Annotated in this window: 49 protein-coding genes, 2 tRNA genes, 2 pseudogenes and 1 other annotated feature (2 of these 54 cut by a window edge); of the genes and pseudogenes, 35 read left to right on the top strand and 18 right to left on the bottom strand. The window is 52.0% G+C overall.

The features are described from left to right. Positions 1–437 carry the 5' portion of a phosphatidylglycerophosphatase A family protein gene (locus MKZ07_RS16740; protein WP_036694809.1) on the bottom strand. 163 nt of this gene lie to the left of the window's left edge, so only the first 437 of its 600 coding nucleotides appear in the window; the start codon lies at positions 435–437; the stop codon falls past the left edge of the window. A 263-nt stretch (positions 438–700) separates the two neighbouring features. Here MKZ07_RS16740 and MKZ07_RS16735 point away from each other — a divergent pair, with 263 nt between their 5' ends. The 9 genes and pseudogenes from MKZ07_RS16735 (at position 701) to ltrA (MKZ07_RS16695) (ending at position 11522) form a co-directional block, all read left to right on the top strand. After that, positions 701–1822 carry a GerMN domain-containing protein gene (locus MKZ07_RS16735; RefSeq protein ID WP_036694811.1) on the top strand — a complete coding sequence of 374 codons (1122 nt, stop codon included), beginning with the start codon at positions 701–703 and terminating at the stop codon, positions 1820–1822. 192 nt (positions 1823–2014) lie between these two features. Then, on the top strand, positions 2015–2773 hold the full coding sequence (gene rph / locus MKZ07_RS16730; protein ID WP_076159935.1) for a ribonuclease PH: 759 nt from the start codon (positions 2015–2017) through the stop codon (positions 2771–2773). A gap of 1 nt (position 2774) precedes the next feature. Further along, on the top strand, positions 2775–3416 hold the full coding sequence (locus tag MKZ07_RS16725; protein WP_341026634.1) for an XTP/dITP diphosphatase: 642 nt from the start codon (positions 2775–2777) through the stop codon (positions 3414–3416). Positions 3417–3898: 482 nt separating this feature from the next. Continuing rightward, a pseudogene (locus MKZ07_RS16720) lies at positions 3899–5773 on the top strand (glycosyl hydrolase family 18 protein). Positions 5774–6599: 826 nt separating this feature from the next. Then, the gene (locus tag MKZ07_RS16715; protein WP_036694816.1) at positions 6600–7034 is read left to right on the top strand and encodes an NfeD family protein; all 435 of its coding nucleotides are present in this window, start codon (positions 6600–6602) and stop codon (positions 7032–7034) included. Next, positions 7034–7969: an SPFH domain-containing protein gene (locus tag MKZ07_RS16710; RefSeq protein ID WP_083685599.1), complete on the top strand. Its 936-nt coding sequence runs from the start codon at positions 7034–7036 to the stop codon at positions 7967–7969. Before MKZ07_RS16715 ends, MKZ07_RS16710 begins: the two co-directional genes overlap by 1 nt. Positions 7970–8114: 145 nt before the next feature. Continuing rightward, the gene (locus MKZ07_RS16705) at positions 8115–8573 is read left to right on the top strand and encodes a cupin domain-containing protein (RefSeq protein ID WP_036694819.1); all 459 of its coding nucleotides are present in this window, start codon (positions 8115–8117) and stop codon (positions 8571–8573) included. A 191-nt stretch (positions 8574–8764) separates the two neighbouring features. Further along, positions 8765–9601, top strand: a complete 837-nt coding sequence (locus MKZ07_RS16700; RefSeq protein WP_036694820.1) for an aldo/keto reductase — start codon at positions 8765–8767, stop codon at positions 9599–9601. 628 nt (positions 9602–10229) lie between these two features. Beyond that, positions 10230–11522 (top strand): group II intron reverse transcriptase/maturase, encoded by a 1293-nt coding sequence (gene ltrA, locus MKZ07_RS16695; protein WP_036694821.1) that lies wholly within the window; start codon positions 10230–10232, stop codon positions 11520–11522. A gap of 200 nt (positions 11523–11722) precedes the next feature. Here the strand turns inward: ltrA (MKZ07_RS16695) and asnB are convergent, their stop codons facing one another. Then, entirely contained in the window at positions 11723–13567 is a 1845-nt protein-coding gene (gene asnB, locus MKZ07_RS16690) for an asparagine synthase (glutamine-hydrolyzing) (RefSeq protein ID WP_036694822.1), read from the bottom strand. Between the two features lie 148 nt (positions 13568–13715). Between asnB and MKZ07_RS16685 the strand changes: the two genes are divergently transcribed. The 3 genes and pseudogenes from MKZ07_RS16685 (at position 13716) to MKZ07_RS16675 (ending at position 16212) form a co-directional block, all read left to right on the top strand. Continuing rightward, positions 13716–14072, top strand: coding sequence for a hypothetical protein (locus tag MKZ07_RS16685; protein WP_036694823.1), 357 nt, complete (start codon positions 13716–13718; stop codon positions 14070–14072). A 187-nt stretch (positions 14073–14259) separates the two neighbouring features. Continuing rightward, positions 14260–14333 (top strand) — tRNA-Arg (locus tag MKZ07_RS16680). A 431-nt stretch (positions 14334–14764) separates the two neighbouring features. After that, positions 14765–16212, top strand: a pseudogene (locus MKZ07_RS16675) (IS1182 family transposase). A 271-nt stretch (positions 16213–16483) separates the two neighbouring features. On the opposite strand, the gene MKZ07_RS16670 reads toward MKZ07_RS16675, so the two are convergent. The 3 genes from MKZ07_RS16670 to MKZ07_RS16660 all read right to left on the bottom strand — a co-directional run bounded on the left by MKZ07_RS16670 (position 16484) and on the right by MKZ07_RS16660 (position 18306). Beyond that, positions 16484–17086, bottom strand: a complete 603-nt coding sequence (locus MKZ07_RS16670) for a DUF1906 domain-containing protein (protein WP_051493435.1) — start codon at positions 17084–17086, stop codon at positions 16484–16486. A 188-nt stretch (positions 17087–17274) separates the two neighbouring features. Then, positions 17275–17832 (bottom strand): hypothetical protein, encoded by a 558-nt coding sequence (locus MKZ07_RS16665; RefSeq protein ID WP_036694824.1) that lies wholly within the window; start codon positions 17830–17832, stop codon positions 17275–17277. Positions 17833–18084: 252 nt separating this feature from the next. Beyond that, on the bottom strand, positions 18085–18306 hold the full coding sequence (locus MKZ07_RS16660; RefSeq protein ID WP_341026631.1) for a hypothetical protein: 222 nt from the start codon (positions 18304–18306) through the stop codon (positions 18085–18087). 141 nt (positions 18307–18447) lie between these two features. Here MKZ07_RS16660 and MKZ07_RS16655 point away from each other — a divergent pair, with 141 nt between their 5' ends. The 3 genes from MKZ07_RS16655 to MKZ07_RS16645 all read left to right on the top strand — a co-directional run bounded on the left by MKZ07_RS16655 (position 18448) and on the right by MKZ07_RS16645 (position 19278). Then, positions 18448–18657, top strand: coding sequence for a hypothetical protein (locus MKZ07_RS16655; protein ID WP_156949736.1), 210 nt, complete (start codon positions 18448–18450; stop codon positions 18655–18657). Between the two features lie 78 nt (positions 18658–18735). Beyond that, the gene (locus MKZ07_RS16650) at positions 18736–19101 is read left to right on the top strand and encodes a hypothetical protein (protein ID WP_341026629.1); all 366 of its coding nucleotides are present in this window, start codon (positions 18736–18738) and stop codon (positions 19099–19101) included. 12 nt (positions 19102–19113) lie between these two features. Then, complete coding sequence (locus MKZ07_RS16645) at positions 19114–19278, top strand: hypothetical protein (protein WP_200869261.1); 165 nt, start codon at positions 19114–19116, stop codon at positions 19276–19278. Here the strand turns inward: MKZ07_RS16645 and MKZ07_RS16640 are convergent. Then, positions 19271–19552, bottom strand: coding sequence for a hypothetical protein (locus MKZ07_RS16640; protein ID WP_036701909.1), 282 nt, complete (start codon positions 19550–19552; stop codon positions 19271–19273). The genes MKZ07_RS16645 and MKZ07_RS16640 overlap by 8 nt on opposite strands. A gap of 1222 nt (positions 19553–20774) precedes the next feature. Here MKZ07_RS16640 and MKZ07_RS16635 point away from each other — a divergent pair. After that, complete coding sequence (locus MKZ07_RS16635) at positions 20775–21509, top strand: hypothetical protein (protein WP_036697693.1); 735 nt, start codon at positions 20775–20777, stop codon at positions 21507–21509. A 428-nt stretch (positions 21510–21937) separates the two neighbouring features. Next, positions 21938–23329 (top strand): group II intron reverse transcriptase/maturase, encoded by a 1392-nt coding sequence (gene ltrA, locus MKZ07_RS16630; RefSeq protein ID WP_084649015.1) that lies wholly within the window; start codon positions 21938–21940, stop codon positions 23327–23329. Between the two features lie 86 nt (positions 23330–23415). Here the strand turns inward: ltrA (MKZ07_RS16630) and MKZ07_RS16625 are convergent, their stop codons facing one another. From MKZ07_RS16625 to MKZ07_RS16615, 3 genes are all read right to left on the bottom strand, one after another. Beyond that, a complete protein-coding gene (locus MKZ07_RS16625) occupies positions 23416–23898 on the bottom strand; it encodes a cell wall hydrolase (protein ID WP_036697692.1) in 483 nt (160 codons plus the stop codon). A 1150-nt stretch (positions 23899–25048) separates the two neighbouring features. Next, positions 25049–27109 carry an arginine--tRNA ligase gene (locus tag MKZ07_RS16620; protein ID WP_341028028.1) on the bottom strand — a complete coding sequence of 687 codons (2061 nt, stop codon included), beginning with the start codon at positions 27107–27109 and terminating at the stop codon, positions 25049–25051. Positions 27110–27163: 54 nt separating this feature from the next. Then, positions 27164–27386, bottom strand: a binding site (T-box leader). Positions 27387–27619: 233 nt separating this feature from the next. After that, a complete protein-coding gene (locus MKZ07_RS16615) occupies positions 27620–27925 on the bottom strand; it encodes a hypothetical protein (protein ID WP_036697600.1) in 306 nt (101 codons plus the stop codon). Between the two features lie 193 nt (positions 27926–28118). Here MKZ07_RS16615 and MKZ07_RS16610 point away from each other — a divergent pair, with 193 nt between their 5' ends. Next, a complete protein-coding gene (locus MKZ07_RS16610) occupies positions 28119–28478 on the top strand; it encodes a hypothetical protein (RefSeq protein WP_036697597.1) in 360 nt (119 codons plus the stop codon). Between the two features lie 95 nt (positions 28479–28573). Here the strand turns inward: MKZ07_RS16610 and MKZ07_RS16605 are convergent, their stop codons facing one another. From MKZ07_RS16605 to MKZ07_RS16590, 4 genes are read right to left on the bottom strand one after another with little or no spacing between them, the layout of a single operon-like run. After that, positions 28574–31918: a DEAD/DEAH box helicase gene (locus MKZ07_RS16605; RefSeq protein WP_341026622.1), complete on the bottom strand. Its 3345-nt coding sequence runs from the start codon at positions 31916–31918 to the stop codon at positions 28574–28576. Positions 31919–31948: 30 nt separating this feature from the next. Then, entirely contained in the window at positions 31949–32635 is a 687-nt protein-coding gene (locus MKZ07_RS16600; RefSeq protein ID WP_051493831.1) for a TetR/AcrR family transcriptional regulator, read from the bottom strand. A gap of 57 nt (positions 32636–32692) precedes the next feature. Beyond that, on the bottom strand, positions 32693–33730 hold the full coding sequence (locus MKZ07_RS16595) for an ABC transporter permease (RefSeq protein WP_036697593.1): 1038 nt from the start codon (positions 33728–33730) through the stop codon (positions 32693–32695). Next, positions 33727–34473: an ABC transporter ATP-binding protein gene (locus MKZ07_RS16590; RefSeq protein ID WP_036697591.1), complete on the bottom strand. Its 747-nt coding sequence runs from the start codon at positions 34471–34473 to the stop codon at positions 33727–33729. The genes MKZ07_RS16595 and MKZ07_RS16590 overlap by 4 nt, the downstream gene beginning before the upstream one ends. A 208-nt stretch (positions 34474–34681) precedes the next feature. On the opposite strand from MKZ07_RS16590, the gene MKZ07_RS16585 reads away from it, so the two are divergent. From MKZ07_RS16585 to MKZ07_RS16555, 7 genes are all read left to right on the top strand, one after another. Further along, positions 34682–35125: a hypothetical protein gene (locus MKZ07_RS16585; protein ID WP_036697587.1), complete on the top strand. Its 444-nt coding sequence runs from the start codon at positions 34682–34684 to the stop codon at positions 35123–35125. A 170-nt stretch (positions 35126–35295) separates the two neighbouring features. After that, positions 35296–36732, top strand: coding sequence for a stalk domain-containing protein (locus MKZ07_RS16580; RefSeq protein WP_036697586.1), 1437 nt, complete (start codon positions 35296–35298; stop codon positions 36730–36732). Between the two features lie 44 nt (positions 36733–36776). Further along, on the top strand, positions 36777–37640 hold the full coding sequence (locus MKZ07_RS16575; protein ID WP_036697584.1) for a phosphate ABC transporter substrate-binding protein: 864 nt from the start codon (positions 36777–36779) through the stop codon (positions 37638–37640). A 90-nt stretch (positions 37641–37730) separates the two neighbouring features. Continuing rightward, positions 37731–38675 (top strand): phosphate ABC transporter permease subunit PstC, encoded by a 945-nt coding sequence (pstC, locus tag MKZ07_RS16570; RefSeq protein WP_036697583.1) that lies wholly within the window; start codon positions 37731–37733, stop codon positions 38673–38675. After that, complete coding sequence (gene pstA, locus MKZ07_RS16565; protein ID WP_036697581.1) at positions 38675–39556, top strand: phosphate ABC transporter permease PstA; 882 nt, start codon at positions 38675–38677, stop codon at positions 39554–39556. The genes pstC and pstA overlap by 1 nt, the downstream gene beginning before the upstream one ends. A gap of 320 nt (positions 39557–39876) precedes the next feature. Continuing rightward, positions 39877–40269 carry a hypothetical protein gene (locus MKZ07_RS16560; RefSeq protein ID WP_341026614.1) on the top strand — a complete coding sequence of 131 codons (393 nt, stop codon included), beginning with the start codon at positions 39877–39879 and terminating at the stop codon, positions 40267–40269. Beyond that, the gene (locus MKZ07_RS16555) at positions 40262–40711 is read left to right on the top strand and encodes a hypothetical protein (protein WP_341026611.1); all 450 of its coding nucleotides are present in this window, start codon (positions 40262–40264) and stop codon (positions 40709–40711) included. The genes MKZ07_RS16560 and MKZ07_RS16555 overlap by 8 nt, the downstream gene beginning before the upstream one ends. 808 nt (positions 40712–41519) lie before the next feature. On the opposite strand, the gene MKZ07_RS16550 is transcribed toward MKZ07_RS16555, so the two are convergent. Then, positions 41520–41593: transfer RNA gene (locus MKZ07_RS16550), tRNA-Arg, on the bottom strand. Between the two features lie 153 nt (positions 41594–41746). Here MKZ07_RS16550 and MKZ07_RS16545 point away from each other — a divergent pair. The 5 genes from MKZ07_RS16545 to ispG all read left to right on the top strand — a co-directional run bounded on the left by MKZ07_RS16545 (position 41747) and on the right by ispG (position 47525). Further along, complete coding sequence (locus MKZ07_RS16545; protein ID WP_076159908.1) at positions 41747–42676, top strand: hypothetical protein; 930 nt, start codon at positions 41747–41749, stop codon at positions 42674–42676. Between the two features lie 95 nt (positions 42677–42771). Next, a complete protein-coding gene (gene tig / locus MKZ07_RS16540) occupies positions 42772–44115 on the top strand; it encodes a trigger factor (protein ID WP_036697577.1) in 1344 nt (447 codons plus the stop codon). Positions 44116–44397: 282 nt separating this feature from the next. Next, positions 44398–44988, top strand: coding sequence for an ATP-dependent Clp endopeptidase proteolytic subunit ClpP (gene clpP / locus MKZ07_RS16535; protein WP_036697575.1), 591 nt, complete (start codon positions 44398–44400; stop codon positions 44986–44988). Positions 44989–45000: 12 nt separating this feature from the next. Beyond that, positions 45001–46257, top strand: a complete 1257-nt coding sequence (gene clpX / locus MKZ07_RS16530; RefSeq protein WP_036697574.1) for an ATP-dependent Clp protease ATP-binding subunit ClpX — start codon at positions 45001–45003, stop codon at positions 46255–46257. Between the two features lie 128 nt (positions 46258–46385). After that, positions 46386–47525, top strand: a complete 1140-nt coding sequence (ispG, locus tag MKZ07_RS16525; RefSeq protein WP_036697705.1) for a flavodoxin-dependent (E)-4-hydroxy-3-methylbut-2-enyl-diphosphate synthase — start codon at positions 46386–46388, stop codon at positions 47523–47525. A gap of 95 nt (positions 47526–47620) precedes the next feature. Here ispG and MKZ07_RS16520 read toward each other — a convergent pair whose 3' ends face one another. Genes MKZ07_RS16520 through MKZ07_RS16505 form a run of 4 tightly spaced genes read right to left on the bottom strand, consistent with a single transcriptional unit; the run spans position 47621 to position 51656 of the window. Further along, positions 47621–48724, bottom strand: coding sequence for a GerAB/ArcD/ProY family transporter (locus MKZ07_RS16520; RefSeq protein ID WP_341026609.1), 1104 nt, complete (start codon positions 48722–48724; stop codon positions 47621–47623). A gap of 31 nt (positions 48725–48755) precedes the next feature. Further along, entirely contained in the window at positions 48756–48968 is a 213-nt protein-coding gene (locus MKZ07_RS16515; protein ID WP_036697571.1) for a hypothetical protein, read from the bottom strand. Beyond that, positions 48965–50173, bottom strand: coding sequence for a Ger(x)C family spore germination protein (locus tag MKZ07_RS16510; RefSeq protein WP_036697569.1), 1209 nt, complete (start codon positions 50171–50173; stop codon positions 48965–48967). Before MKZ07_RS16510 ends, MKZ07_RS16515 begins: the two co-directional genes overlap by 4 nt. Positions 50174–50192: 19 nt before the next feature. Further along, positions 50193–51656, bottom strand: a complete 1464-nt coding sequence (locus tag MKZ07_RS16505) for a spore germination protein (RefSeq protein ID WP_076159897.1) — start codon at positions 51654–51656, stop codon at positions 50193–50195. A gap of 188 nt (positions 51657–51844) precedes the next feature. Here MKZ07_RS16505 and lonB point away from each other — a divergent pair, with 188 nt between their 5' ends. The 5 genes from lonB to MKZ07_RS16480 all read left to right on the top strand — a co-directional run. Further along, a complete protein-coding gene (gene lonB, locus MKZ07_RS16500; protein WP_036697567.1) occupies positions 51845–53554 on the top strand; it encodes an ATP-dependent protease LonB in 1710 nt (569 codons plus the stop codon). A 234-nt stretch (positions 53555–53788) separates the two neighbouring features. After that, positions 53789–56182: an endopeptidase La gene (lon, locus tag MKZ07_RS16495; protein ID WP_051493829.1), complete on the top strand. Its 2394-nt coding sequence runs from the start codon at positions 53789–53791 to the stop codon at positions 56180–56182. Between the two features lie 12 nt (positions 56183–56194). Beyond that, a complete protein-coding gene (yihA, locus tag MKZ07_RS16490) occupies positions 56195–56860 on the top strand; it encodes a ribosome biogenesis GTP-binding protein YihA/YsxC (RefSeq protein WP_036697566.1) in 666 nt (221 codons plus the stop codon). A gap of 30 nt (positions 56861–56890) precedes the next feature. Then, positions 56891–57478, top strand: coding sequence for a non-ribosomal peptide synthetase module (locus tag MKZ07_RS16485; protein WP_341026607.1), 588 nt, complete (start codon positions 56891–56893; stop codon positions 57476–57478). Positions 57479–57579: 101 nt separating this feature from the next. After that, positions 57580–57671, top strand: partial view of a tyrosine-protein phosphatase gene (locus MKZ07_RS16480; protein WP_341026603.1) — the beginning only. The gene runs 691 nt beyond the window's last position; 92 of the gene's 783 nt are visible here — the first part of the coding sequence; its start codon is at positions 57580–57582; its stop codon lies off the right edge, out of view.

Raw genomic sequence — 57671 nt, 5'->3', positions numbered from 1 at the left:
GTATGGATCTGGCCGGTGGTTTTGTCATTCAGCCTCTCCAGTACACCCGGCTTGAGCTTGTCCACGTAACCATAGTTGGTGAAGCCGATACTGCCATATACATTAACGATCGAGAAGGCGAGAATCTCGTCTACCCCGTACAATCCTTCATCGTTCTCAATCATATCCTGCAGCGGCGAGAACAGTTTGCCCTCCTCCGCCAGTACATCGAGCTGGATGCCGGTCAGCACCGCATTTTGCACCTCACGCTTGCTGAGTACCATCTCAACGTTATGAATACATTCCTCCATGGTCAGGCCCGGATAGTATTTCTTTTGCAGCATCATGACAAGCTCGGCAATCTCCTCCAGGGTGACCCCGCGCTTGTGCAGCCAGTACCGGGTCGCTTCGGCAACGGCTTTGCTGTTGAGGCTGTAAGGAATTTTGGCATCAGTCATAGGAAGTCCTCCATTCGTGAGTCGGATGTGATTTGGGTATGTACTAAATTGTACGCAAGCGGCAGACCGATGTCCAGAAACGTCCGGATTTGTATCCCGCAGGCAGGCTGAGCTTGGATGAACACAGCAGTGTCCGCCCCCAAGCAAGGGGTCCGGCAGAACTTCTGTAATTTAGGATAAGCTGTTGTTATTTTTTGGAGACAGGGCTCGTATACATAGCAGTACAAACTGATCTTAACGCTTGAAAGGGGTAATGAAGATTGATGAAACCAGTGAAACACCTCCGCGGGGCATCTGCGGCTTGCCTGCTGGCCGTTCCGCTTGTGCTCTCCGGCTGCAGTCTGTTCGGTTCAGAATCCGCTGCTGTGGACCCGCCTCCCGCCGCCGTAGAAGCGCAAATGCTGCAAGTGAGCGGGGAAGATACGCTGGATACCGGGGTATTCGGACCGGCCTCCATGGATGAGACGGATCTGTCTGCCGGGGTGAAAGATACCGGTGCGCCTGCTGTAGCCGGTGAGCGGACCACTGTGTATCTGGAGGATCAGAACGGTCTGCTGGCTCCGGTGGCTCTGTCTTTTCCGAAAAGCGAGGACACAGTCATGCTGAAGAATTCCCTCACGGCACTGGTCAGCAAGGGGGATTACGCATCTGCACTGCCTAAGGGCTTCCAAGGCGTACTGCCCGCAGGGACGGAAGTGAAACAGGTGTCGGTCGGCCAGGACCATGTCGCCATTGTTGAATTCAACTCGGCTTTTAACGACTACGATCCTGCAGATGAACGCAAAATTCTCGAAGCACTGACCTGGACACTGACCGGGCAGGATGACATCAAGGGAGTACAGCTCTGGGTCGATGGCAAAAAACTGACTGAAATGCCGCTGCAAGGCACACCGCTGGACCGCCCGCTGGCCCGTACGATGGGCATTAACCTGCCGAAGCATAACGCACTGATGATGAATTCCAGCGCAGTTACAGTCTATTTCGCAGCAGCCTCACTGGATGGTGGCCATCAGTATTATGTTCCGGTTACCCGGTTTGTACCCGCTGGCGGGGATACGGTGAAGGCGGCGCTGAGCGAGCTGATTGCCGGACCGCAGTCCGAGAACGGTCTGGAGATGGTCATGACGCAGGGAACGGTGGTCGATTCCGTAAAAGCAGGGCAGAACGGAGTGGTTACCGTATCGCTGACCGATGATATGTTCGATGGCAGCACAAGCATTCCTGAGGAGATGCTGGAGTCGGTTGTGCTGACGGTGGCCCAGAATACAGATGATTCGCTGGTACAGATCCGCCTGAATGGCAAGGATACCGTTACGGGCACCAATAACGTCGATTACGGCCAGCCTGTCTCCGCGCCGGAATATGTCAACGAGCTGCCGCTTTAGAGCGAATCCCCCCGGCTTAAAAAGATGCTTTTGTGCCTACTCTTTGATAGAATAAAGTATTGTTCATCCGAATAACGGGTCAGGAGCAGCGGTGCCGTTCTCTTCCATAGGGGGCGGCACCCGTTTCTGCGTATAAGATACGGATGAATGTATACACAAACTTCGCGCTATACGATGTAGGAGGCAGAAAAGATGAGATCAAACGGACGCAACGAAGATCAGCTCCGGCCAATAACGATAACGACCCAGACCAACAAATATGCAGAAGGCTCCGTCATCATTGAGATGGGAGATACTAAGGTCATCTGTACGGCAACCGTGGAGGAGAAGGTCCCGCCGTTTCTGAAAGGACAAGGTAAGGGCTGGGTAACCGCCGAATATTCGATGCTTCCCCGTGCGACCCAGACCCGTAACCAGCGTGAAGCCGCACGCGGCAAGCTGACCGGGCGGACCATGGAAATCCAGCGTTTGATCGGACGGGCTTTACGTTCGGTGGTGAACTTGCAGGCGCTCGGCGAACGCAGTATTACGCTGGACTGTGATGTAATTCAGGCAGACGGGGGAACGCGGACGGCTTCGATCACGGGTGCTTTTGTAGCGATGGCCTTCGCTATGAACAAGCTTGCCCTCCAGAATAAGCTGACGGTCTTCCCGATTACGGACTACCTGGCGGCTATCAGTGTGGGTGTCGTCGGCGACAAGACGCTGCTCGACCTGAATTATGAAGAGGATTCTAAGGCGAAGGTGGATATGAACGTGGTCATGACGGGCAGCGGTGCTTTCGTTGAGGTTCAGGGCACGGGCGAAGAGCGGCCGTTCACCCGCCAGGAGCTGGACCAGCTGCTCGGTCTCGGAGAGAAGGGGATCTACGAGCTGATCGCTGTGCAAAAAGAAGTGCTTGGCGCCATCGCGCTCAAAATCCCTGCCGGCCAGACCGGCCAAGAGGTGTAGGATGAAGTCCGGCAGCGGAGTTCTGATTGTCGCGACGAAGAACAAAGGCAAGGTGCGGGAGTTCCAGCATGCCTTTGCTCCCCTGGGACTTACAGTCAAAAGCATGTACGACTACCCGGATCTGCCGGATGTGGTTGAGGACGGGGCCACTTTTGCCGAGAATGCCTTCAAGAAATCCCGTGCTGTAGGGGACGCTCTTGGACTGCCGGTGCTGGCAGACGATTCCGGTCTCTGTGTAGAGGCGCTGGACGGAAATCCCGGCGTGTACTCGGCCCGCTATGCCGGTGAGGCGGCGGATGATGAAGCGAATAATCTGAAGCTGATGAGCGAGCTGGAACGGTTGAAGCAGGGTGAGGATACCGGACAACCGCTGCTGAGTCCCGCCCGGTTCGTCTGTGCCCTGTCGCTCTACGATCCGGCGGACGGCCGGGAATGGACGGCTGAGGGTACGGTTGAAGGCTGGATTACCTCGGAGCCTGCGGGTGGCGGCGGTTTCGGCTATGACCCGCTGTTCTATCTCCCCGAATACGAGAAGACGATGGCTGAGCTGACGCTTGAGGAAAAGCAGGCGATCAGCCACCGCGGAACGGCGCTGCGGCGTCTGACCGAGAAGCTTGCTGCCGCGCAGAGCAGCGGTCAATAGAAGATTTGGAGCCCTGGAAGCAGCCCTTAAGCAGACTATGCTTGGGGCTGCTTCCTGTTTTTTTAGATAATAATCCCCCCTGATTATGGAAATTTATCCCTAGCATATCCTCCGGCTTTGTATGAGAATAAGAGTTGACTTCACCCCTTCGCAGATCCTGCATCCTCCCGCAAATCGCCGCATTCTACCCACCCTGACCTGTACCAGACAACAACGTAGGCCGCAGCGGAGCGAGTAATCAATATGCTGCTGAGCTGCGCTTTTTTGAGCTGTCTATTGCTAGTCTACCAGTCAGACTGCCAGGAATTTAATAGTTTCACAGGGTGAAGGTCAAGGCCAATCGGGTCCGGGAGGTGAACGCTGAGCTTTCTCATTCGCAGCAAGGGAAGAACGGTCACTTAATATCCTTGATGGCAGAGACGACTGGATGTCCATGAAGCAGGCTTACAGGTTACGCATTGAACCGGGGAGGTAATCACGAAATGGCCTTTATCAAAAGCAAATGCTTTGTGCTTGGTTTGACGGCAGTCCTTTTCCTTACTCTTTTTTCGGCTTTTGGTGCAAATAACAGAACTGTTCAGGCAGCCGGTGACTACAAGATTGTCGGTTATTATGCTTCATGGGCCGCCTACGGCCGGGCTTATAATGTAACGGATATCGATCCTGGCAAAATGAATGTCATCAACTATGCCTTTGCCGACATCTGCTGGAACGGAATACACGGCAATCCCGACCCCACCGGGCCGAATCCGGTCACCTGGTCCTGCCAGAACGAGCAGGGGCAGGCGATCAGCGTCCCCAATGGCACCGTTGTGCTGGGCGATCCCTGGATCGATGCCCAGAAAAGCTTCGGCGATGACAAATGGGATGACCCGATCAAAGGGAATCTGAAGCAGCTCTGGAAGCTGAAGGAGAAGAATCCGAATCTGAAGACCATGATCTCTGTCGGGGGCTGGACCTGGTCCAACCGCTTCTCGGATGTGGCTGCCACGGCGGCAACCCGTGAAGTCTTCGCCAACTCCTCCGTGGATTTCATCCGCAAATACAAGATGGATGGCGTCGATCTGGACTGGGAATACCCGGTCAGCGGCGGGCTTGCGGGCAACAGCTACCGCCCTGAGGATAAGCAGAACTATATCCTGCTGCTCCAAAAGATCCGGGAAAAGCTGAATGCCGCCGGAGCCGCCGACGGCAAAACGTATCTCCTGACCATTGCATCGGGTGCAGGTCCGACTTACATCCAGAATAATAATCTCAGCGGAATCGCCTCTGTGGTGGACTAGATCAATATTATGACCTACGACTTCAACGGCAGCTGGAACCCTACTACCGGCCACAATGCCCCGCTGTATTATGACCCGGCAGCGGCTTCGTCAGGGTTGACCGAGCCGGCGAACTATAACATCGACAAGGCGGTGACCAGCTATCTGAGTGCAGGCGTACCGGCTAATAAGCTGGTGCTCGGTATGCCGTTCTACGGCCGGGGCTGGGGAGGGGCTCCTGCTACGGGGAACGGGCAATATCAGGTGTCCGCCGGGATCTCCCAGACCGGAACCTGGGAGAAGGGCAACTACGATTTCAGTGATCTGGAAGCCAATTATATCAATAAGAACGGTTATACCCGTTACTGGAACAACACCTCCAAGGTTCCTTATCTCTATAACCCGTCCAACCAGACCTTCATCAGCTATGATGATGCCGAATCCATCGGGTACAAAGCCAGCTATCTCAAGAGCAAAGGATTGGCCGGGGCGATGTTCTGGGAGACCAGCGGAGACCGCAACAAGACGCTGCAGACCAAGCTCAATGCAGAGCTGAGTGGCGGGGTGGTGACCCCAACGGCTACGCCGGTCCCGACCGCTACAGTCGCACCGACCGCGACGGTGAAGCCATCAGCTACGCCGACTGCGACAGTGGCACCGACGGCCACGCCGGGGCAATGCTCTACGGCAGCCTGGAGTTCCACTGCTGTGTATACACAGGGCCAGCAAGTTTCCTATGGCGGGCTGATCTATCAGGCCCAGTGGTGGACGCAGGGAGACCGGCCGGATCTCAGCGGTGCTTTCGGGGTGTGGCGGGTGACCGGTACCTGCGGTAACGCTACTCCGCAGCCAACAGTTACGCCACTCCCGACAGGAAGCCCTTCGGCTACGCCGACAATAGCGCCAACGTCTACTCCTGTAGTTACGCCAGTCCCTTCGGCTACACCAGGCGCTGCTGCCTGGAAAGCGGGTACCGCTTATAGTGTTGGCAGTATCGTAACTTACAACGGGCAATCCTACACCTGCCTGCAGGCGCATACCGCCCTTGCCGGCTGGGAGCCGAATGTCACTCCTGCGCTCTGGAAGCTGAACTAAGGCGAGCGGACAGCAGCCCGGCAGGAGGAATACAGGAAGAGGCTGACAATAGCGCATGATTATGCCTAAGCATAGAAGAAGGAACGGTGCCGGCTTTAAGCTGGCGCCGTTTTTTAGAATGATACGTTGCTACAAGCGGTCCTGTGTGTTTAGTCTGCTTGTTATTATGAATAGTGAGCGGACACAGTTGGAAAAAAGGCATTTAATTTCGCTGAAACGTAGTCCTTGAAGGAAGCAGTTGGAAAAAGTACAGTTAAGCCGCCGAAATCTCTCGATTCACGAGAAAACGGACCGATTTAGTGTTGTTTTTCCAATTATCTTCTATATGTTTCATAATGAACCTTAATTAGGTGTACAATATCCACCTGCTTCATCCGCCGCGCTCGAAACCGAACAGATAAGTAACTTCAAGTTGTCGCAACAATCCGGTATTATTGTCCAGTGTAATTGTTCAATGTAATCATTCCGCCGAAACTATTCACCCACCCGTCAAGCCCCTCACCGCTTCACTCCCCGCAGAATCTCAGATTCCCGTCCCAGCATGGTGGTTTGCACCATATTTATAGCTGATTCCGTGCCTTGGAGGTTTTGGAAGCAGGATTTCCGGGTACGGAATTATGTTTAGTGAGTTTTTTAAGCTTCGATTGGATATATTTATGTTTAAATACAATTTAGCCGTCCTGTATCCTGCTTAAGGTTCATAAGCTTCCACAGGCTGAAATATAATGAACAGACAGGCGGCTGTCCCGGCCTCCAAAAATTTTGTGAAACGTGATGCCGATTATTTCGTTATAGTAGTATATAGCGGAAGGTGGTGGGTTCACCAATGAGTATGTGGGTATTATGGTTGATTGCCGCTGGCGTCTTGTTTGTTGTAGAGATGTTTACGTTTACATTCTATTTGTTATGGCTTAGCCTGGGAGCCTTGGCTGCCGGACTGGTTGCGCTTGTGCTGCCGGATGCATGGCTGCTGCAGGTCGTAGCGGGTTCACTGTTAGCCCTGGCCCTGACGTTCTTCACCAAACCATTGTCTGAGCGGCTGCGCAATGCGCGGGGCTTCAAGGATACGGGTACCGAGATTATCGGCAGGCAAGGTCTGGTCGTTGAACCGATTGAGCCTGGCCGTTATGGGCAGGTCAAGATTGGCGGCGATACATGGAGTGCAACCTCTACAGTGGCATTGGGCAAAGGCCAGCAGGTAATTGTAGTAAGAAGAAGCACGACCATTATTGAAGTAGAACGATGGGGGGATATGTACTAATGGAATTGATAATTATCGGAATTATTATTGTTGTTGTCGTAGTATTTATCGCAATGACGATCAAGATTGTCCCGCAGCAAAGAGTTGGAGTGGTAGAGCGTCTGGGTAAATTCCACCGCCTGCTCACACCAGGTCTGAATATTCTGATTCCGGTCATTGATCAAGTGCGGGTCTATCATGATCTGCGGATTCAACAGGCGAATGTACCGCCGCAGACGGTAATCACGAAGGATAACGTACAGGTGCAGATCGATACGATTATCTTCTATCAGGTAGTGGGTCCGGAAGAAGCAACGTACGGTATCTCCGATTATGTGTATGGGGTACGGAATATCTCCACAGCCACCATGCGTCAGATTATCGGTAAGCTGGAGCTGGATGAAACCTTGTCCGGCCGTGAAAAAATCTCCTCCGACATCCGTCTCGCGCTGGATGAAGCGACAGAGAAGTGGGGCGTGCGCATTGAGCGTGTCGAAGTTATTGACATCAAGCCGCCGCTTGATATCCAGGAAGCCATGGACAAACAGATGAAGGCCGAACGTAGCAAGCGTGCGATTGTCCTGGAGGCGGAAGCCGCCAAGCAGGATATGATCCTTCGTGCCGAAGGGGATAAGCAGAGTAAGATCCTGAAGGCGGAAGGGGATAAGGAAGCCCGCATCCGTCAGGCGGAAGGTCTCGGTCAGGCACAGGAGCTGGAAGCCCTCGGCCAGGCCAAGGCGATCGAAGCTGTGGCGATGGCCGAGAAGGCCCGGATTGCCATGATTGCCAGCGCTGGACTGGATGAAAGAGTGCTGGCTTATCAGTCTTTTGAAGCTTTGACTGACATCTCCAAGGGACCTGCGAACAAAATATTCCTGCCGACTAGTGCGGTGGAGACGCTGGGCAGCCTGGGAGCGATTGCAGAAGTATTCAAGGCTAGCAAAGAAGGCAAATAAGCGTAAGACAATTTACAATTGCTGCCGTATCCGTTACAGTTAATAACACAATCAGGCCGAGGCTTAGCAGGTACTCTTGTACCTCTTAAGCCTTTGCTTATGAAGACTGTTTTGCCGCTGTGCAAGACTTGAAGGAGAAGAACCCATGACGCAAAAAGAAATTTCCCCGCTCGTAGAAACCTTGGGGCTACAGCCCCACGTGGAAGGCGGATGGTACAAGAGACTGTGGAATTCTCCCTTTGAGATTCCTCAGGACACGCTGGGCGAGGCTTATTCGGGCCCGCGCGCGTCAGCTTCATCGATTTATTTCCTGCTTCATGCTGACGAGACTTCGGACTTTCATACTGTGCTGTCCTCCGAAATCTGGCTGTATCATTCCGGCAGCCCGATCGTGCTTAGTCTGGGAGGCAACGGCGCAGAGCCGGAGAACGTAACGGAGGTTATTCTGGGTCTGGATATCGCTGCGGGCCAGCAGCCGCAGGTAGTGATTCCTCCCGGTGTATGGCAGGCCGCACGTCCGCTAGGCGAAGAACCGTCACTCGTCTCCTGCATCGTGTCTCCAGAGTTCCATTTTGACGATTTCAAGCTGATTGACAAGAAATAAGTGGGTTATGTAATGGAGTGCGGCCGGGAAGGGGCTGTACTCCATTTTCGTACATAAGAGGCATACAATCTTCACGATTTGGCAACCTATTCGCTGTAACGGTGAACGGATTTCACAATCGGATGATTATGAGAGCGGTAATACGGTTAAGGAAGCTTGTTGAATTCAAATTAGGCTTGGAGGGTATCGATATGAGTGAAAAGAACGCACCATTTACAGGCGGGCCTACCCTGAACGATGGAGTGACCATGCCGTGGCTGGGTCTTGGCGTATGGCAGACCAAGGATGGCGAAGAGGTTATCCGCGCGGTGAAGTCTGCGGTGGAGACGGGGTATCGCAGTATTGATACGGCTGCCGGCTATAACAATGAAGAGGGTGTGGGGCAGGCGATCCGTGAATGCGGAGTCCCCCGGGAAGAGCTGTTTATTACCACCAAGGTCCACAACCCGGATCAGGGGTATGAATCGACACTGAAGGCTTTTGAAGTCAGCCGCAAGAAGCTGGGCCTGGAGCAGGTAGATTTGTATTTGATCCACTGGCCGGTAGCCGGCAAATATAAAGAAACCTGGAAAGCGCTGATTCATCTGCAAAAGGAAGGGCTGGTTAAGTCCATCGGGGTGAGCAACTTCCAGACGCATCATCTGGAGGACATCATCGAGGACAGCGGAGTGGTCCCGGTGGTGGACCAGGTGGAATTCCATCCGCTACTGACCCAGCGTGAATTGCTGAAGTATGCACGGAAGCATGATATCCAGCTGGAAGCCTGGAGTCCGCTCATGCAGGGGAATCTGGACCTGCCGCTGCTGAAGGAACTGGCAGAGCGTTACGGCAAGACGGCAGCACAGATTGTTCTGCGCTGGGATCTGCAGCAGGGTGTCATCACCATTCCGAAGTCGGTCCATCAGGAGCGGATTATCGAGAACGCCGGATTCTTCGACTTCACACTCAGCGATGAGGATGTTAAGGCCATAGAGGAGCTGAATCAGAACCACCGCTTCGGCCCGGACCCGGATAATTTTAATTTCTAGGGTTCAGATAGATTGATGAAGATATTGCTATACAAGAGGTGCCCTCCAGAATGTGTGCTGTACATTCTGGGCGGGCACCTTTTTCAAAATATAAGGCGTGCCCAGAAAGCGCGTATCTTCTAACCGGTGAAAGTCCGGTCACGGGAGGGGCCAAGCCCCCGTGTAGCTAGGATGCCTGCGTACGGCGAAATCCGTGCGTAGAAGCGCATCGACAAAAGTCCGGTCAGAGACAGGGCGAGCAACCCGCCAGGCCGTAACATGAAGTGAATCCTGCCGCGTCGTCATAAAGGCCCCGCAAGGGGGAAGAGAGGAAGTCGAACCTCGCTTATATGGGTGAAGACCATGGAAGCTGCAGAGAACTTGGAACGGCAGTGAAGAATCCTCCGGCGTATGGGGATCGGCATGGAAGGAAAGAAGACATAGTGAACTGGGGAGACCCTCCCCCACACGGGAGGATTTTTTTTTTAGAAACCCGTAAAAAGACGCTCTATAAGTCCAAAAGATGAAATGAACCGTCTGTGGGAAGGGAGTCCGAGGGGCTCATAGTACCGAGGAACCTAAGGACAACATAACCTTAGGGAGAGAAGGAGCCCTGCTTTGTTTATGCTTTTGGAGGAGGTACGAGTGAGTGAATGCCAGTAGGCTAACGACACCTAAGGAAAAAGTTCAAGAACTCCAAGAAAAGCTAGGTCATGCGGCCAAGGAGAACAACAAGCGTAAATTCCATGCACTGTACGACAAAGTCTACCGCTGGGATGTGCTGAGTGAAGCCTGGAAACGGGTGAAAGCGAACAAGGGGGCTGCCGGAGTAGATACGGTGACGCTCGCGGATATTGAGAAACAAGGAGAAGTGCAATTTCTCAAAGACTGCGAGCGAGCATTAAAGGATGGTAACTACCACCCACAGCCCGTACGGCGGCACTATATCCCAAAGAAAGACGGGAAACCAAGACCGCTGGGCATACCCAGCGTGCGCGACCGAGTGGTGCAGATGGCAACCAAACTCGTCATTGAACCGATCTTCGAAGCGGATTTCGAAGAAGTATCCTTCGGATTTCGCCCGAAGCGAAGTGCGAAAGGAGCACTGGATCGAATCCGGAAAGCCTGCAACCGCAAAGGAAATTGGGTAGTCGACGTCGACATCCAAGGTTACTTCGACAATATTAACCAGGAGAAACTGATGAAATTGGTACAAATGCGTATCAATGACAGACGAATCCTGAAGTTAATCCGGAAGTGGCTTCAGGCGGGAGTCATGGAAGAAGGAAACGTAAGACGTTCCGATTTAGGCACACCACAAGGTGGAGTGATCTCACCACTTTTGGCGAACATCTATCTGAACTATTTTGACCGACTGTGGGAAAAACACGGGAAAGGAGTAGGTGAACTCACGAGGTATGCAGACGATCTTGTGGTGGTCTGTAAAACTAAAAAGGACGCCGGACATGCGTATGAACTCATACGCAGAATCATGGAACGTCTGGAGCTGACGCTACACCCAACCAAAACCCGTATTGTCGGCTTATGGACAGGAGACGAAGGATTCGACTTCTTAGGAATGCACCACCGGAAAAAGAAGGCAGAAACATCCCAAGGCAAGGTGTATTACACCACGCAGCAGTGGCTAACGAAGAAGGCGGAGGAACGAATTCGAGGCGTGGTTAAAGAAAGATTAGCACCGCCCAGCATGCGTTCGAAATCGTTTGCGGAACACGTGGAATGGCTCAATCCCAAGATTCAAGGATGGAGAAACTACTATTACACAAAGTACAGCCAAAAGAGGTTAGCAAAACTGGATTGGTATATTCTGCAACGATTTACCCGGTGGTATGCGAAGAAGAGACAACGAGGAAGATGGATGAGATCCCGGTCAGAAGTTAGATATTTGACCATCCAATATGGACTAAAAACGCTATTGTAATCTGCATGCCGATGAATGACAAACATCGGAAAGCCGTATGAGGGAAAACCTCACGTACGGTTTGATGAGGAGGGGCTGGGTTGCACCAGCCCTTTACTCTAGAATTTATAAGTTTCACTCTATAAATTATCCTTCTATTTCTCGCTGAAACGGTACCGTCCTTTAAAAGGACGGCAAAGCCGTTTCCACTTGATTTGAACTCAGCCGATCGACACATTGTATGTCTTCAGCCACAGGTTGACCTGGGCCAGATAAGCGAATAATTGCGGGCCGGACATCAGCTGGCCGAACCACGGCAGATTGGTCGAGGACTCTGGCGATGCGGCGATTTCTCTGATTTTGGCCGGATCAACGAGCGGGAGGATGGGGGAGGAGGGATCGTCCAGAATTCTCAGCACCTGTGAGCGCACCTTGTTCAGATAAGCAGGGTTATGCGTTTTGGGGTAAGGGCTTTTTTTGCGGTAGAGCACATCGTCCGGCAGTACACCCTCCAGCGCCTTGCGCAGGATGCCTTTCTCCCGGTTGCCTACCATCTTAATCTCCCATGGAATGTTAAAAACATATTGCACCAGCCGGTGGTCACAATAAGGAACGCGTACCTCGAGTCCCACGCCCATGCTCATCCGGTCCTTGCGGTCCAGCAGGGTAGGCATGAAGCGGGTAATGTTGAGATAGGACATGACACGCATCTGTGCCTGTTTGCCGGTCTCACCTTCAAGCTTCGGTACCTCAGCCACCGCATCGCTGTAACGGTCACCTAAATATTCCAGCGGACGTATCCACTCATGGATTTCCGGCGATAATAATCCAGCACGCATATGGGGGGCCACTGACCAGGGGAAGGTACCTGAAGATAACATCTCCTCGCGGTGGAACCAGGGATAGCCGCCGAAGATTTCGTCTGCTGCTTCGCCTGAGATGGCTACGGTGGCCTTCTTTTTGATCTCCTGGCAGAACAAATAGAGTGAGGAATCCACGTCGGTCATCCCCGGCAAATCGCGGGAGTATAAGGCATTATCAAGTGCGGCCACCAGCTCCGGTGTGTCAAAAGCGATAAAGTGATGGTTCGTATCCAGCTCGTCGACCATCCGCTGAATCCAGGGACCATCGGCTCCGGGCTGGAAGGTATGGCTTTTGAAATGCTTATCGTTGTCTACATAATCGACCGAGAAGGTATCGACCCGGCCCTGGCCGGTCCGCTTGTAATAATCTACGGCAAGCGCGGTCAGGGCGCTGGAATCGAGTCCGCCGGAGAGCAGCGAGCATACCGGGACATCGGAGACCAGCTGGCGCTCCAGCGTATCCTGAAGCAATTCACGCACCCGTGCTGCCGTCTCATCCACGTTATCGGTATGCTGGACACTCTCCAGCTTCCAGTAGGCATAGCTGCGGATTCCGCTGCGGCTGTAAATCATGGCATGACCGGGGCGCAGCTCGAATATATCTTTATATACCCCTTGTCCCGGAGTCCGTGCCGGACCGATAATGAAAATCTCGGCCAGACCCTCCGGCCCGACCTTCGGCTGGACGAGGGGGTGCTGCAGCAGCGCCTTGGGCTCGGACCCGAAGACGAAGACGTCATCGACTTGGCTGTAGAACAGCGGCTTCACGCCCAGACGGTCGCGGGCCAGGAATACCTGATCGCGCAAGCTGTCCCAGACGGCAAAGGCGAAGATACCATTGAGCTTCTCCGTGCAATCCGGCCCCCATTCGATGTAGGCATGCAGCAGAACCTCGGTATCGCATTCCGTGAGAAAATGATGCCCGCGCTGCTTCAGCTCTTTTTTGAGCTCAGGGGCATTATATAGCTCGCCGTTATATACTATTGCGTACAACTTATCCTCATGGCGGGCAATCATCGGCTGTGCACCGTTCTCGGGATCGATGACGCTGAGTCGGCGGTGTCCGAAGGCAATGGGCCCTGAAATCCAGGTTCCGGCTGCATCCGGTCCGCGGTTGGCTAACGTTTCGGTCATTCTGACGAGCAGTTGCGAGTGCCCTGTAAGATCACCGCGCCACTGGACAAATCCGGTTATTCCGCACATGTCTGATTCATCCTCTCTTTTGTGCGATTGTTGTCTGTCCTTTCTTTTTTGCCAAGTAATACAGATATATGCCGATTGAAGGGATAAAATGTATGTCCTTATCCGAACACTAGGGGAGAGGGAAATTTGCCAGGAGGGATGATGACAAGTGTATTACATTAAAGACGCCAAAATTCGCAGAATGACTGATTACGACGGTGCGCCTTGCGCAGAGGTTGGCGTATTGCCCGGAGCTGTGGGCGATTCCGCGCTGCTGGTGTATATTGTTGAGGATCAGCGCGAGGAGGGCTTTGAAATTGTCCGGATTCTGACGAATGATGCGGATACGGCCACCGACTGGTTCGACAATAATCTGCATGATGCCTTCCAGGACGTTACGGTCAGCGGCTTCACCGGCAGCACGGTGATGACCCCGGAGGATGAACGTTCCAAATTCCAGCGCGAGCTATTGATCTTCGGCGATCTGAAGCGGCAGCTGGGCGAGCATTTCCGGCAGGTTCCCTGAGCCCACAGCTTCCGCAGGTCATGTCCAGGCTTGACTATAGAGCAGGAGCTTTCCGTATGAGATCACGGGAAGCTTCTTAACTGGAAGAGTTTGGTCTTGCTAATTCTGGTGAATCAGGTATAATAAATAACGTTGCGTTAATACATATCTCTTCAAAAGCTTCAAATGATACAATGTTATCCTACATGTCCCGGTAGCTCAGTTGGATAGAGCATGCGCCTTCTAAGCGCACGGTCGGGGGTTCGAATCCCTTCCGGGACGTCACAACAGCAGCCTTCCTTCGGGAAGGCTGTTTTGGCGTTCGGGGGATGAGAACCGAGTCGCGTCAGCGAGGGGACGTTGGAGCATAAGCTTCGATAGGATTACTTCGCAATCAGCCCGAAAGGGCTGTATCCCTTCCGGGACGTCACAACAGCAGCCTTCCTTCGGGAAGGCTGTTTTGGCGTTCGGTGGATGAGAACCCAGTCGCATCAGCGAGGGGACGTTGGAGCATAAGCTTCGATAGGATTACTTCGCAATCAGCCCGAATGGGCTGTATCCCTTCCGGGACGTCAAAATAGCAGCCTTCCTTCGGGGAGGCCACTGAAAAAGTCCCTATAGAGTTGGAAAGGTACGGCCACTTCAGACAAATGAGGAGAGGTTGTACCCTTTTCTTATATAATGAAAGTATCTCAAGAGAAAAGGTGAGCCCATTGATCCAACTACAGCAAACACTGGTGGTCAGTCCATATATTGAACTCTATACCTTGGTCGTTCCTAAAGACAATATGCTGCGGCAAATCAATGAGCTCGTTGACTTTTCCTTTGTGTATGAGAAGCTTAAACAGAACTACTGCCTGGATAACGGAAGAAACGCAATCGACCCGATTCGGATGTTCAAGTACTTGTTGCTCAAAGCCATTTTTGAGTTATCTGACGCTGATATTGTGGAGCGGTCCAAATACGACATGTCGTTCAAGTACTTCCTGGACATGGCGCCAGAGGATTCCGTGATTGAATCCAGTTCGTTAACGAAGTTCCGAAAACTGCGATTAAAGGATCTCAATCTACTCGACATGCTGATTAACAAGACGGTTGAAATCGCAATCGAGAAGGGTGTCATCCAATGCAAAGCAATCATCGTCGATGCGACACATACGAAAGCACGTTACAACCAGAAGTCCCCGAGGGAAATCCTGCAAGACCGTTCTCGCAAACTACGGAAGGCCAATTACAAAGTGGATGAATCTCTCAAGGCCAAATTTCCGACGAAAAATACCAGCGATGTACTGGAGGACGAAATCGCCTACTGCGAGAAACTCATCGCGGTTGTGGAAGCAAAAGGCGGTGTCTATGCGCTGCCTAAGATCAAAGAACCACTGAATCTGCTTAAAAAAACGGACTCAGATGATCTTGAACAGCTTCGGATCTCGGGAGATCAAGAGGCAGAGGTCGGGCATAAAAGTGCGGATTCCTCATTTTTTGGTTACAAAACGCATATTGCCATGATCGAAGAACGAATCATTACGGCGGCGATTGTCACAACGGGTGAAAAAAATGACGGCAAGCAACTACAGAACCTGATTGGAAAAAGCAAGGCAGCTGGCATGGATGTTAGCACCGTTATTGGAGACACGGCCTATTCGGAAAAAGATAATATCGCCTATGCAAAAACAAACGAATTTGAACTTGTGGCGAAGCTGAATCCACAAATTGCGCAAGGAAGCCGTAAGAAAGAAGACGAATTTCAGTTTAACAAAGACGCAGGCATGTATGTAAAGCCGGCCACATGGCGATTCGGAAAGCGCGGTAAGGCAAAAAAGGTCGCGGTAAAAACCAAAGCGATACGTATTACTTCAACGTCGAAGAGTGCAAGAGATGTCCATTTAAAGAGGGGGGCTATACCGAATGAGCTAAAAGCAAGACGTATTCGGTAAGTATTAAATCTAGCGAGCACACGGATCAAATGGCGTTCCAAAAGAGCGAGTATTTCAAAGAGAAGGCCAAAGAACGCTACAAAATTGAAGCGAAGAACAGCGAATTGAAACACCGGCACGGGTATGATGTAGCTTCGTCCTCGGGTCTAGTTAACATGGAATTACAAGGGGCTATGGCTATTTCTACCGTGAATGTGAAACGGATATTGAAATTAAGGAAGTAAGAAACATACCCAAAGACCGGACTAGATACCGAAAAGACGACCCTATACCCAGATATTGGGAGAGGGGTCATCTTTTTTTTCGAGCACGTTACACTTTTAAAAAAACCACAAGTTTTTCAGTGGCCTCTCAGAAAGGCGGCTTCTTTTATACCCGACACGTTATGAGGCTATCCTAAAAGCTTTCTATAAGCCGGGTAGAGTGATTTTATAGTAGCGCACCATATCAAAGAAGAACAACCGCAAGCGGTTGTTCTTCTTCGTTGATCGTCTACTACAATCGCCATCCTCCAGCATTCCCGTTGCTCTCGTTTTTATCAAAATTCCCACCGCAAACGGGAGTATCGATTACATACTGATAAAGGCGTCGATTGGAATCATTCTGGCCATTGCTCCAAGCAACAGTCTGCCAACGATAAATGCCCGGAATAGATGCTCCGACTGTTGTCGTTGTTCTATATCCCCCGTAAATTCCTAGTTGATAGCCGTAGCTGTCCGTATAGGTCTTTACAATGTTCAAGTAAGGAATAATAGAATTACTCAGATCACTTGCGCTTGCGTCGTAGTCCACAGTAAAATAAATGGCCGTGCCAGAGGGCTGACCGGCAGCCACTGCTTGGTTTACAGCAGTAGCACCGTCTGCATGAGCTTGGCTACTGGTAAAGTAAGACGCTGATCTCGAATTGTACTGAAAAATGGAAATGATATAAAGACCCGCATTGGAAATGGTACGTGCTTCAGCATTTTGCAAACGACTGCTGTAATAACTAGAAGCCGCCGGTCGATAGTAGCGACCTACAAAAGTTTGACCGTTGCTAACCAAGCAATTCGCCACTGATGAACTTACTACATTTAATGTATCCACACCTGCTGCCATAATAAATTACCTCCGTCTATTTGGTATAGCAAAAACCTGAACGGGGTATGGCCTTGTGGATGTGTACCCCACACATTCCAAAGGTCAATTGGTTTTGCTTAGTTGTTACAATATCATATAACGTAACGTTACGCAATATATTAAGATAAAAAAACTATCTCTTCATAGTGAGGAGATAGTTAGAAAACTTACTCTAATGGTTCAAGCGAAGCAGCCGCTCTTTCATAATCAGCCTGAGAAATGTCTTTAGCTGACTCCATACTGAAATGCAGTCTGTCCATTTCAAAGTATAAATACGTTGCTCCATTCTCTTGAGTAATCCATTCCCCAGATACATTTTTAGAAAGCTCAACTTTTTTAGTCGAAGCAATCTCTTTAGTTGGTTTAAGTTCTTCTTTGGATTGAGTGATTGAACCTCGAATAAATACAATACGGACTTGATTGTCTTTAGCTTCAACACGATCCAGATAATCATCGACACCTAATCCTACTGTAGGGATGTAGACTTTATCTAATCCAGCTTTCTTAGCAGCTTCACTAATTTCATTTTTTTGCTCTGCTGTATAAGATAGTGGCTCTGCTTCTGCCATTCCTTCACCTTCATTATTGGTGGAATTTACATCCTGATTTTGTTCTGTTCCAAGAGTGGTTGTATTATTTGAAGATGAATTTTCATTCTGACTGCATCCTGCTAATAAAGCCCCAAATAGCAGGCCGATAACCACGACTTTCCCTTTGTAGTCCATTTAATTATCCTCCTTGTTGATTTGTCACCTCATAATAATAGACTGAACTGCTCTTTCAAAAGTTGCATAATCTTCTCATATAAGTTTCTTTTTTGAAACTCTTCACAGATCCAGCGAACTAAATCAGCAGGTTTCCCGAATTGTTGGATAAACCTTCTTTGGTATCTGGCTAATAACGGGGTACATAACGCAGTATAAACTCCGTTCAATTGAATGGAGTTTATATGCTCATAAGATACAGATAACCTAATCTCAACCGTCTTCTTTTTTATCCTGGCGAATAGCTGATTTTGATGTACTTTGATGATACGTCTTAACCATCAGATTTATCGTCTTATCAAGCTGAGCCAAGCGTTTCTCTAATCCATCCATTTGTTTGGTGAATTTGATGAGTATCGTCTGGAGAAGAATCAGAGAAAGAGCAATGGGAAATCCTACGTTTCCGATTAGCTGAACAACAGCCTGGAGATCCATAAGTAAATACCTCCCTTCTTTGGCTTTATTATATTACATAACGAAACGTTACGCTATATTTTTTAAAATAACACTTATTATATGTTACTATGATATAAAATATATGCTAAAATAGAAATAAATAATAATAGGGTGATGCGAATGGAATCGAAAGAAAAGCCTCCTAGGCTCACTGTGTATCTTCCGGAAAGTGCCAGAAAAGAGTTGCTAGAGATATCGGAAAAAACTGGATTGTCTCAAACACAACTGGTTGTTATGGCTACACACAGTTTAATAGCTAATCATAAAGCTAAAGGCAATGCTATTTTTTCCGAATTGCTAGGCATAAGTTCAAATTTAAATGAAAATTAGTTACAAGAAGGTGGATAATAATATTGTGAGGGGTTACGAATCGCTATATAATATCCATAGCTGATAAGGAGGGGAAATATGAAGTACAGTATTAATCTATTTGGATTTGCGGTCGATTGTGATATTAAAATCAATGGTGAGCATTTTGGTATAGAAATACCGGAGGAAAATCAGAAGGCTTTAAAAAATTACTTAATACGAGTATTGCCCAAGTATGGACGAGAAGCTTCTAATGATTCGTCCCTAGATGCTTTAGTGAAACTTGCACTGGATGCTGAAAAAACATTAGATGGCCGTATGGTAGAGCCTAAGCTGAAATTACCCTATGAGTTTCAGCCTGAAATCAAGGAAAAACTAATTGAAGCAGCAGCATTACAAGAAATATCAGCGACTCAATTATTAATACGTATTATTGAAAATAAATACCAAGAAATTATAGGATAAGGGGAATAGACGATGGCATACGGAAATAAGGTTAAGTTTCATTATGACGTACCTGTCTATATAAAAAAGCAATTAGCTACAGCTGCAAAAAAGCTGAATATGACAGCAACCGAACTGTTATCTAAAACCATTGAAGAAGAATATGAACGTGTAATAAAGGAAAAAAAGGCTAAATGAATTTAGCCTTTTCAATGAATTGGTGCATTTTATGAATTTGGTCAATAGTAAAACATTGATAGGAATAATCTGGATCAATATTGTCATACGAAAAGGCATGGAAAATAGAATAGCATTCTAACGGGTTGTCTTCAATTAGATAAACATACACATTAGGGATTTCTGTTGTTACATGACAATGAAATTGAGAGGTTGGGCTTGCTTCTATGATCCCCATAATATGTTGCTTTACATCTGAGGATACATTGGGCAATTGGTTTTCAATAACTAACATGAGGGACCCCCTTTTAATTGAATGCCGTTTCTGTACTTAGTCTTCCCATTATACCAAACGTTTGTTCGCATGTTAAGGGCGTAATTTCCACAGGAGTATATTTTTTACGTAGAAAAGGAATGATATGTTTCGATTTTTCAGGTTACAATATTGACGTTTTGTGGTAGATTTTATCAAATAATGTTTTATAGGGAGTTTTCAAAAGAGGTAAACAATGGACATACCTTGAAATAACTTCCTATTTTTATTCATTATACCATAAAGCGTAACGTTACGATACATCATAATCGACCTTCTTTTTGGATGTGGGGATTTATATCCGTAAGGTATACCTTTTTTGGACAAGTAGGAGTGAATCATGAGAACAATTATTAGAGAATACGGATACGCTAGAGTTTCTACGAAAAATCAAAATGAAGATAGGCAATTAACTGTATTACGTCGAACAGGGGATTTCAGACGAATATATTTTTGTAGGCAAGGTCAGCGGTAAGAATTTTGACCGATCGGATATCAGCTTCTGAAGCGTGTACTTCGTGAAGGAGACACCTTGTTTGTTAAATCTATCAATCGTTTTGGTAGAAAGAAACAGGGAATTTTAAGGAGTGGCAATGGCTGATCGATGCGAAGGTTCATGTGGTTGTGATCGACATTCCCATACTTGATACGCGCAAGTACCAGGAGATGGATGGGATCAATCAGCTCATTATGGATGTAGTGCTTCAGCTTTTAAGCTGGCTGAAGAAGAGACAAACGATATTAAACAAGCCCAGGCTGAAGGGATTGCTGAAGCTAAGAAAAAAGGGAAGCACCTGGGGCGGCCACAAATTAATTTGAAAACTCTTACACCTGGGCAAAGAAACATCTTGGATTCCAATTATAAGAGCTGGAAGCATAATGAGCTTTCGGCTGTAGAGTTTATGAAGAAGCTGGAGCTGAAGAAGAACAGTAATTGCGACTGTTTACTATGTGTTACGACAATGGGACATGGTGCAGGCTGGGGCTGAGGTGCGAATTCTCTATAAAGGACTTTCCTTCAGGGGAAAGTTCTTTTCTTTTTACATACCGGCTCTAAGTCGGAAAAACAGCCATCTTTTCTGGAAATTACAAGTAAGCGTATACTAAAATGTTACTTTTTTTTTAAAAACAAAATACATTTTTTAAACTTATTGGATTATAAGAATGTATATACTTAAAAAAAATGTAAATGGAGGATATATTTTTGAGAAAAATTATGATTGTCACAATGGTAGGAGCTATTTTGTTATCCGGATGTGGGGCAAATAATCAGTCTTCAAGTCCGAAAAAGATTGATGGAAATGCGTCAACACCAGTTACATCAATTCCCAATACACTACTATCCGGGACGTCAGATAAGAAAATTGCTATTTATGGTGTTCAAGAAAAAGCACAAAAAGACATATTTTCGTCATTAGATGTTGTAATAAATGGAGAAACGAAAACATTCAATTGGATCAATATAACGAACCCCTCCTTCTATCCTCAAATATCGGTCATTGAGTTAGATGCAGATGGAGAAGATGAAATTGTCATTGTTCTGACAAAAGGCGCAGGGACTGGAGTACATGATTCGGAAGTGCATGTGCTTAAATCAGATTTTACAGAAATATCAGTTTCAGATCCAAGAGAATTTGTTCTAAGCCATCTTAAAGTTAATCTAAAAAAAGATAAGGAAATTCGACAGTATACAGTTTCAGTTGGTGGTCAGGAGCACTTATTTGAATTCAGTGAGAGCGATTCAAACGATTGGTTTGAGCAACCGACGGTTCAGAATATATTGAGATTTGGAATAAAGGATAATCAGCTTATTGCGGAGCTACCCATTCAGATTTCAACAGGTAATTATTTAGGGGATGCAATCATTAGATATGCATTTTTTAATGGGAAATTAGAGCCGTTTAAAATAGAGATTACAAAAGAAGGAAGCTCATTATGAGCTTCCTTCTTTTAGTCGTACGCCCAGCATGGGCGTCATCTTTAGGGTGAAAGTCCCGAGCGGGGGCTGGCAAGCGCCTACCGTTAGCCAAGGGCAAGGGTGTCTACCGTGAGGTGGAATCTGAAGGAAGCCGGAGGCAAAAGCACGGCCTGAGGTACACGAATCCAATTAGAGGCGGCTGCAGCCGGATGAGTCACCCACACATGACAAAATCCAAAGCTGCCAAGTGCTGTAGCCGTAGACTTGGGCAGGCGCGGGCGGAAAGATGACGTTCTTATCTGGGGAGGCCTGTCGGATATGCAAGGAAAAAAAACTTGTAACCGTAGCTGAGAGGCTACGCTGAACTGGCAGGAGTCAGCAGAAGCCATAGTACGTAAACTGTTGCAACAGTTTACGGAAGGGCTGAACCGAAAGGAGAGAGGAAACCGATGCGTTCGCATGAAGAGCAACGACAGCAGAATATCTCGCAAGAGAGCTTGCGGCAAAGAGAAGCGGTGAAGCCGTCAGGGTATGCCGGAGCGCCGAGTTCTTCATCGGCACAAGTCGGCCTTTCCTCTCGCAAAGCAGAGAGCCACCTGCTGGAGCGAATGCTCGAAGGAGATAACCTTCGGCTCGCATACAAACGAGTGGTCCAGAACGGAGGAGCACCCGGTGTGGACAATGTAACGGTAGCGAATCTACAGGCTTATTTGAAAACACATTGGGAACCGGTGAAAGCCGAACTTCTTGCGGGTACCTATAAACCTGCACCCGTCAAACGGGTGGAAATCCCCAAATCCGGAGGCGGCGTACGGCTGCTAGGCATCCCGACGGTAATGGACCGCTTTCTCCAGCAGGCTCTTCTACAAGTCATGAATCCGGTCTTTGACGCAGGATTCTCGTGGTACAGCTACGGATTTCGGCCGGGAAAGAGCGCCCATGACGCCGTGAAACAAGCACAAAGATATATCCAAAGTGGTTTGAGATGGATCGTAGACCTCGATCTCGAGAAATTCTTTGACCGGGTAAATCACGATAGGCTCATGGCAAGGGTTGCGCGGAAAGTAGCAGACAAGAGAGTACTAACACTGATTCGCGCGTATCTTAGCGCCGGAGTGATAGTCAATGGAAAGCTGGAGCATAGCCGGGAAGGAACGCCACAAGGCGGTCCGCTCAGTCCGCTTCTGGCAAACATTCTATTGGATGATCTGGATAAGGAATTGACCGGACGCGGACTGCGGTTTGTACGCTACGCGGACGACTGTAATATCTTTGTGGCGAGTAAACGAGCGGGCGAACGGGTCATGGAATCGGTCAGCCGATTTGTAGAAGGAAAGTTAAAACTGAAAGTGAACCGGGAGAAAAGTGCGGTAGCCAGACCCTGGCACCGGAAGTTCCTAGGATTCAGTTTCCTGAGCCAGAAACAGGCAACCATACGAATAGCGCCGAAGAGTCTTAAAGCATGCAAAGAGAGAATTCGAGAGCTAACGAACCGAACCTGGTCCATCTCAATGGAAGAACGAATAAGCCGATTAAATCAATATCTGATGGGCTGGCTAGGCTATTTCCATTTGGCATCGGCCAAGAAACACCTCCAAACGCTGGACCAGTGGATTCGAAGAAGGTTGCGAATGTGCCTGTGGAAACAGTGGAAACGAGTACGCACACGAATCCGCGAACTCCGGGCACTAGGAACGCCCGAGTGGGCCTGTTTCACAATGGCAAACTCACGGCGAGGCGCATGGGAAATGTCCCGGAATACAAATAATGCCCTTCCGACTTCCTACTGGGAAGGGAAAGGGCTGAAAAATTTGCTTTCACGTTACTTAGAGCTTTGTTAACCTTTTGGAACCGCCGTATGCGGACCCGCATGTACGGTGGTGTGAGAGGACGGGGGTTTGCCGCCCCCTCCTACTCGATTGAAATATTAATAGCCTTCAACTTTAAAAAACGTGTGGTCTTTGATTACTTTCTTTTCTACAATTTTTCTGTTCCCTGCACCAAAGTTCCAATACTCTGTAGACCCCGATGTAATTACGTGCGAAGCATAATAGGTGTTGGTCACAAACCACAAGCACGTTCCGATAGGGTTACCAAGGCGGGAAGAGGCAAGTGCCTGTTCTACCGAATCTGCCCAAGCTGTGCTCGATGTGTTAGGTTGACGAGCATTAATGCTTGTCATTCCATCAAAAGCACCTGATCTGAGGATAACACCTTTATATGTGTTTCCACCAAATTCACCCAAATTTTTGTCTACGCGATTACTGACTACCCATGCAACACCAGCTTTACCGGTTTTGGTTTGTGTAGAAGCCTCAGAATAAATAAGTCGTGCCAACAGATCAGTCGGGTCAAGGTTTTCGAATTCTGTCAGACCTGGTAAATTTGATACTGGATCTCCCATTGCCATAATAAATCTCTCCTTCATAGTTTTGATTTATCAAGATGGGGGGTTCTCTTCTTCTGAATGCCCCCTGCATTCGTGAAGAGAAGATCTTGTACACATACTGTAACATATTGCGTAACGTTACGCAATATAAAATGCAAAAGTCTTTTTCTTGTCCTAGTTATTTTTAGAATGAGTTTCTGCAGGAGGATCGAATCAGGAATACCAGAGTAAAAGATTAAGGTGTTACGGCTGATGCTACCGGCTCTAAGGCGGCAAGAGCGCCCCCCTAAGAGCCGGTACTCCCCGCTGCGGGGTTACTTGGCCCGATAACCTAGCGCTTAACACCCCGCACGGAGCCAAGGTCAAGGGCCGGCGGGGGAAGCTCGGGGAAGGCATGGCCGCTTGATGAACAGCGCAGCAGCGCGGAGCGTTCATCAAGCGTTCACGCTGAAGGGCAGCACCACGATTCCGCTGCGCTCCATCATCGTGCCAGGGATCTGTGAGCTGAAGAGGTGGTTTTGTTGTCAGCAGCAGAACGATCGACACAGGAGCTTATGGAGAAAGACAGTTACAATTTTGACTGTGCTTTTACGGTTGGTTCGGGACGAACGTAAGCAGACATACATTCTGCTGAGAGTGGTTAATAGAGGGGCTGCCTTACATCCGGAAGAGTCTGCTTTTAAGCAGGGACAAGATTAAGTTACCTAAAATATTGCGAGAACATCTCCTTCTGTCATAGGGGCTTGGGTACTTATTCAACCAAGCATAGAATGGGGCGCGGCAAATTTCATTGAGTTTAGGTGTACCTAAGTTTACGTGATACACCCTATTAATATAAAGGGCGTTTAGTATACTTATTCAGCATGATAATCAGTACCAGCGACATAATTTAAGTTACCTAAATAAAGGGGGCGTTCTTCCGAGAACATCCCCTTTTTGCATGAGGACAGATCTTAAGACCGCCAAGCGTAGACATGGATTGAGACTTCGGAAAATATCGCATTTTATAAAATTCAGTGTACTAAAGTGTACTAGGTACCAGGATAAGATCGAGAAGTTGTCAACTGAAGCTTCAGAACGTTATCGAGTTTCTAATGAACAAGCTAACAACGAATTGGAGCAATTGTATAAAACCACAATTGGTTCTTAAGATGATAGAGACTTAGTGTGTCTACATCCGATCCGGCTTAGGCAGGCCGAGTACGTCGAGGGCTTCGCCCAGCGTATCGGTGAAGCTCCGGGTCAGCCACAGGCGGAAGGTGATGCTGGCTTCCCCGCCTTTGAGAATTGGACAAGCTGAGTAGAAGTTGCTGAATAACGAGGCCAGGGAATAGGCGTAGTTACAGATCGTATTCGGCGTAAGCTCCCGGCTTGCTGTATAGAGTGTGTCTTGCCACAAGCTGAGCTGTCTCAGCAAGGCAAGCTCAGCTGCTTCGAGCTGCGCCGGGAACAGCGGCACCCTGCCCACGCCGGACCCGCTAACGCCAGCCCCGCTAACGCCAGCCGCGCCCACGCCGGCCCCGCCAACGCCGCTCTCGCCAACGCCGAACTCGCCCACGCTAGCCCCGCCAACGCCGCTCTCGCCAGCGCCGGACCCGCTAACGCCAGACTCGCCCACGCCGGACCCGCTAGCGTCAGCCGCGCCCACGCCACTCACATCACCCGCCGAAGCGGCCTTACTAAGCACGCGCTGCGCCCGGGCGTAGGCGTACATCAGGTAGACGCCGGTGTTGCCGGAGATTTCCATCGCCTGCTTGAAGTCGAACACAATCTCGGTGCCCAGATTGAAGCGCAGCAGGTAGTAACGGATGGCAGCGGTGGCGATGAGCCGGCTGGACAGGCCGTTTTTGTCCGAACGGGTGGATTCAATCATGTCTTCCATGAGCCGGACCAGCTCGGTTACCTTAATGCCGATTCCCTGGCGCCCGGACATGGCGTAGGAGCTTTTGCCGCTGGAGGTATCAATGCCCAGCCCTGCCGCAGAAGCGGGACTCAGCGAGACCACCCCATAGCTGACATGATGAAGCGCGTCTGCCTGCGTACCGAATCCCAGTGCCTTGAGTGCCTGCTTGACCATCAGCTGCGGATATTCCTGCCGGTAATCGATGACGTTCACGACCTGGTCCGCCCGTCCAAAAGGCAGAGCCTGTCCGCTCAAGCCGGTCGTCCACAGTCCGCTCTGAAATTCGTTGTAGCTGAAATCCTTCTCCAGCAGTCCGAACTTCCACAGATGATAGGCGATGTCCTTGGCAGTATAGGTCAGAATTCCGTTCGAGCGCACCAGCACCTTATCCTTCTGATGCTCCTCCTGAGTGTCCGGTACGGTGTCTTCAGCGGGTTGCTTCAGAATCCAGCAGCCTGCCAGCTTACCTTCGGTCTCCTGCACGAAGATCTCTGTCTGCGACAGCAGCTCGAACGCCGAGGCCCAGAAGCCCTCCTTCAGAATGCTGCTCTCCCACACCAGCAGATCGTAGTCAATGCCGAACCCCCGCATCTCCTCCACATGTTCTTTCACGATCTGCCCGGCGACGAGGTTGCCAATCCAGGCAGTATTACCATGGCCTTCCTCCAGCGCATGAAGAATCTCGGTCCGTTTCTGCACCATCTCTGGCTGCTGCGCGTAAGTTTTGTTAATCTCGGCATAGATGTCCCAGCAGTAATCTCCGAACCTTACATGTTCTCCCGCCAGTGGAACATTCAGCAGACCGGCTACAGTATCAGCCAGCTGATTGCCGAGATCATCCACATAGTTGTGCACCTCAACGGTATGGCCGGTCGCCCGCAGTACCCTCACCAGCGCGTCCCCGATACAGGAGTTTCTCAAATGCCCGATATGCATACTTTTATTCGGGTTGACGGAAGTATGCTCGACGATCACCTTCGACTCCCCTGCATGCTGAGGCAGCGTGAAATTCTCCTTCGCCCGTGCCCAGGCTTGCCAATCCAGATACATATTAATAAATCCCGGACCGGCAACCTCAGTTCTCAGCACCAGTCCGTGAACAGAGCCCGATGCTTCGAGCTCGGCGACGATCAGCCTGGCGATAACCAGTGGAGCTTTGCGCAAAGGGCGGGCGAGCTGCATGGCGATATTGCTGGAATAATCCCCGTGGTCGGCACTCGCCGGCTGCTCAAGGGCAACATTGACTTCAGCGATAGCAGGTACGCCCAGGGATAGTGCGATTGTGTGAACAGACTGCTTCAGGCTTTCTTGAATGAGCTCACTTAACATTGGCATGAATAACAACCTCCTGAATAAAATAACGACAAAAAAAGCCTTCATCTCCTAAGAGACGAGGCTTGTGCGCTCGCGGTACCACTCTCGTTGCTAAAGCCTTACGGTTTAGCCACCTTACAGGTTAACGGTCCTCGGCCGGGGCTTCCTACTACAAGGTTCAGAAGTCCATCTCACGGGTGCGCTTCATGGTTCTAATCTGTACCGGCTTTCACTTTTCCGGCTCGCTGGGGACTAGATATAAGACCATTACTCTCCCGGTCATCGATTGAATATGGATTTGTATCAGTATAGCGAATTTCTGGGAGAAAGCAAGAGCGGATTACCGTGCAGCAGAAGCCCAACCGTTAAGAATCACACGTCACTAGGCGCACCTGTCAGGTTCTTGATGTCCGTTGAACCATAAATCAGCAGCATAATTACAATGACCAGCAGGATCCCGCCGGCAAATCCTTCTCCGTCAAAACTGTCCATAACCCCGTCCCTCCCTTTCACTTCCGGATGTGTTCAGGTGTTTTCGGCTTTCTTTTTCAAAGCGGTCATGATCTCGTTCAGCGTCAGGCTGCTGTTGTCATCGAGGAAGCTGACCAGCTTATCGACATTGTCACTACTTAGCTCGCTTAGGGTTTTATATTTGCCTACCAGACTGACGAACATCGACGCGTCTGTGTACATCTGGATAGAGTCTACTTTCAGCTTGCCGGTCAATAGAAGTGCAGCTACGGCGAATTCAAGCCCTTTAGGGGTCTGGGTTTTGGAGCTGGACGGTGTTTTTTTGGCGGCGGGCCTCTTTCCTTTTCCTGCAGGGGGCATGGGAGTCCCTTCTTCCGTTCGGCGTTCGTATACATAAAAGTGCAGCGCATGGGCGGTCTTTCCTTATTCAAGGATATGCGTGCCTGCAGTCATTGGTGAATAGGCTCAGGCCTGTGTCCACACCGTTACAGGAAAGTCCGAATATGAATATATCGTACTTTGACACTAGAACTTCAAGGGAGGACGAGACAGGATGGCGATTTTGTCAACAGGACCGATAGAGAACAATGCCGTTTCGGGAGTCAGACCTACGCAGACAGTGACGGTAAGAGTGGTCAAGCGGAGTGCTCCAGGCAGCACCTCTATTAGTATTCAGGGATACGTGCTGGGCGCTACCAGAACGCTGTATGTCAGTGAGGTGATTGATGTTGCTCCGAATCAGGTGGTGACCCGGGATTATTTTGCTGATCTGAATGCCTATGAATTTGTGTTCATCACTGGAGAAGTGGACGAAGATGAGATTGGAATATCCGTGTGGGGCAAGACATCAACCGGCCAGCTGGTGAATGCACACCGTGTAGTGACGCATGAGAAATTAAGCTCAGACGTATAGAGGATTAGGTATTATTCCGGACTTTCCGGTTGTGAAATGAAACAGGGACCTTGCAGAGCTGCTCGCTCAGAAGGTCCCTGTTTATATTGTTCAACTCAGATGGAGAGGATCTCGCGGATGTCCTGCTCGCTGAGGCTCGACAACGCCTCCTGTCCCGGCTGGATTACCTCGTCAATCAGGTTTTTCTTCTTCTGCTGCAGCTCGTACATCTTATCCTCTACGGTACCCTGGGCTACCAGGCGGATAACCTGGACGATTTTTTTCTGCCCGATCCGGTGGGCGCGGTCGGCGGCCTGCTGCTCGACAGCAGGGTTCCACCACAGGTCGTAGAGAATGACCGTGTCGGCACCGGTCAGGTTGAGGCCGGTGCCGCCCGCCTTCAGCGAGATCAGGAACAGGTCGCGCTCGCCTTCATTGAAACGGCTGCATAGCTCAACCCGCTGGGAGGCCGGGGTCTGTCCGTCCAGATAGAAATGAGGAATCCCGAGCAGCGCCAGCTCGCGCCCGATCATACCGAGCATCTGCGTGAACTGCGAGAAGATCAGCATCCGTTTGCCGGAGCTGCGGCATTCGTCGATGATCTCCAGCAGCTGCTCGAATTTGCCGGAGCCGCCGGTATATCCGTCCACGAACAGGGCCGGATGGCAGCACAGCTGGCGCAGCCGGGTCAGTCCGGCCAGCACCTTGATCCGGCCGTTGCCGAAGCTGTCGCTGTCCAGATGCTTGAGCGCTTCTTTGCGCAGGCGGGCCAGATAGGCGACATAGAGCCGTTTCTGCTCCGGCAGCAGCTCGGAGGCCTGGAGGGACTCGATTTTATCCGGCAGCTCCTTCAGCACATCACTCTTCAGGCGGCGCAGGAGGAAGGGACGGGCTCGCCTGGCTACCGTCTCCCGGGGAAGGTCATGGAAGGCCTTCTTCCCGGGGAACAAGCCGGGGAAGACGACGCTGAAGATCGACCACAGGTCCTCCAGTGTATTCTCCACCGGTGTACCAGTGAGCGCAAAGCGGTAGCGGGTCTGAAGCAGTCTGACCGCCTGCGAAGTCTGAGTCTCATGATTCTTGATCATCTGTGCTTCATCCAGAATAAGCGTATGGAACGACAGCTTGGCATACTCATCCACATCTCTGCGCAGCAGCGGGTACGAGGTGATGATGACATCATGCCCGGCCGTGTTCCGCAGAGCCCGGCTGCGCTCACCGGCGTTGCCGTCGGCAATGACTGCCTGCAGCTCCGGGGCGAAGCGCTTCAGCTCGTTAAGCCAGTTATAGAGCAGGGAGGCAGGCGCGACAATAAGGGCAGGCACACCGCTCTGCCGGATGTCTTCCCGCATCGAGAGCAGGAAGGTGATGCTCTGCAGTGTTTTGCCAAGGCCCATATCGTCCGCCAGAATTCCGCCGAAGCGGTAATGGGCCAGCGTCCTCATCCACTGGAAGCCGTATTGCTGGTAATCCCGCAGCACAGAAGCGAGACTCCCGGGTACAGGGAAGTCCAGATTCTCAGGACTCGCCATATTGGCGAGCAGCCGCCGGAAGGAGCGGCCGGTCTCGATGGTCTGCCCCTGGAAGGTGCCTGCATGGAGATGGAGGGCGCGGACCAGCGGCAGGGAGAACTCCGAACTCCGGATATCCACGCTGCGGACGCCGAGCTCGTTCATCAGCGCGATAATCTCCTGGAACTCTGCGGTGTCCAGCGGGAGCAGGGCTCCGTCCTTGAGCCGGTGATATTTACGCTTTTCCTGAAGGGACTTAAGGACCTGGGTAATGTCCTTCTCCGTGATGCCCTCCATGGCGAACTTGAAGTCCAGCCAGTCAGTCTTCTCGTTCCAGCTCAGGCTGACCTTGGGCGCTGCATGCTCCGTTAGCACCCGATCCTTGACCGCAGTGGTCGCATAGACCTGAAGCAGCGGCTCCAGCAGCGGGATGGTATGGTGCAGGAAGTCGAATTCCCCGTCCTCGTCACGCATGATATATCCGCTCTCCGTCCGTGAGAAGGACTCATGGGCCATCAGGTCCAGAATCCGCCGCTCTGCTTCCCCGTCCCGCATCAGAATGACTTCACTGCTCCGCTCATGAGCCTTCTCCTCCAGCGGATTGATGACAATTCCGCCGTACTGGAATTCCAGCCCGGCCAGCAGCCTGTCCCTTACCCGGTCCAGGTAGAGTCTGGCGTGAAGCTGGGTCTGGACGATCCGGTCCGCAATGGTGTCGGCAATGCTCACCCTGCCCAGCTTCTTCAGCCCGGGAATGACGGTTTCCATGAAGGGCTCCATCTGCTCAGGCGCAATCGCCAGGCTATCCCGCCGGCTGCCGCTGAGCACCCGCTTCAGCTCGGAGAGCCGCCCGCATTCCTGCGCCGGGAGCTTCAGCAGTCTGCCTTCGGTCAAGACCAGCCCGTAGCTCTCCAGAATCATAAGCTGTTCAAGCCCCCGGACATCCAGCCGGTAGCCGTCCTCCTGTGCCTGGTCGAACTGGAAGCTGAGCGGCAGCGGCTCCTCCGAGAGGGACAAGCGGTCCAGCAGAAGCTGTCCATGCTGAAGGCGGACGGCAGGCGCAGCTTCTAATAGGGGGTACAGACTCTCCCAGAAAAAAGGGGCCACAGGCAGCAGCCGGTCGTTCCCTGCATTGTTAGTGCGGGAACCATACGGGCTGGTGAGACTGTGGTAGACCTTCTCATTCAGCATGATCTCAATCAGCTTCTGCAGGACCTCATTATCCTCCTTGGAGAAGCTGTGCAGGGCGGGATCATAGCTGAAATGCGCTGTGAATTCAAAAGGCTCGCCCCGGTGCACCTGCTCCAAAAAAGGTCTAATCTTCTGCACGATATAAAGACGCTTAGGACCAAGCTTCACTTCCATCCCAAGCATGGTACTGCCGTAGTTGAAGTTGAAGGGCCGGCAGATGAACTCGACCTGGAGCGGTGTCCGCAGATCGATATACGTGCCTGCACCGCTTGGCCGCTGCCGCCCTCCGGTGAATATTCCGAGCATGCTGCTCACCAGCTGCCGGTCTCCGCTGCGTTCCCTCTGCTCTGCCCCGGAAGGGGCGGAGCTGCCTTGCGCCAGCGGCAGACTGCCTGTCCTTGCGGGATAAGCCTCCTCCGCATCTGCCTGCATATCCTCAGCCTGTTCAGCTCCGGCAGCCTGGCTGCGGTAGAGGACCGTCACCAGCACTGCCGCAATATGCTTGCAGAAGGGTCCGCCGCGATAGTACGCCGGGCAGGTACATTCCCCCTGCACATCCCCGTCACTGTCGATAATCAGCGCAATCTCATGGCTCTCCAGTCCATGGACCTCAGCGCGGTATTTAGAATATTCGTCTTCCTCGTTATGCTCCGTATAGACAAGGTCTACCTTATGGGCATGATAATAAGCCGCTCCCTGGTCAAAAGCGGCATTTCCGCACAGCAGCTTGATTACCCGTTCCGGCACCTGATAACCCACGTATACTCACTTCCTTTTATTGCTTCTGTCTTATCCATTCCCGCCGATCCCGTGCAGAATGAAGCTTATAGTCTGTTCAATCTCTGCCTCATCGTTCCAATCCTGCTCCGGCATCAGCACCAGCCGTACTAGCAGATAGCCGACAATCGCCGAGATCGTGAAGCGTATAATCGCAGGAGTAGGCGCGTCAATCACTTCACCTTGCACCTTGAAATGCTCGGTAATTGCAGTTACACGGGCCAGGACCTGCTCGAAGATATTCTCGGTCAGCTGCTCCTTCAGCGCAGGCTGGAAGGGGATCTCCTGAATGAGAATTTTGACGATTTTCAGATTCCTGCGGACGAACTCCAGCCGGTTCACGATGAAGGCCTTAAGGAAATCCTCATAGCTCCCGAACGGCACATCCAGCACACCGCTGAAGTTGCGCAGCACGAATGGGGCGATCATCCGGCTCATGGTGGGGACCGTGATGGCGAGCAGCAGATCTTTTTTGGTCCGGTAATAACGGAAGATCGTGCCTTCGGCCACGCCCGCCTTCTGGGCGATCTCACTGGTGGCGGCCGCCGAGAATCCCTTCTCTGCAAAAACATCAATCGCCGCCCGCAGAATGGACAGCTGCTTAGGTGTGACCTGCTCCTTCTCGCTGAGATCCAGCAGCTCCTGAACCCACTGGTCTTGCTCCAGCTGCTCCTGATCAGCAGCAGGGTTATTCTCCATTAATAGAACCTCCAGACTCTTGCAGTTCCTCCTAGTGTACCATAGCCCGTTCACCCTTCACATTCTGCGGTGCTTGCGCAGAGCCAACACATTCAGCAGCATGAACAGCAGGGAGAAGCCGATCAGCATGAACACATCCCCGGCGATATCGCTCCAGCCTCTGCCGCGTACCATGATATCCATCAGTGCCTGTGAACCGTAGTACATCGGAGTGGCGAGTCCAATGCGCTGGAGCCAGAGGGGAAGGGTATCCAGCGGAAATAATCCGCTCAGGAAGATCTGCGGCACAATGACGAGGGGGATGAACTGGATCATCTGCAGTTCATTGGCAGCGAACGCCGAGAGCAGGGTGCCGAGGGTCAGCGCCGACATCGACAGCAGCAGTGTCATCAGCAGCACGTAGCCGAAGCTGCCTGTCATCATAATCCCCAGCACCTGGATCGAGAACCAGGAGATCAGCAGGGCCTGAAAGACGGTGAAGATGCCGAAGCCGCAGACATATCCGGTGACGATCTCCCAGCGCTTCAGCGGGGTGGAGAGCAGACGCTCCAGCGTGCCCGTGGTCCGTTCGCGCAGGAAGGAGACACCGGCAATCAGGAAGACAAAGAAGAACACAAACACCCCGATCATAATCGGGCCGAAGCGATCGATCGTCTTCATATCCTCCGCGCCGTAGAGATAGCTGATCTGCGGCTGGAGCTGCCCCCCGCCCGGCGCTTGTGGCTGTAGGCTCTGAGCAGCTTCCTGGAGCGCCATGATCACAGCGCGGTTAGCCGCCGGGTTGCTGCCTTCAAGGACAACAGCAGGAGTGTCTCCTTTCATTGTAAGGAGAGCATCAATGTCTCCCGCCTTCAGGGCGTCCTGCCCGGATGCTTCATCAGCATAGCTGGTAACCTCAGCCTGCTGGGCTTCCAGCGCTGAACTGAACACTGCCGCATCCCCCGAAAAGCCAATTCTAGGCTCATAAGCATCGCTGCCGAACACCAGGCTCATCAGGCTAAGCACCAGCAGAGGAGCGATGAACATCAGCGCCATAGTTCTCCGGTCATGGATGAACTGCTGCAGAATTCTCAGGGTAATGGCCCGGATTCTCATCGGCGTACACCTCCATAATAGAGGAAGGCTTCCTCAATGCTGGCGGCGCCGGTAGCCTGAAGCAGTCCAGCCGGAGTATCGGCCGCCAGCAGTACGCCGTCCCGGATCATCGCCAGCCGGTCACATTTCTCTGCCTCATCCATCACATGCGTGGTCAGAACAATCGTTGTTCCCTTGCGGTTCAGCGCCTTCAGCTCCTTCCAGATCGACTGGCGTAGCACCGGATCGATGCCGACGGTTGGTTCATCCAGCAGCAGCAGCGGCGGCTCGTGCAACAGGGCAATCGCCAGGGACAGCCGGCGCTTCATGCCGCCGGAGTATTGGTCCACCCGCCTCCGCAGATGCTCCTGCAGATTCACCAGTTCCATCACATCCCCAATCCGCCGCGTGCGGTTGCCGCCCTTCAGTCCATAGAGCGCAGCGAAGAACTCCAGATTCTCCTTGGCGCTAAGCTCGGTATACAGGGCATCCGACTGGGCCATATATCCAATTTGCTGGAGCATGGCAAGCTTCGGCATCCGCACCCCCAGCACGGTGACCTCACCGGAGGTTACCTCATCTATGCCCGTAAGCAGCTTGACAAGCGTGGTTTTGCCAGAGCCGGATGGCCCCAGAATCCCGAAGGTCTCTGCCTGATTCACCTGAAGCGTTATATCCTTCAACACCGTTTTATTGCCAAAAGCCCGGTTCACATGAGTAACCGCAATGACAGGTTTTCCCTCATTCACACCAATCTCCTCCATTCCTCACAATAATGAGTGAGCGCTCACTCATTATATTAATGATTTCTTATGTAAAAGTAAAACTCTTTCTGGAAGCGTACAAATTATTTTAAAAAGTAAATAAAATGGTAAGGATTATCCGTTACTCCCACCCTTGATCCGGGTAATAAAAGGGACATCCTATGTTTACCGGCATTCTGAAACCCAATTCACTAAAGGCGGTGGAATTATGGCAGGACATAAGCTGCTCCTTCCTCTAGGCGTGCTGCTGGCTGCGGCTGGACTTAGCGGCTGCGGCGATGCAGACCATTCAGTTGGTGGTGGACGGTTTCATACCTTGGCGGACGAGAAGACGGAGGCAAAACAATATCTGCCGGAGGATCTGCCGATTCCCGAAGGGGCAGGTATTACTTTTACCCAAGGTGAACAGTCAGAGGGGAAGAAATCCTCTATGCTGATCTATCAGACGAAGGAGACTATGGCCGCTCTTGGAACTACATATCAGAAGTATGTAAGAGAGAAGGAGCTGGAACGCGGGACAGAGATTGTGGACAGCCGCAACCTGCTGATTAACGGCAAAGTGAATGGCTCCTATTCGTATTCTATTATTGGCAGCCCCTCGGCTTCAGAGCGCGGCGGGAATGAGATTATCGTGACTTGGATTGTGAATTAACACAGGGTTTACAATAGGCCGGTCCGGGAGGGTTCCCGGGCGGGTCTTTTTTCTATGGGCTTGTAATTATTTTTACAGTTAATATTTCCATAACATTCCTACGCAACAGAATTGACACTCGTAGACGAAAATAACATTAGCAGTTACCTATAGGAAAAGGGTGAATCTAATTGAAGAATAGTAAATGGATCGGCGCGGCTCTGGCTTCTGCACTTCTCGTAACAGGGGGAGCTGTTAGTGTTCTGGCGACAAGCAGCCAAGTAAGTGCCGCAGCTGTCAAGACAGCAGCAGCCGTAGAGGGCAGCATGTCCTGGAATATCAACGGTACGCCGGTTACACTCAGCACAATCAACAGCGGCGGGTACAAGCTCTATTCATTGAGCCAGATAGCCGCAGAGCTGGGAGCAGGACTTGTGCATGGCAGCAGCGGAATCCAGCTCAATGACAGCAAAGGTCTACATAGTGTGCAGCTACAGGCAGGCGTGAAAAGCTATCAGGTTGATGGCGAGACCCTGGAATTTACAGTGGCCCCGGTAGTGCGTAACAGCAAAACGTATGTGGAGCTGACGAAGCTGGTTACGGCGCTTGGCGGTGAGCTGGAGGCCGATGCTCACACGATTCTGAGCTTCGCCCGGCCTGCCGGTTCATTTGACACTCTTCACTGGAGCGCTGACGGCGGCCTGATTGCGAATCAGAGCGACGCTGAATCCACCCTGCTCTATAAATTCACTCAGACTCCAGGTAACTATGATCTGTTCTCTTCCAGCGAAAGTGCGGTGGATTTCGCAGTCTCCGCCGACCAGCAGTGGGGCGCATTCAGCGATGAGACCGGCCAGCTGAAGCTGATCAACTTGTCCACCGGCTTAATCAGTCCGCTCGGCAAGGACACCAGCGTGAAGACAGATATCGTGTGGTCGAGTGACGGCAAGACGCTCTATTTCGTCCAGGGCGACAAGCAGGAGAAGCTGGCACAGATTTCAGTAGAGACCGGAGAGGTCAAGGCTCTGCTTGAAGATAAAGTAGAGAATAAATCGGAGCTTCGCATATCGGCAGACGGCAAAAGCGCAGTGTACATTGTCAACATCACTGGTACCGCCAAGAATGATGCCGACAGCACAGAAGATTCACTTACAGTAGACTTCAGCAAGGCCGGAGAACAGCTCTATAAGCTGGATCTTACTACCAAAGGTGCTAAGCCGGCAGCGTTGACTACTACACCTGACAACAAGCTGTATCCTGAGATTCTGGCAAACGGCAGCGTATCATACCTGAGTGCGGATGCGGACGGCAATGCCGCTAACACGCTAAAGCTGATTACAGCAGATGGTAAAAGCACAGATATCGCCCTCGGTGCAGAGGTGAACTGGTCCACAGAGGTTAGTACGGGCCTCGTAGTCTCCGGGACTACAACGGACGGGAGCACGGTAATCTACTCTATTGCAGGCAGCGCAGCTCCGGTTGAACTGTACCGGACAGCCGAAGATGTATCAGAAGTAGCGGTATCGGCAGACGGCAGCAAGCTGGGGATCATCAGCGACGGCAAGGTACTGGTCATTCAGAACGGCAAAGCGTTGCAACTGTCAGGCTCACCGGAAGTTGCTAATTAATTACAACATTTATCGGCGCACACCGCCGGGAGGAGAATTCAGACATGAAGATATTCAAAAAATTCACAGTTACAGCACTCACCGCGGTGATCGCGGTTACCGCATCCTTTGCAGGGGTGGCCGCAGCAGCGGACAGCCTCAAGGGTAAAATCACCGTTAACGGTTCTACAGCACTGCTTCCGCTGACGCTGCAGGCCGCTAAGGAATTCCAGAAGCTTCACCCTAAAGTGAAGATCGCCGCTTCCGGCAAGGGCTCCGTGACTGGACCGCAGGCCGTGAAGAAAGGTATTGCCGATATCGGAGCCTGCGACTGGGATGCCAGTATTGATGTTCCGGGCTTCAAGGCCTTTGACGGACAAGTGGCCAATAAGGTCGCTGTGATTCCTTTTGCAACCATCGTTAATAAGAATGTCGGAGTCGACAACCTGACTACAGAGCAGCTCAAAGGCATCTACGCCGGTAAAATCACCAACTGGAAAGAGGTCGGCGGATCGGATGCAAACATCGTAGTGATCACCCGTGCCTTCGGCTCCGGGACCCGCGTTAACTATCAGGCCAAGGCGCTGGGCGGCGGAGATATCGTGAAGAAAGAGAAGAACTACAAGGAAACCGGCTCCAGCGGTGACATGAAAACAGCTGTAGGTACAACGCCTAATGCTATCGGATACATCGACCTTGTCTATGTAACGGGCGGCGACATCAAGGCTGTGAAGTTCAACGGTGTGGAAGCTAACACGGATAACGTGATCAACGGCTCATACAAGATCTGGGCTTACGGCTACTACATGACGAACGGCCAGCCGACCGGCGCGACCAAAGAATTCATCGAATATGTACAGAGCAAGAAGTTCCAGCAGGGCTCGCTTAAGAAGCTTAAGTTCATTCCAATCTCTGCTATGCAATCCTAAGATCCTTGAACCAAGCAAGCACAATAGATTGATAGGTAACAGCGGCCAGCTCCGGGATATACGGGGTTGGCCTCTTACAGGAGGGAAAGTATGGGGGCACCGGTTCATAGCCTGACAGCGAAGACACAGACAAGCCTAGAGGAAGTCAAACGTAACACCAAAAGGCACCGCAGACATCTGCTGGGCAACAGCATCTCCCGTTATTATTTCTTATTCAGCATCCTTGCGCTCTGTCTTGTGCTGGGACTAGTTATTGTATTCATTGGCAAAACGGCGCTGCTGCTCTTCACCCGCATCTCCCCGCAGGACTTCTTCTTCTCGTTCAACTGGACGCCGGAAGAGGATGCCTTCGGCGCAGCCGCCTTCATCGTAAATACATTGTCGCTTACCGCGCTGACCCTGGTCATTGCCGTGCCCATCTCGGTTGGGATGGCTGTGCTCTGTGCGGAGATTGCCCCGAAGTGGCTGAAGAGCTTCATCCGTCCGGTACTGGATCTGCTGGTCGGTATTCCTTCTATTGTATATGGCTATCTAGGCTTGACCGTGCTGCTGCCCTTCCTGCGCAGAGTCAGCGGAGAAGGTCTCGGGGACGGACTGCTCGCCGCCGCACTCGTGCTGGCATTGATGGTACTGCCGACCATCTGCCGGATCAGCGATGATGCTATTGTGGCTGTTCCGCGCAAATACCGCGACGCTGCCTATGCGCTCGGTTCGACCCGCCTTCAAGTCATTATGCGCGTCGTGCTGCCCGCTGCCAGCCGGGGCATTATCTCGGCAGTGATTCTGGGCATGACCCGCGCAGTCGGGGAGACCATGGCGGTGGTGATGGTCATCGGCAATACGCCGCAGCTGGCGAAGAGCCTGTTCGCACCCACCTCGGTGTTGACCAGTAATATCGTGATGCAGATTTCCAACGTGGAGTTCGACTCCACCTGGAACTACTCCCTGCATATGATGGCCTTCCTGCTGCTGCTGATCTCGTTTGTACTGATTCTGATTATCCGGCTCCTGGGCCGCAAACGGAGGGATGCCTGATGAACGGATTCACGCGCACACGCCATACGGCCAGAGCCCAGCGGCGTAATAAACTGGCTACCATCGGCTTCTATACGCTGGGCGTTCTGGTCATGCTGCTGATCTTCTGGCTGCTGTTCACCATCCTGAGCAAAGGCTTGCCTTCGCTCAGACCTGATTTCCTGCTCAAGCAGCCGGAGGAGATCGATCCCGGCGGCGGGATTGGTCCCGTCCTGTTCAACTCCTTCTATATCCTGTTCATCTCTCTCTTGATCTCGGTTCCCATCGGGATCGGGGCAGGGATCTATATGGCGGAGTACGCGCCGGATAATGCCTTCACGGGTGCGTTGCGCATCTGCGTGGAATCCCTGGCCTCGGTGCCGTCCATCGTGTTCGGTCTGCTGGGCCTTGCGATCTTCGCCGAGTACTTCGGCGTCGGCCTGACGATCCTCGGCGGGGGAGTCAGCCTGGCGCTGCTGAATCTGCCGATGCTGGCCCGCGTCACGGAGGAAGCGGTGCGAGCGGTTCCCGGCGAGATCCGTGAAGCCGGCTATGCCCTCGGCATGACGAAGTTCCATGTCATCCGCAAGGTCGTCGTGCCGGTAGCCCTTCCGGCCATCGTCACCGGCGTCTGCCTGGTGGCTGGACGCGCCTTCGGGGAGTCGGCGGTCATCCTCCTGACCGCCGGACTCAGCACCTCCGGCGAGATGTGGGACTTCAACCTGTTCTCACCGGGTGAGACTCTGGCTGTGCATCTGTGGTACGTGCAGTCTGAGGCCATTGTCGAGGATGCGCGGCAAATCGCGGATAAGTCTGCCGCCGTGTTGGTCTTTGTCGTGCTGCTGATCAACTTTATGTTCCGCTTCCCGCTGTGGCTGGGCAACCGCCGCCGGGGACGCTGAGACGGATGCAAACGGGTGAATAGAGCTATATCCTGGAAGAACAGGCTGCTCTGCTATGGAAGTTTCATGGCGGGCAGCCTGTTTGCTGTGTAATCGAGGAAGCTTCGGATGGCTCAGAGAAGCGCTGAAACTCACCACTAAATCTCCTGTTTCACGGTCTGGATATGCTATTATTGGACTATAAAATACGCGCAGTCTGGACTAGCCTGTGCCCATTATAAGGACAAGGAGGAAGAACGCTGTGAGCACGAAGAAGACCAACCGCCTAAGCCGAACCGGAAGCAGATGACCGCGTATCCATTGAATCCGGGAAGCTTCCCATGATCGAGTTCCCCGTCTACGGCTGGACCGTCCGGCGGGAACGGGTGGCTGAGGAGCTGCTGCGGGAGTGGGAGCAGTGGCTGGACCAAGGGATCACGCCGGTCAGTATGGAGTATCTGAAGGAACGGAACCGGGGCATGATTCTTTTATTTCTGTTCAAAATCCTATGTTCCGGTGACCGGTTGGACGAGAGCGCATGGCATGGACTGCTTCTGGACTGGGCGCAATCGCTGATCGGACGCACGCGCGATCCTGTTCTGCTGCAGTGTACCGAATGCGGCAATCCGTTTGTATTCGATCACCTTGATTTTAGCTGCTACCGGGTGGATGGGATTTACTTCCCGGAGAAGTGCGGGCGCTGCAGGAATATGGAGGAAGGCATGCATGAATAGGCAGCAATTGAACAAGAAAGTCGGCCAAATTGTTAAGAAGCTCATTGCAGGAAAGGGCGTTGTCACTCCCTTGAAAGTCTTTCTCAGACTTGGAGCAGTCAGTCCTGAACAGGTAGAAGAGTGGCGTCTGGGCAAAGTTCCTTATCTGGAACGGGCCCTTCGCGGCAACCTGTCGCAGTTCAACTTCATCCTGTCACTGATCCGTCAGAAGGCACGGGAGCATGAACTGAAGCCATCCCATACCGCTTATGTCAAAAGGGGAAAGGGCCCCAAGCGTCCGCTTCGCTTCTCCAAGACTGGAGATGTAGCGATGGAACAGCGTTATTCTACACATTATGTAACCACGAACCCTGCCCCAGCGGAAACGGAAAAAAGTTCAGGAAATGCTGCGGCAAATATTGAGGCAAATATTGAGGCGCAAATGCTTAATAGTGGGACTTGAACTGCTTCAGGGTGAACGAATAGAATGTAGCCACCAGCTGAGTTATCCGGACTGAGGGGACGCTATTCGTCGAAAAAACCAACTTTTCTGTCCTAAACGGACTCAGAGGACGTTAAAGTGTTCATTCGAGCTGAAAAAGCGGAGAAACGGGTTACTTAACGGCCCCTGAGTCCGCATGACCCTGCGGACAGGCGTGATCCGCCGGAATAAGGGATCTCCAGTCCGCATAGTTTGTGTTTGGTTCCCATCCTCCACTACGACAAGAGTAGTGGTTTCTTTGGAAGTTCATTTCCCGCTCAAACAGCGGAGAGGACGGAACGATTGTGTGAAAGCGGCAGCGTTCGCCTTGGTTTCTGGATTTTTACCGCTAAGGGGAATGAGGAAAATCTGGAAAACACAGCGATTGGAACAACGGTCCGTTCGCGCAGCGTCCACCCAAGCGCCCACATTGATCCTACTCAAAATAAAAGGGGGTTCTCATCCCCAGAACGACAAAACAGCCTTCCCAAAGGAAGGCTGCTGTTTTGACGTCCCGGAAGGGATACAGCCCATTCGGGCTGATTGCGAAGTAGTGCTATCGAAGCTTATGCTCCAACGTCCCCGCTGGCGCTGGGTTCTCATCCCCAGAACGACAAAACAGCCCTCCCGAAGGAAGGCTGCTGTTTTGACGTCCCGGAAGGGATACAGCCCATTCGGGCTGATTGCGAAGTAGTGCTATCGAAGCTTATGCTCCAACGTCCCCGCTGGCGCTGGGTTCTCATCCCCAGAACGACAAAACAGCCCTCCCAAAGGAAGGCTGCTGTTTTGACGTCCCGGAAGGGATTCGAACCCCCGACCGTGCGCTTAGAAGGCGCATGCTCTATCCAACTGAGCTACCGGGACATGATGACTGACTGAAAAGCAAGCAAAAATTATGTTATCATACATAGTTAACTTTTTCAACTTGTTTTTTTGAAACCGTGCAGGGATATGCTATAATCTACAATTGATTAAGGTTCAGAAGCGATTACAGTTCGGAGAAAAGGAGGTGCCCTCATGAATCAATTCAATTCCCCCGCCAAAGAGAACATCGTGCTGTTTCCCAAGACCCTGGATTACTATCAGATTCAGCTCACAGTTATGCTGGAGAGTGAACGTTACGGGGAGGCGATGGAGCTGCTGCGTTTTTTGCTGCAGTGCCAGGGACAGGAAGAGCGGCACTACGAGGAATGGCGGTCGCTGCTGGAATGGCTGGTGGCGGCCTTCCCCTACGCGGCGCAGGGCGGTGACGGGAACGGAGCCCCGGATGCGGAGGAGATGGATCTGGGGGAAGAGGATATGGCCCGGATTCTGGCCAGATCCAAGTTGGAGGAGGATGCGGAGTACCCGGATAAACTGCTGAAGCGGGTCATGAATGAACCGCTGTCCGAAGCGACAGTACTGGCGCTGGAGCAGCTCTCCTACCTGGAGGGGAGCAGGGTAGATGAAGCGCTGACCGGCTGGCTGCAGCAGGCCGAGGTGCATCCGCTGCTGCAATTCCGCACACTGCAGACGTTGCGGCGCAGAGGGGCGCAGGGGGCAATCAGGCTGAGCCGGGGCCATGAGGCCGCCGAGGTGGAGATCGAGACCGTGCCGCTGCAGAACGACGAGTTCCCGCCGCAGATCAGCCAGGTGCTGGAACGGGTGGCTGAGCAGGCGGAGGTGCATGAGCCGACGCTGTATTATTTTGCCCAGGAGCTGTGGGGGCAGTTCGTCATGTCCATCTACGGGACGGCGGATTACCGCAAGCTGCTGGACGGGGAGTATTCGCAGCTGGATATTTGGGCGGGAGCCCTGCACCAGATGGTGTCGGAGAGCCTGAACGGGAACCGCAAAGAAGAGGAAACACGGGGCATGTATGGCATAACGGACAGCATGCGCTTCCAATTTGAGGGGGCCTACCGTTCACTCAGGGGATTCGTGAAGAGTTCTCTACTTGATAAATAAAGTAATGTTGTATATAATATAGTGGTTATTCTGTGCGTGAAATGTTGGACTATTTAAGTAAAAATGTAACCTATTTTTGGAGGGAAAAGTATATTATGAAAGCAACTTGGGAAAAAATAGAGAAGAACCTCGGAGTTCTTGAAGTCGAAGTTGAAGCGGAACGCGTAGCTGCAGCACTCGACAAAGCCTTTAATAAAGTGGTAAAGAAAGCAAACGTACCTGGATTCCGTAAAGGTAAAGTGCCACGGCCGATTTTTGAATCCCGTTTCGGTGTTGAAAGCCTGTATCAGGATGCTATCGACATTCTTCTTCCTGAAGCTTACGGCGAAGCCGTTGAACAGACTGACATCTTCCCTGTAGACCGTCCTGAAGTGGACATCGAGCAATTCGCTAAGGGCCAGCCGTTCATCTTCAAAGCGAAGATCACAGTTAAGCCTGAAGTGAAGCTGGGCGAGTACAAAGGTCTGGAAGTACCAGTACAGAAGGCAGAAGTAACTGACGAAGAGCTGAATGCTGAACTGAAGCGTCTGCAAGAGCGTCACGCTGAGCTTGTTGTTATCGAAGAAGGAGCAGCAGCGAACGGCGACATCACTGTAATTGATTTTGACGGTTCGGTTGACGGCGTTCCTTTCGAAGGCGGACAGGCTGAGCGTCATTCCCTGGAGCTGGGCAGCAATTCCTTCATTCCAGGATTCGAAGAGCAGGTAGTGGGCATGTCCACTGGAGACTTCAAGGATGTTGAAGTAACCTTCCCTGAGACTTATCACGCTGCTGAACTGGCAGGCAAAGCTGCTGTATTCAAAGTGAAGCTGCACGAAATCAAGCGCAAACAGCTTCCTGAGCTGGATGATGAATTCGCCAAGGATGTTAGTGAATTCGACACACTGGAAGAATACAAGGCAGACCTGAAGGCACAGCTCGAATCCCGCAAGCAGGAAGAGCTGAAGAGCGTTCGTGAATCCGCAGTAGTTGACGCAGCAGCAGCAAATGCTGAAGTTGAAATTCCTGAGGCTATGATCGCCAGCGAAGTGGAGAACATGGTTCGTGACTTCGATACCCGTCTTCGCCAGCAGGGCATGAACATGGACATGTTCCTTAGCTTCTCCGGCCAGACCCGTGAAGACCTGCAAGGACAAATGAAGGGCGATGCTGAGAAGCGCGTTCGTAACAACCTTGTTCTGGAAGTTATTGCTAAGGAAGAGAAGATCGCAGTGTCGGAAGAAGAAGTTACGCAAGAGCTGGCTACTATGGCTGAAGCTTACAAGCGTTCTCCTGAAGAAATCCGCAGCATTCTGGCAGCCAATGGTTCCCTGAGCAGCCTGAACGATGAGATCTCCCTGCGCAAGACAATCGAGTTCCTCGTTAGCAACAGCGTGGAAGTTGAAGCTCCGGCAGCACCTGCAGAAGAAGCGGCAGCAGAAGAAGCAAAGGCTGAGTAAGCTTCAATCCCTTACCTAGAACGGCTATCCATTAGCCTCCATAGAGATTTGATAAGGCACGTAAGTTTTTGTTACGTGCCTTATTTTTATCGGGGGCCGGGCGTTTGGTAGTACATATCATGAACCCTTCAATTGGCATTGTCTGTGGAATTGCGTTATAATGGCATGCACATGAACAATGCGGTTTAGGGACCCCGTGAATAAATGACATCCCGCTTTGAACGTGTTAAAATATTTCTGAAACGGAAAGACTAATCTGTATAGAGAAAAGAGGTTGGTGGCATGAGTCTGGTACCAATGGTTGTGGAAACGACAAGCCGGGGAGAACGCTCATACGATATCTATTCCAGATTGCTCAAGGATCGCATCATCTTCCTGAGCAGTGCGATTGACGATGATGTCGCCAATCTGGTTATTGCGCAGTTGCTGTTCCTGGCAGCAGATGACCCCGAAAAAGACATTCACTTGTACCTCAACTCGCCCGGTGGTTCTGTTACAGCCGGCATGGGTATATATGATACGATGCAATATATCAAACCGGATGTTTCAACGATTTGCGTAGGGATGGCAGCCAGTATGGGATCATTGCTCCTGACAGCCGGAGCGCCCGGCAAGAGATATGCGCTGACCAACAGCGAGGTCATGATTCATCAGCCGCTCGGCGGCGTTCAGGGGCAGGCGTCCGACATCTGGATTCACACCGACTGGATTCTCAAGACGAAGCAGAAGCTGAATCAGATTTATGTAGAGCGCACAGGTCAGCCCCTTGACAAAATCGAACGGGATACAGACCGCGATAACTTCATGAGCGCGGAAGAAGCGAAGGAATACGGGCTCATTGACCAGGTACTCTCTTCACCGATCATATCTTAAAGGGGTGGTTAGATGTTTAAATTTAATGATGAAAAAGGGCAGTTGAAATGTTCCTTTTGCGGCAAATCACAAGAGCAGGTTCGTAAGCTCGTAGCGGGACCTGGCGTTTATATATGTGACGAATGCATCGAGCTATGCACAGAGATTGTGGAAGAGGAGCTTGGCCACGAGGAAGAGCTGGATATGAAGGATATTCCGAAACCGAAGGAAATCCGCGATATCTTGGACCAATATGTTATCGGCCAGGAGCAAGCGAAGAAATCGCTCTCCGTTGCTGTATACAATCACTACAAGCGCGTGAACAGCCAGAGCAAGATTGAAGATGTGGAGCTGACGAAGAGCAACATTCTGCTGCTCGGACCTACAGGCTCCGGTAAGACCCTGCTGGCGCAGACGATGGCGAAGATCATCAACGTGCCTTTTGCCATTGCAGATGCCACTTCCCTTACGGAAGCCGGTTATGTGGGTGAAGACGTCGAGAACATTCTCCTGAAGCTGATTCAAGCGGCTGATTATGATGTAGAGAAAGCCGAACGCGGCATTATCTATATAGACGAAATTGATAAGGTAGCGCGTAAATCCGAGAATCCGTCCATTACCCGCGACGTATCCGGTGAAGGCGTTCAGCAGGCGCTGCTGAAGATTCTTGAAGGTACGGTTGCTTCGGTTCCACCGCAAGGCGGACGCAAGCATCCTCATCAGGAATTCATCCAGATCGATACTACGAACATTCTGTTCATCGTGGGCGGTGCCTTCGACGGCCTGGAGCAAATGATCAAGCGCCGTATCGGCAAAAAAGTCATCGGCTTCAACGCTGCGGTTGAAGGACAGAAGGACCTCAAGGCCGGTGAATACCTGTCTATGGTATTGCCTGAGGACCTGCTGAAGTTCGGCCTCATCCCCGAGTTCGTCGGCCGTCTGCCGGTCATCTCGACCTTGGAACCGCTTGATGAGAGCACCCTGGTACGTATTCTCTCCGAGCCTAAAAATGCGCTCGTGAAGCAGTATGTGAAGCTGCTGGAGATGGATAATGTAGCTCTGAAGTTCGAACCGCTTGCTCTTGAAGCGATTGCGAAGGAAGCGATCAAGCGCAACACCGGTGCCCGTGGACTGCGTGCCATCATTGAGAGCATTATGCTTGATGTGATGTACGAGGTGCCTTCACGTGATGACATTAAGGATTGTGTCATTACCGAGCAGGTTGTTAAGGAGAAGTCTCTGCCGGAGCTTAGTCTCAAGAAGGATAAGAAAAAAGAAGAAAGCGCGTAAGTCAGGCTTCATTACCCGGCCTGACCCGGCTTAACAATACAGCTCAGGGTCTCCACTTTCTCCCGCACCCCCGCATGACCTGCGGGAGCGGAGAGGGTGGAGCTTTGATCGTTATGGGGGAGAAAATCATGTTCCTGAGACACCAGACCCGTCCCGTCAATGTTGGCGGAGTGATTATCGGGGGTAACAACGAGGTTGCAATCCAAAGCATGTGTACGACCAAGACCGCCGATGTAGAGGCAACCGTGGCCGAGATTCTGCGGCTGGAGGAAGCTGGCTGTCAGCTCGTGCGTGTAACGGTCAACAATGAGGAAGCGGCAGCAGCGATTAAGGAAATCAAGAAGCAGATTCATATCCCGCTCGTAGCGGATATTCATTTCAATTACAAGCTGGCCTTGCTGGCGATTGAGAACGGCATCGACAAGGTGCGGATCAATCCCGGCAATATCGGACGCCGTGATAAGGTGGAAGCTGTCGTTAAGGCCTGTAAGGACAAGGGGATACCGATCCGGATCGGTGTGAATGCCGGTTCACTGGAGAATCACCTGCTGGAGAAATACGGTTATCCTACACCGGAGGCTATGGTTGAGAGTGCCCTATACCATATCGGCATTCTCGAAGAGCTGGACTTCCACGATATCATCGTGTCCCTGAAGGCATCCGATGTGCCGATGGCCATCGAGGCTTACCGTCAAGCTGCAGAAGTGATTCCTTATCCGCTGCATCTGGGTATCACTGAATCCGGCACTCTGTTCGCCGGAACAGTGAAGAGCTCGGCCGGGATCGGTGCGCTGCTCTCCATGGGTATCGGTAGTACGGTGCGGATCTCCCTGAGTGCTGATCCGGTGGAGGAAGTGAAGGTGGCCCGTGAGCTGCTGAAGACCTTCGGTCTGATCTCGAATGCCGCTACCCTGATCTCCTGTCCGACTTGCGGACGCCTGGATATTGACCTCTTCTCGATTGCGAACGAAGTGGAGGAGTACATCTCCAAGCTGAAGGTGCCGATTAAGGTATCTGTCCTCGGGTGTGCGGTGAATGGTCCAGGGGAAGCCAGAGAAGCAGACATCGGCATCGCCGGTGCGCGCGGAGAAGGGCTGTTGTTCCGTTACGGCAAGATGATCCGCAAGGTGCCTGAGGCAGAGCTCGTCTCCGAGCTGAAGAAGGAGATTGATATTATTGTCGAGCATTTCGAGGCGACCGGCGAGATTCCCGGCCGTAGCCACGCGGGACTTGCTCCGGCGGTTCAAATCGGCAGTACAGAGAACTAATTCTATATATAACAGCGCCCTGCCCGTTTGCGGATGATCTGCAAACGGGCAGGGCTTTTTTGCTAAATAGAAGAATGTATAGGCATAACCAGGTCTTAAGACTTGGCTGCCGAGGCAGCCAGCTTGCTCCTTATCAGCGCAATCCCATATATCAGCAGAGGGATGAATACGAGGTGGATGGCAGCGAATTTCCACCAGGCATTCTGCACCCTATCTATGAGATAGGCCATGTTGATATAAATATTGGAGGCGAAGACGAACAACAGAACCGCCAAAGGAAAGATCAGGTGAGTGGTGCGCTTCAGACTGAATACGGTCTGGAAATTTTGTAGGAGCAGCAGAAAGAGCAAGGAGATTTTGATAAAGAAGGTCATAATCCAGATCGTAATTAACATTCCTTCAACTCGTTGCAGTACGTTGCCAATATTAATGGTCTTCGCCAGCACGAATACCGGATAGACGCTGTTCGAGGTCTGTTCAATCCCAAGGACCAGTACACTGAGCAGTGTCAGTACGGAGAGGACTATCCCGCCGGTAATTATTCCGCTGAGCAAGACCCGTGCCCGCTTGGCGGGCAGCTTCACCAGGGGGAGGAAGCCCATCAATACAATGGGCTCTTGAAACATGGCGGACTGAATACCGGCGGCCAGAACAGGGCCCGGGCCATCCTCCATAATGGGGCGGATATGTGTCCAATTCGCTTGAGGGATCAGGGCCAGAACGAGCAGCGTGAGCAGAAGCAGCAGCCAGGGGAAGAGCAACTCACTCAACCGGCCCAGAATAATGATGCCTTTGAGCGCGCTGATGACGAGAACGAGCAGAAATATGAGTTTGGTTGCCTCAGACGGGGTCTCAGGCATAACCTCTGTGGTGATGAAGGTGCTCAGATCGCCCAGCAGCGCACTGGTAAGGATGAGAAAATAGAATAAATAGATGAGTGATAACGCCTTGCCCGGCCATCGGCCCAGCACAGACTCCAGAATCTCGAACAGAGTCTGGCCCGGATACAGACGGCAGAGGCCGAGACATAAGAGTGCCATCATAAGATTGATCAGCAGGGCGAAGAGGGCAGCGATCCAGGCATCCTCTCTGGCGATTTGCGTTATTGTTCCAGGCAAGTCCAGAATGGAGGTTCCTGTCATCAGCCCGAAGGTCAGTATGAATAATTGTAAGGAGGAGAGGTTCTTGGACTTGCTCACTGGCCCATCATCCTTTCAGTTTAGTTAATGGTTACAAAGAGAGTAGCTTGATGATGCCATTGACCCAGTCCAAAGGCCGAATCAGAGTGGAACCTGCCATGTCGGCAATCGTGATTGAAGCTGCAAGCAGCCAGAGTGTGCAGAAGATCGTCGTATCCTGTGGAGAACGCAGCCGGATCAACCGGGGAAGCTGCATCAGAGCAGTGATCAGCAGGAACAGGAGCAGCAGCCAGTTCCAATTCATTTAAGCTCCATCTCCCTTCTCTGCGGCTGAACAATGGAACCAATCCGCCGGATCTGTAACTTGCATGCGATTCGTACCTTCACATGCTTGAAATGGTCATCCCATCCATCACGGTACTTCTTCCATACCCGGGGATATTTGCGGTGTAGTGCTTCGCCGAAGCCGAAGATATCCGAACCATAATCCTGCTGTACGCTCTGGATATTCCCCTCCATATTGTTAATGAACTTATTCTCAATCCGGGTCTCGATCAGCGCTATATTGGCCGGCTTAGTGAGGTCAAGGGTACCATTAACGGTCGTAAGATCGGACTCTGCATGGATGGAGAGTGTGAATTCAGGCTCTCCGGCAGAATTAAGCCGGGGCAGGATGCGGCTCTCCGAGCGGGTGATGATAAATCCGACCTTGCCCCCATCCGGGCAGGAGACAATTCCGTTCGAGGAATCGACCTCATTCAGCGTGTAATTAAGCGTTTTACTGGAGCTCTCATTCAGCCAGCCGACCAGACGGTCTTTTTTGAAAACAGCAATTCCCGCCTGGACAATCTGAGTCTTGGGGACAATGGATTCAATATTCTTGATTGTTCCTCCCTCTGACACATCGCCGTTCAGCCTTACGCCGGACATAATCGGATTGGAGCCGCCGCGCTCCAGTTCAAGAATGAACTGCTGCAGGGTGACTTTGCCGGTGGCTGCCCAATTTTTATGCGAGACCAGAATGGAGGAATAGAGCGAGCTGGCCGGAATCTGCTCGAACGGAGTATTAATCTCCAGAATGTCAGAGGCCTGAGAATTCTTCGCGACCACCAGGAAGAAATCACTGCGGAGCTGATGATCCCGGGTGATGAAATCAAGGATGTCACTGACTCCTTGCCGTGCCAGTTTTTCTCCGAGGACGAGCACCCGGATGTGGGATAAGTAGAGGGTACGCGGAGCCGTACTGAGCATGTGCTGGAGGGCATCGGGAACCGTCTGGCCTACGGCCTTGTAGGTAAGAACAGGCAGGCTTTTGCCTGCTGCTCCTTTTGTGCTGCGTGCTTCTCCCGAATTCAGCACCTGTGCAGAAACGGCATAACCCTCAGGTGCGGCATCAATTCCCATCGCCATGACCACGGCCAGCTCGTTCAGCTCCTTGCGGCTCCAGCATCCGGGCAATACCGCCAGACTGAAGAACAGGAGCAGACAGACTGCTTGTTGAATACGCATAGTAGGTTGCTCCTCTCTGTCAGTTATGCCCGGTATACTTCTTCATATTGCGTCTTGATAGCCTTATGAGGCTATCCTTCTGGCTAAGCCACTGCCAGGGGGCGAATGAAGTCATGTAAGGAACACCTACGGATTCCAGGCTGCATAAGTGGAGACCCAGAATAATCAAAGCGACAACAATCCCGTATAGGCCGAAGGAAGCGCCAATCCCCATCATCACGAAGCGCAGAATCCGTACCGAGATCCCGATGTTGAAGGCGGGAAGGGCGAAGTTGGATATGGCTGTAATGGAGACGACGATGACCATAGCAGCCGAGACTAGCCCTGCATCCACCGCAGCCTGGCCAATAACCAGAGTACCTACGATAGATACGGACTGGCCCATTGATTTGGGCAGGCGGATACCGGCCTCACGCAGAATCTCGAAGGTGATCTCCATCAGGAAGGCTTCGAGAAATGCCGGGAACGGAATGCCTTCACGCTGCCCGATCAGACTGACCAGCAGGGTCGTCGGAATCATCTCCTGATGGAAGGTGGTGATCGCAATATAAAAGGCCGGGGTCAGCAGTGCTACAGTGAAGCAGAAATAACGGAGGATGCGGACCAGACTGGCAAAATCGCTCCGCTGATAGTAATCCTCACTGGATTGGAAGAACTGTACGAACAAGGCAGGAACGATGAGCACAAACGGCGTACCCTCAACCAGGATAGTGATCCGTCCTTCCAGCAGTGCTGATGCGGCGGAATCCGGGCGTTCCGTGTTATAGACCGTCGGAAAAGGGCTGTATTGCGGGTCCTGAATCATCTCCTCGATATAATTGCTCTCCAGTACACTGTCCAGCTTGGCCTCATCCAGCCGTCTGCGCAGCTGGGTCAGCACCCCGGGATCTACATTGCCTTCTATATACATTACAGCTACATTCGTCTGCGTCTGTTCCCCGAGGGTTCTCTCTTCAATGCGCAGCTTCGGGTTCTGGATTCTCCGCCGGATCAGGGCGGTATTCTCACGCAGGGATTCCGTGAAGCCTTCACGCGGCCCCCTTACAACGGATTGTGAGCCGGCATCCTCCACTGCCCGCTGCTTCAGCGCTTCCGTTCCGGCAGACAGCGCCTTCGGAGCTCCGTCAATGATGAGGATCGAGTTACCGGCGAGCAGCTCGCGTTCTACCTCCGTGTAATTACTGACCTCCCCGACCTTACCGAGGGAGAGCGTCCGTTCCTGCAGCAGCTTCAGACAGCTCTCTGGCTGAGGCTGGCTGAACTGTTGATACAGACTGGAATCCTCGTGAATGGCCTGGATCATCTCCTGCGGATCTGCGAGTCCTTCAATGAATACAATTACAGCGGACGAAGGGCCGAGGGTGATGAACCGGTAGATGATATCTGTGCTTTTGCCCAGGCGGCTTTGTAGTCCTTCTAATATGGCGGACAGGGATTGCGGCAGCTTCTCCTGTGTATTTACAGTATTATACATCTGTGTCATGGTCATTCGCCTCCAGTCATCCGGTATAGTCTTTCCGTTTGTGGAAATCCTATGCAATCTATGAGTGCGGAAGGAGAATGGGATCCGGTTTTTTTGTTGCGGGAGTTTACGAATGTCTGAAACGGCTATACTACCTAGTAGTAGCTGAATACAGAATAGGCAGACGGAAGGATACAGGAGGGTGACCTATGGAACTAAGTATATTGCTGATGGTCGTGCAGCTCTTTTTCGCGCTGGTCATCGGCGTTTATTTTTGGAATCTGCTGCGGGGACAGAAGACGAACAAGACGGCGGTGGACCGGGAATCGCGCAAGGAGCTGGATAAGTTGCGGAAGATGCGGATGATCTCACTGACCAAGCCGCTCTCAGAAAAGACACGCCCCGCCTCTATCGACGATATCGTCGGACAGAAGGACGGGCTGCGCGCCTTGAAGGCCGCGCTGTGCAGTGCCAATCCGCAGCATGTGATTATCTACGGGCCTCCGGGTGTGGGCAAGACGGCAGCGGCGAGGGTGGTTATGGAGGAAGCGAAGAAGAATGCGTTGTCGCCGTTCAAGCGTGACGCCAAATTCACCGAGATCGATGCCACTACGGCGCGCTTCGACGAGCGCGGAATTGCCGATCCGCTAATCGGGTCCGTGCATGATCCGATCTATCAGGGAGCGGGGGCCATGGGTGTGGCGGGAGTCCCGCAGCCGAAGCCGGGCGCAGTAACCAAGGCACATGGGGGAATTCTCTTCCTCGATGAGATTGGCGAGCTGCATCCCATTCAGATGAACAAGCTGCTGAAGGTGCTGGAAGACCGTAAGGTGCTGCTGGAGAGCGCCTATTACAACTCGGAGGACAGTAATACACCAGCGTATATTCATGATATCTTCCAAAATGGCTTGCCTGCCGATTTCCGGCTGGTCGGAGCCACGACACGGTCGCCGGATGAGATCTCGCCTGCGCTGCGTTCGCGCTGCATGGAGATTTATTTCCGTCCGCTGCTGCCGGAGGAGATTGCCGTGATCGGACGGGATGCCGTTCAGAAGATCGGGCTGAAGCCAAGCCCCGAAGCGGTGGAGGTCGTGCAGCAGTATGCTACGAACGGCCGTGAGGCTGTAAATATGATTCAGCTGGCTGCGGGTCTTGCGCTGACCGAAGGCCGGGACACACTTAGCGCTGCGGAAGTGGAATGGGTCGCCAGCAGCAGCCAGCTGCCGCTGCGGACGGAGCGCAAAATCCCTTCCGCTCCGCAGGTCGGACTGGTCAATGGCCTTGCCGTCTACGGGCCCGGCATGGGCACGCTGCTGGAGATTGAGGTCTCAGCCGCGCCCGCCCTTAACGGGCCGGGCAGGCTGAATATCACCGGGGTAGTCGATGAAGAGGAGACACGCGGCGGCTCGCGGACTGTGCGTCGCAAGAGCATGGCCCGGGGCTCCATCGAGAATGTGCTGACCGTCCTGCGCTCCATGAAGCTGGAGCCGGACAAGTATGACCTGCACATTAACTTCCCCGGAGGGACGCCGATTGACGGCCCGTCCGCCGGGGTGGCCATGGCGGTGGCCATCGTCTCTGCCATCCGGCACCTGCCGGTGGACAACACGGTGGCAATCACCGGGGAGGTCGGCATCCATGGCCGGGTGAAGCCGGTCGGCGGCGTGGTCGCCAAGGTGGAGGCTGCCTTCCAGGCGGGAGCAACGACCGTGCTGATCCCGAAGGAGAACTGGCAGTCGCTGTTCGCCGATCTCGGCGCGCTGCGGGTGATTCCGGTGGACACGGTGGAGGAAGTGTTCCGCCACCTGTTCGGCACGGATACGGCAGACATCAGAATGCCCGCCGTATCTGGCGAGACCTTCTCTTCAGCGCCTTCACTTCTGAAGGCGGATGCTTCGGGCGAGAGTATGCCTGGGTAAGACAGGCACAGTGTGAAGGAATCCCCTGGCGGGCAAGCGCCGGGGGATTTTTTTGACTGGATGAAGAAGGGAGAGCAGCGGCATAGGACACGAATGTTCAGCGAATACTACATACCGATGGGTGAGCATGCCAATAACGCCAATTGCGGACACGGGTTGTTGGTGTTTTCATGCGGCTTTTGTTAGAATGAATGCATATGACACTACTTATGAACCATGGGAGGTGCGAAAGCGATGATACAAAATAAATCCAAAGGTCGTCGTTTTCCTTTATTACCGCTTAGAGGTCTTCTTGTATATCCCAGTATGGTTCTGCATCTGGATGTAGGCCGTGAGAAGTCCGTCCGGGCACTAGAGAAAGCTATGGTTGAAGATAATCTGATTCTCCTCTGCTCCCAGTCGGAAGTTAATATTGAAGAGCCGGGGCAAGAGGATATATTCCGCGTAGGTACGGTGGCGAATGTGCGGCAGATGCTGAAGCTCCCCAACGGCACGATCCGTGTGCTGGTGGAAGGCGTAGAGCGGGCCGAGATTATTCATTATACGGACAACGAAGAGTACTATGAGGTGATGGCGCGTGAGCTGCCGGAGCAGGAGGATGTGGACCAGGAGAGCGATGCCCTGATGCGCAGCGTGCTGAGCCAGTTCGAACACTACATCACTTTGTCCAAAAAAGTAACGCCAGAGACACTCGCTGCGGTCTCCGATATCGAGGAGCCCGGGCGGCTGGCGGATGTTATCACCAGTCATCTGGCGCTGAAGATCAAGGACAAACAGGAGATCCTGGAGACCATTGACGTCAGCAAGCGTCTGGAGAAGCTGCTCGATATCCTCAATAATGAGCGCGAAGTGCTGGAACTCGAACGCAAGATCAGCCAGCGCGTGAAGAAGCAGATGGAGAAGACCCAGAAGGAGTATTACCTGCGCGAGCAGATGAAAGCGATCCAGAAGGAGCTTGGCGAGAAGGAAGGCCGGGCCGGCGAAGCTGATGAGCTGCGCGCTCAGATGGAAGAGAAGAACCTGCCGGAGCGGGTGCAGGAGAAGATCCTGAAGGAAATCGACCGGCTGGAGAAAATGCCGGCAAGCTCGGCCGAAGGCAGCGTCATCCGCAACTATGTGGATTGGCTGCTCGGTCTGCCCTGGAGCGAAGCTACGGAAGATGATCTGGATATCCGTAAGGCAGAAGAAGTGCTGGACGCAGACCATTATGGTCTGGAGAAGCCGAAGGAACGGGTGCTGGAATACCTGGCCGTGCAGAAGCTGGTCAAGGGTCTGAAAGGACCGATTCTGTGTCTGGTAGGTCCTCCGGGCGTCGGCAAAACCTCGCTCGCCCGCTCCATCGCCCGCTCCCTGAACCGCAAGTTCGTCCGCATTTCGCTGGGCGGCGTGCGGGATGAAGCCGAGATCCGGGGTCACCGCCGTACGTATGTCGGCGCAATGCCGGGCCGGATCATCCAGGGAATGAAGACGGCAGGCAGCATTAATCCGGTCTTCCTGCTGGATGAGATCGATAAGATGGCAGCGGACTTCCGCGGCGATCCGTCGGCGGCCCTGCTGGAGGTGCTGGACCCGGAACAGAACAATACGTTCAGCGATCACTTCGTAGAGCTGCCGTTCGACTTGTCGAATGTCATGTTCGTCACTACGGCGAATGCCGTGCATAACATCCCGCGTCCGCTGCTGGACCGGATGGAGATGCTGTTCATTCCCGGCTATACGGAGCTGGAGAAGCTGGAGATTGCCAGCCGTTATCTGCTGCCGAAGCAGCGCAAGAGCCACGGCCTTGCGGAAGAGCAGCTGTCCATCGGAGATGATACGCTGCTGAAGATGGTGCGCGAGTACACCCGCGAATCCGGGGTGCGGAATCTGGAGCAGCAGATTGCGGCCCTTTGCCGTAAGGCGGCGAAGCAGATCGTCTCCGAAGAGAAGGAGCGCGTCAGCATTCTTCCAGAAGAGATCAAGGATTACCTGGGAGCCTCCAAGTACCGCTATGGAATGGCAGAGCTGGAGGATCAGATCGGTACCGTTACCGGGCTGGCCTGGACAGAGGTTGGCGGCGATACGCTGCTGATTGAAGTCACGGTGGTCCAGGGCACCGGGAAGCTGACGCTGACCGGACAGCTCGGCGATGTAATGAAGGAGTCGGCGCAGGCCGCCTTCAGCTATACCCGCTCGAAGGCGGAGGAGCTGGGGCTTGCTCCTGATTTTCACGAGAAGAACGATATTCACATCCATATTCCCGAAGGTGCCATTCCCAAGGACGGCCCGTCCGCAGGGATTACAATCGCCACGGCGCTGATCTCTGCGCTCACCAAGCGTTATGTCTCCAAGCATGTTGCTATGACCGGTGAGATCACGCTGCGCGGACGCGTATTGCCTATCGGAGGTCTTAAGGAGAAATCGCTGGCAGCCCACCGTGCAGGCTACAAGAAGATTCTTATCCCGAAGGACAATGAACGCGACCTCAAGGATATTCCTGAGAGTGTCCTTAGTGATGTCGAGTTCGTGCCGGTATCCCATATGGATCAGGTACTGAAGCACGCGCTCGTAGATCATGAAGAAGGCATCAACACCGATTCAGACTCAGACACAGAAATAAGCATTGAAGCGCCGAGTAGTGTGCATTAGAAAGGAAGTCCTATGAAAGTTATTAGCTCCGAATTTATTATCAGTGCCGTAGGCCCTGACCAATACCCTGTGGATGCCTTGCCGGAGATTGCTCTGGCAGGGCGCTCCAATGTAGGGAAGTCTTCTCTGATCAACCGGATGATTAACCGCAAGAATCTGGCCCGTACCAGTTCTACACCGGGCAAGACGCAGCATATGAACTATTATCGTGTGAATGAGAGCATGTATTTCGTTGACTTCCCGGGCTATGGCTATGCCAAGGTCTCGAAGACACAACGCGCCTCCTGGGGCAAAATGGTCGAAAAGTACATGGCAGAGCGCGAGACGCTGAAGATGGTCCTGCTTATCGTAGATCTGCGCCACCCGCCGACGGCCAATGACAAAATGATGTTCGACTGGCTGAAGCACTACGATCTGCCGCTCTGCGTAGTGGCCACCAAAGCGGACAAAATTCCGAAGACCCGCTGGCCGAAGCATATTAAGATCATGAAGCAAGAACTCGGTGTGCTGCCGGGAGACAGCTTCATTGCGTATTCATCAGAGATTGGACTTGGCAAAGACGAATTATGGGAACTTATAGATAGACATACTCTACCCACCGAAGAAGAGCTTCCGGCAGAACCGGATGATCCGAATTCCGGGGATGAACCGCAGCACGAAGCGCCTTCCGAGACTTAAGGGTTTGTCATTAAGAATTGAGGGATGTTTATGGCTCAGCGTCTGGCGATGGAATATGTGAATGCAACGATGCAAATGACCGAATTTCAGCTGAACCAGTTCCTGCAGACAGCAGATACCAGCTATATCAGTCACCGTGTGAAGGTATTGGGCGCGGGCGAACAGGAGATTGTGCTGGAGGAGGCCGGAGGTGAGGAGGTTCATCTGTCATTTGAACGCAAAGGTGGCATCTATATGGGTTCCTTGACCTGCAGGGTGGTGAATCCTCATCTGATTAATGCAGTCCGCAAATTATTCTTCATGTATAAGGGCACGGGGACCGTAAACCGGATTTATAAGGACCTAACGATGATGTATTACTATGAAGGCGGTTCGGTGCGCCGGATCTCGGAAGTGAGGCCGGAAGGCACCAAGCTGATCTATCAGCATAAATATTCAGTGGCAGAGATGCTGGCTGTCTACAAGCGTCAGAGCGTAGAAGGTGAGATTGAGAAGCTCCGTCAAGAGATTGATAGACTGCTCGATATGCGCAACCGTAGTCAGCAAGAGGCAGTGATTAACGAAGTAGATGAGAGACTTGCAGAGGCGGCTGGCCGGCTGTTCCGACTGGAAGCGTAGGTGATATTGTTTTAAAATATGGCAATCATTTCCTAGTGAAATGGTTGTATTTTTTTGCGAAAACTATACATATCCTCTACGAAAGGACCGATAAACAACATATGATAGATATCCATAGCCACATTCTACCCTTCATGGATGACGGAGCCGCTGATTACGACGCCGCTCTTGCCATGGCGCTTGACGCCCATAA

This window comes from Paenibacillus sp. FSL P4-0338, from assembly GCF_038002365.1.
GTDB lineage: Bacteria > Bacillota > Bacilli > Paenibacillales > Paenibacillaceae > Paenibacillus_AQ.
This window is presented reverse-complemented; position numbering and strand designations above follow the sequence as displayed.

Coding starts and splice junctions, on each gene's coding strand:
- MKZ07_RS16735 (WP_036694811.1), top strand. CDS start 701: ATGAAACCAGTGAAACACCTCCGCGGGGCATCTGCGGCTTGCCTGCTG.
- rph (WP_076159935.1), top strand. CDS start 2,015: ATGAGATCAAACGGACGCAACGAAGATCAGCTCCGGCCAATAACGATA.
- MKZ07_RS16725 (WP_341026634.1), top strand. CDS start 2,775: ATGAAGTCCGGCAGCGGAGTTCTGATTGTCGCGACGAAGAACAAAGGC.
- MKZ07_RS16715 (WP_036694816.1), top strand. CDS start 6,600: ATGAGTATGTGGGTATTATGGTTGATTGCCGCTGGCGTCTTGTTTGTT.
- MKZ07_RS16710 (WP_083685599.1), top strand. CDS start 7,034: ATGGAATTGATAATTATCGGAATTATTATTGTTGTTGTCGTAGTATTT.
- MKZ07_RS16705 (WP_036694819.1), top strand. CDS start 8,115: ATGACGCAAAAAGAAATTTCCCCGCTCGTAGAAACCTTGGGGCTACAG.
- MKZ07_RS16700 (WP_036694820.1), top strand. CDS start 8,765: ATGAGTGAAAAGAACGCACCATTTACAGGCGGGCCTACCCTGAACGAT.
- asnB (WP_036694822.1), bottom strand. CDS start 13,567: ATGTGCGGAATAACCGGATTTGTCCAGTGGCGCGGTGATCTTACAGGG.
- MKZ07_RS16670 (WP_051493435.1), bottom strand. CDS start 17,086: ATGGCAGCAGGTGTGGATACATTAAATGTAGTAAGTTCATCAGTGGCG.
- MKZ07_RS16665 (WP_036694824.1), bottom strand. CDS start 17,832: ATGGACTACAAAGGGAAAGTCGTGGTTATCGGCCTGCTATTTGGGGCT.
- MKZ07_RS16660 (WP_341026631.1), bottom strand. CDS start 18,306: ATGGATCTCCAGGCTGTTGTTCAGCTAATCGGAAACGTAGGATTTCCC.
- MKZ07_RS16655 (WP_156949736.1), top strand. CDS start 18,448: ATGGAATCGAAAGAAAAGCCTCCTAGGCTCACTGTGTATCTTCCGGAA.
- MKZ07_RS16650 (WP_341026629.1), top strand. CDS start 18,736: ATGAAGTACAGTATTAATCTATTTGGATTTGCGGTCGATTGTGATATT.
- MKZ07_RS16645 (WP_200869261.1), top strand. CDS start 19,114: ATGGCATACGGAAATAAGGTTAAGTTTCATTATGACGTACCTGTCTAT.
- MKZ07_RS16640 (WP_036701909.1), bottom strand. CDS start 19,552: ATGTTAGTTATTGAAAACCAATTGCCCAATGTATCCTCAGATGTAAAG.
- ltrA (WP_084649015.1), top strand. CDS start 21,938: ATGCGTTCGCATGAAGAGCAACGACAGCAGAATATCTCGCAAGAGAGC.
- MKZ07_RS16625 (WP_036697692.1), bottom strand. CDS start 23,898: ATGGCAATGGGAGATCCAGTATCAAATTTACCAGGTCTGACAGAATTC.
- MKZ07_RS16620 (WP_341028028.1), bottom strand. CDS start 27,109: ATGTTAAGTGAGCTCATTCAAGAAAGCCTGAAGCAGTCTGTTCACACA.
- MKZ07_RS16615 (WP_036697600.1), bottom strand. CDS start 27,925: ATGCCCCCTGCAGGAAAAGGAAAGAGGCCCGCCGCCAAAAAAACACCG.
- MKZ07_RS16610 (WP_036697597.1), top strand. CDS start 28,119: ATGGCGATTTTGTCAACAGGACCGATAGAGAACAATGCCGTTTCGGGA.
- MKZ07_RS16600 (WP_051493831.1), bottom strand. CDS start 32,635: ATGGAGAATAACCCTGCTGCTGATCAGGAGCAGCTGGAGCAAGACCAG.
- MKZ07_RS16595 (WP_036697593.1), bottom strand. CDS start 33,730: ATGAGAATCCGGGCCATTACCCTGAGAATTCTGCAGCAGTTCATCCAT.
- MKZ07_RS16590 (WP_036697591.1), bottom strand. CDS start 34,473: ATGGAGGAGATTGGTGTGAATGAGGGAAAACCTGTCATTGCGGTTACT.
- MKZ07_RS16585 (WP_036697587.1), top strand. CDS start 34,682: ATGGCAGGACATAAGCTGCTCCTTCCTCTAGGCGTGCTGCTGGCTGCG.
- MKZ07_RS16575 (WP_036697584.1), top strand. CDS start 36,777: ATGAAGATATTCAAAAAATTCACAGTTACAGCACTCACCGCGGTGATC.
- pstC (WP_036697583.1), top strand. CDS start 37,731: ATGGGGGCACCGGTTCATAGCCTGACAGCGAAGACACAGACAAGCCTA.
- pstA (WP_036697581.1), top strand. CDS start 38,675: ATGAACGGATTCACGCGCACACGCCATACGGCCAGAGCCCAGCGGCGT.
- MKZ07_RS16560 (WP_341026614.1), top strand. CDS start 39,877: ATGATCGAGTTCCCCGTCTACGGCTGGACCGTCCGGCGGGAACGGGTG.
- MKZ07_RS16555 (WP_341026611.1), top strand. CDS start 40,262: ATGAATAGGCAGCAATTGAACAAGAAAGTCGGCCAAATTGTTAAGAAG.
- MKZ07_RS16545 (WP_076159908.1), top strand. CDS start 41,747: ATGAATCAATTCAATTCCCCCGCCAAAGAGAACATCGTGCTGTTTCCC.
- tig (WP_036697577.1), top strand. CDS start 42,772: ATGAAAGCAACTTGGGAAAAAATAGAGAAGAACCTCGGAGTTCTTGAA.
- clpP (WP_036697575.1), top strand. CDS start 44,398: ATGAGTCTGGTACCAATGGTTGTGGAAACGACAAGCCGGGGAGAACGC.
- clpX (WP_036697574.1), top strand. CDS start 45,001: ATGTTTAAATTTAATGATGAAAAAGGGCAGTTGAAATGTTCCTTTTGC.
- ispG (WP_036697705.1), top strand. CDS start 46,386: ATGTTCCTGAGACACCAGACCCGTCCCGTCAATGTTGGCGGAGTGATT.
- MKZ07_RS16515 (WP_036697571.1), bottom strand. CDS start 48,968: ATGAATTGGAACTGGCTGCTGCTCCTGTTCCTGCTGATCACTGCTCTG.
- MKZ07_RS16510 (WP_036697569.1), bottom strand. CDS start 50,173: ATGCGTATTCAACAAGCAGTCTGTCTGCTCCTGTTCTTCAGTCTGGCG.
- MKZ07_RS16505 (WP_076159897.1), bottom strand. CDS start 51,656: ATGACACAGATGTATAATACTGTAAATACACAGGAGAAGCTGCCGCAA.
- lonB (WP_036697567.1), top strand. CDS start 51,845: ATGGAACTAAGTATATTGCTGATGGTCGTGCAGCTCTTTTTCGCGCTG.
- lon (WP_051493829.1), top strand. CDS start 53,789: ATGATACAAAATAAATCCAAAGGTCGTCGTTTTCCTTTATTACCGCTT.
- yihA (WP_036697566.1), top strand. CDS start 56,195: ATGAAAGTTATTAGCTCCGAATTTATTATCAGTGCCGTAGGCCCTGAC.
- MKZ07_RS16485 (WP_341026607.1), top strand. CDS start 56,891: ATGGCTCAGCGTCTGGCGATGGAATATGTGAATGCAACGATGCAAATG.